Here is a 54,479-nt window from a genome sequence, read left to right as displayed (position 1 = left end):
CGGACCCGGTACGACGCGGGAGCTGACCGTTCGCGTGGGCAAGGGTGCGTACGCCTTCAAGTGCGTGCCGGACGACGCCGACGCGATCACCGGACCGACGGTGCGCATCGCCAAGGGCGGTCAGGCCGGCCCTGCGGTGGCCGCCGTGACAGAGCACGATCTGATCCCGCCCGCGCTGGCCTACCAGAAGTGGGTCGCCGGCGGCCTTGACGACGTCGTACGGCTGACCGGTCGGCTGCGGGACGCGATCGAACGCGGGGACCTGGCCGGGGCGCGTACGGCATGGCTGTCGGCGCACGTGGAGTACGAGCGGCTGGGCGCGGCGTACGACGCTTTCGGTGAGGCGGACGGGCAGATCAACGGCACGGACGCCGGGCTGCCCGGCGGGGTGCACAACAACAACTTCACCGGCTTCCACCGCATCGAGTACGGGCTGTGGCACGGCCAGTCCGCGTCCACACTCAGGCCACCCGCGGCCGCCCTCGTCAAGGCGGTCACCGCGCTGCGCGACGACTGGGCACAGACCCGGATGGACCCCGCCCAGCTGGGGCTCCGCGCCCAGGAGATCCTGGAGAACACCGTGCAGTTCGAGCTGACCGGCCGCACCGACTACGGCAGCGGCAGCAACCTCGCCACCGCCCGCGCCAACCTGGACGGCACCCGCGCGGTCCTGTCCCGGTTGCGGCCCCTGCTCGCCAGCCGTTACGCCGATCTGCCCGGCCTGGACCGGGAATTGGGCCAGGCGCAACGCACGCTCGACGGCTTCCGCCACGGCGACAAGTGGACTCCGCTGGACCGCCTGAGCCGCGGCGAGCGGGAGAAGACCGACGCGGTCCTCGACGACCTGGTGGAGCGACTGGCCTCGGTGGCCACCCTGTGCGACCCGCGGAGGACGGTGTGAGCTCGACCGAGCAGAGCGGCGGCGTGGCCCGACGGCGCTTTCTGCGGGGCGCGGCCCTCGCGGGTGCCGGACTCACCGCGGGCGGTGCGGCAGCCCCCGGCACGGCGACGACCTCCAGTACGGACACCTCCCCCGTCGCTCCTTTCCACGGCGCCCACCAGCACTCAGTCATCGCGGCCCCACGCCGGGCCACCGTGTTCACCGCCCTCGACGTCACCGCCGAGAACCGCGCCGAACTGGCCGATCTGCTGCGCACGCTCACCGACCGCGCCCGGTTCCTCACCTCGGGCGGCACCCCCTCCCCCGTCGGCATCACCGCCCCGCCCACCGACTCGGGCATCCTCGGCGACCGTCTGCCCTCCGGCGCGCTGGCCGTCACCGTCGGCGTCGGCGCCGCCCTCTTCGACGACCGCTTCGGCCTCGCCGTACACCGCCCGCGCCGCCTCACCACGATGCCGTCCTTCCCCGACGACGACCTCAAACCCGACTGGTGCCACGGCGACCTCAGCCTCCAGCTGCACGCCGACGACACCGACACGGTCCTGCACGCGCTGCGTGACATCGCCCGGCACACCCGCGGCGGCATGCAGGTTCGCTGGCGCCTGGACGGCTTCTCCAGCCCGCCCCGACCCTCCGGCACCCCCCGCAACCTGATGGGCTTCAAGGACGGCACCGCCAACCCGAACGCCACCAGCGCCCGCGCGATGGACCGCCTGGTGTGGGTGGGCCGGGGCCTGGGTGAGCCGGCCTGGGCCGTCGGCGGCAGCTACCAGGTCGTACGGCTGATCCGGATGCTGGTGGAGTTCTGGGACCGGGTCTCCCTGAACGAGCAGGAGCGCATGTTCGGCCGGTCGCGGCAGTCCGGGGCGCCGCTGGACGGCGACGCGGAGCACGACACGCCGAAGTACCCCGACGACCCCAAGGGCGACGTCATCCCGCTGGACTCGCACATCCGGCTCGCCAACCCCCGTACGACGGCCACCGCCGACCAGCGCCTCCTACGCCGCGCCTACAACTACGACCGGGGCATGGACGGCAACGGCAACCTCGACATGGGACTGCTGTTCTGCTGCTACCAGCAGGACCTGGCCCGTCAGTTCGAGACCGTGCAGCACCGGCTGGCCGGCGAGCCGCTGGTCGACTACATCAGCCCGTTCGGCGGCGGCTACTTCTTCGCCCTGCCCGGCGTACGCGACAGCACCGATTGGTACGGGCGCGCACTCCTCACGTGAACCTGTCTGGACAACCTGCTCGCCCATTCGGTCAAAACGCAGTCAAGGTTCGCCTGTCTTTCCCTGACCCCGTGTTCACCCCCACGCCATGATGGCTCCGCCGAACTGCCTCTCGCCCGGCGGAGCATCCCCACCTGTATGACGTAAATGACGTTCCTGTGCGGAAGGTGAACCAGCATGGCCAGCAGGGCAAGAAGAGCAACGATGCGGAGTCTGGGGGCGCTCGCGGGTGCCGCCGTGCTCACCGCCCTGGGAGGAGCGCCTACGTGGGCCGCCCCGTCCACGGGACACCACGGCCACTCCTCGACGGCCACGCCGATCAAGCACGTGGTCGTCCTCTTCCAGGAGAACGTCTCCTTCGACCACTACTTCGCCACGTACCCGAAGGCCGCCAACACCGACGGCACGAAGTTCACCGCGTCGAAGAAGACCCCGAAGAACATCGACACCCTCGCGCACGCCGGGCTGTTGACGAACAACCCCAATCAGTACGCGCCCAAGCGGCTCACCCCGGCGCAGGCCATGACCTGCGACCAGAACCACAACTACAGCGCCGAGCAGTACGCGGCGAACGGCGGCAAGGCCGACCAGTACGTGCAGAACACCGAGGTCGACAAGTGCAGCGGCGGCCTGTTCGGCGAGCCCGGCCTGGTGATGGACTACTACGACGGCAACACCGTCACCGGCCTGTGGAACTACGCCCAGCAGTACGCCATGAGCGACCGCTCCTACAGCTCCGACTACGGCCCCTCCACGCCCGGCGCCCTCAACCTGGTCTCCGGGCAGACGCACGGCGTGATCTCCGTCGACCCGGCCTCCGGCACCGAGAACCCCAGGCAGACCTCCACGCCGGACGCCTACACCGTCAAGTCGCCGGACGCCAAGGGCGTCGGCACGGTCATCAACGACCCCGACCCGGCCTACGACGACTGCGCCGGCAAGGACCACACCAGCACCAACGCGCTCGCGGCGATGCAGGGCGAGAACATCGGTGACGTCCTCAACTCCAAGAACGTCAGCTGGGGTTGGTTCCAGGGCGGCTTCCGGCCCTCCACCGCCTGGGACGGGAAGCAGGGCGACTACGCCAAGTGCGACACCACGCACTCCAACGTCGGCGGCGCCGCGGTGGTCGACTACAGCCCGCACCACTCCCCGTTCGAGTACTACAAGTCGACGTCCAACCCGCACCACCTGCCGCCCAAGAGCGTCGACGAGATCGGCCACAACGGCCGGGCCAACCACAACTACGACCTGACCGACTTCACCGCGGCCGTCAAGGCGGGCAAGCTGCCGGCCGTCAGCTTCGTCAAGGCCCCTGAGTACCAGGACGGCCACGCGGCCTACTCGGACCCGATCGACGAGCAGCACTTCCTGGTCGACCGGATCAACGCGATCCAGAGCTCGCCGCAGTGGAAGTCGACCGCGATCGTCATCGCGTACGACGACTCCGACGGCTGGTACGACCACGCCTTCGTCGCTCCGCGCAACGGCTCCACTGACACCACCCTCGGCTCCAACGGCAAGGCCACCGACAGCCCCGCCTGCCAGAAGGGCCCGAAGGCGTCCGGCGGCTACGCCGACCGCTGCGGCCCCGGCACCCGTCAGCCACTGCTGGTCGTCTCCCCGTACAGCAAGGTCAACAAGGTCGACCACACCCTGACCGACCAGGCGTCGATCACCCGGTTCATCGAGGACAACTGGCACACCGGCAGGATCGGCGATCACTCCTTCGACGCGACGGCCGGCTCGCTCAAGGGCATGTTCGACTTCCGGCATCCGAACAACAAGCAGGTGCTGCTGAACGCGGACGGCTCGGTGAAGTCCGTCGGCCCGATCAAGCACGTCGCCGCCGTGACCACCAGCATCACTCCCGGCCCGGCGATGCAGAACACCGCCGCCACCACCGACGCGTCCGGCTTCCCGACCCTTCCGGTGGGCCTCGGCGTGGGCGCCCTGCTGGCCGCGGGCACCACAGGCACGTACTTCACCTTGCGCCGCAGGCAGCGCACCACCGTCTGAGATCAGCGATTTGCTCGGCTCGGCGCGGTCGTCCCGGACCGCGCCGAGCCGAGGTGCGCTCAGCAGGGTGGCTGTACGGGCCAGCACCGCGCTGTGGGAGGCGTGTCATGGCATGTGAACCGGCCTTCTTCCGTGACCCGCTCGCCGACCGTCGTATGGGCCTGGCACCGTGTCGTACGGCCCCAGGCACGGGAACTCCGTCCGCCCAGGAGAAGCTGCGGTGTCGGTCGGTACGGCCCTTAGGAGCCCGCCCGGTCTGTACAGCCGTGACGATCACGTGCTGACGATGACCGCGCTCATTCAGGGTGATCTCGGCGGTCACCCGAGGGGGGAAGACAGCGAGCGCCAGACCCGCCACGACGACGCCGACGAACACCCGGCCCGCCCGGACGATCAGGAGATAGAGGGCAAGGGCGAGCGTGCAGACCACGCCCGCTGCGCCGGAGCGGAGCGCGGCGGGACCAGCGAGGGCGCCGGCGGCACTCGATCCCACGACGAGAAGCGTGCCGATCACGGCGACGACGGTGCCTTCGGCAACCGCTCCGATCGCCGACGGGCCGAGCCGTCCTACGAGAGTTCGCCAACCGGCCCGACCGCTCCGTCTCGGCGCTCGCCGCCCCCTCACCGCTGCGGTGCTCCTCGCCATGCCCATGCGCGCTGCTGAGTCGTACCGCGGGCGATGCAGACACACGCCCGGGCCGATCACTGCTTCATCGCGCCGTCGGCCGACTCACCGAGGTGTTCGGCGAGCTGGAAGAGGGCGGGCAGTGCGTTCGCGATGGCCGCTCAGGCGCCGTCATCGAGGCGCGAGGGCGGCGTCGATGCGGCGTTCGTCACCGATCGCCGGACCGGCGCGGCCTGGCGTCGGTGAGGAGAATCACGGTAGAGCCGACGCCCTGTGAGAACAGTGAGCGCGCTGGCGCGGGGCTGAGCCTGGCGGAGATCCGTTCGGTGCTCGCTCTGCGCGATGCCGGCGCCTCCCCGACCTGGAGGTCGATGGCCTGGAACCTGGAGCGGTGCACACGTACCTGGGCGTCGCGGATGAACGCCGGCCGCTGCACCGTCCGCTCCGGAAAGTCGCAATAGCCGCCCGCGGTACGCGGAGGGGCGGGCAGCAGCCCGGAATGCTCGTAGAAGCGGAGGGTTTTCGTCGTCACCCCGCCGGCGGCGGCGAGGTCACCGATGCGCATACGTCAAGCCCAGCCCTTGACCTTCCAGTGCGATGGAAGGCCTACCGTCCTGACACAGCACGGGAAACGCGGCGCGGAAAGGGGTCTGCCATGAAGCCGCCTGACACGACCCGTATCACGGTGCTCACGGTGCCGAACTGCCCGAACGCCCCGCTCATCCGCCGGCGGATCACCGAGGCCCTCCATGGCCGGGCCCTGCCGGTGGAGTGGGTTCCAGGTGCACGACGAGGACGAGGCCGCGCTCCACGGCATGACAGGCTCGCCCACTCTTCTGCTGGACGGCATCGACCCGTTCGCACCCGAGGGCGCGCAGCCGAGCCTGGCCTGCCGGCTCTACCGCCACACCGACCGCACCACCGAAGGCGCCCCAGCCCTCGCGGATCTACGCCCCGCCTTGAGCGCACAGCCCGCCTGAGACGGCGGGACAGGGCTGAGGACTGGTCCTGGAGCGGGTGAGTAGGACGGGGGCGAGGATGCGGCGGGTGGGGTTGGCGTATCCGACGTGTACTGGTCATCGCCGTGGACTCCGCCGCTGGCCGACCGCCAGGCGGGCACCCGGCGCGCCCGAAGGGCCCGGCCCCGGGGGGCGCCGAACAGCAGGACGGCGACGGCGGCGGCCGGCAGAAGCGCCTGGCTCGCCCTGGCCCGCGCCGACGATCTACGGGTGATCACCTCCGCGGCCACCCCGATGGACGTCGTCCATCCGCGGATCAACCGTCCCTCGCTGGAGTGGATCCTCTCCCGCCTCGTCGTCGCCGTATCCCTCAGCTCTGGGACGGGCTGACTGGGAACAGGCACCCAGCCAGGCCGCGTGGGCGTACGGCGAGGTTTTCGGCGATGGCGCGCAGGGTCATCGCCGCTGGGGCCTCCGGGTTCCTCAGCACCAGCGGGGTGCCGGCGTCGCCCGCTTCGCGCAGGCGGGGGTCGAGAGGTACCTGGCCGAGGAGGGTGACGGGGGTGCCGACCTTGCGGGAGAGGGATTCGGCGACCGCCCGGCCGCCGCCGGAGCCGAAGAGTTCGGTGCGTGACCCGTCCGGCATCAGGAGCCAGGACATGTTCTCCACCACGCCGGCCACTCGTTGGCCCGTCTGCAGGGCGATGGCGCCGGCTCGCTCGGCCACCTCGGCGGCGGCGGACTGCGGGGTGGTCACGACCAACAGCTCCGATCGCGGCAGCAGTTGGGCGACGGAGATCGCGATGTCACCGGTGCCCGGTGGCAGGTCGAGCAGGAGGACGTCCAGGTCGCCCCAGTAGACGTCGGCGAGGAACTGCCGCAGCGCCCGGTGCAGCATCGGACCGCGCCAGACCACGGGGGCGTTGCCCGGGGTGAACATGCCGATGGAGATCACCTTCACACCGTTGGCCCGTGGCGGCATGATCATCTTTTCGACCTGGGTGGGAGCGGTCCCGGCGCCCAGCATCCGTGGGACCGAATGACCGTAGATGTCGGCGTCCAACACGCCCACCGACAGGCCACGGTCGGCCATCGCCGCGGCCAGGTTCACCGTGACGCTGGATTTGCCGACCCCGCCCTTGCCGGAGGCGACGCAGTACACCCTGGTCAGTGAGCCGGGTTCGGCGAACGGGATGGCTGGTTCCGTCGCATCGCCCCGCAGGTTTCTGCGGAGTTCGGTGCGCTGCTCGTCGCTCATGACGTCCAGTTCGACGCGCACCGTGCGTACGCCGGGCAGCGCGGACACGGCCGCGGTGGTGTCCGCGGTGATGCGGTCCCTGAGCGGGCAGCCGGAGACCGTCAGACAGATGCCGACCGTGACGGTGCCGTCGGGGCCGACCGTGACGTCCTTGACCATCCCGAGATCGGTGATCGGCCGGTGGATCTCCGGATCGAGGACCGCGGACAGGGCCTGGTGGATGTCGGCGACGGCGAGCATGCGCGCCGGGGACGAGGTGGTGGTTGTCATGGGGACTCGCAATCCGTGGTGGTGCGCTGGAGAGGCGGCAGGTGCGGCAGGTCTCAGCCGGTGACCGTCCAGGTGTCCTTGCCGGTGAGGAGTGCCTGGAGGTCGGCCGGGGCGGCGGAGCGGGCCCGGTCGATCTGCGCGCGGACCTGGTCGTCGTAGACAGGGCGGCTGACGGAGCGGAAGACGCCGGTGACGCAGTGGGTGAGGTCCTGGGAGGACAACCGCGACAGGGCGAAGGCGGGGGTCGGGTCCTCGCACGTGGCGTCGTGCATCACCAGGGTCTCCTCGCCGACCTCGGCGAGCTCCGCGGTGGTGAGGGCGCCCGAGCCGGCACGGATGACGCCGTACTCGCCTTCGGTGCCGAAGCGGATCGGTTCGCCGTGGTGCAGGGGGATGATGCGCCGCTCCTTCTCCCCCGGTTGCCGGAGCACCTCGAAGGCCCCGTCGTTGAAGATCGGGCAGTTCTGGTAGATCTCCACGAGCGCGGTGCCCCTGTGCTCCGCGGCGGCCGTGAGCACCTCGGTGAGCCCCGCCCGGTCGGAGTCCAGGACGCGGGCCACGAAGGTGGCTTCGGCGCCCAGGGCGAGGGAGACGGGGTTGAAGGGGGCGTCGACCGAGCCGGCCGGAGTGGATTTCGTGACCTTGCCGGTCTCGGAGGTGGGGCTGTACTGGCCCTTGGTGAGACCGTAGATCCGGTTGTTGAACAGCAGGATCTTGAGGTTGACGTTGCGGCGCAGTGCGTGGATGAGGTGGTTGCCGCCGATGGACAGGGCGTCGCCGTCGCCGGTGACCACCCACACGGACAGGTCGGGGCGGGCGACGGCCAGGCCGGTGGCGATGACGGGGGCGCGGCCGTGGATGGAGTGCATGCCGTAGGTGTTCATGTAGTAGGGGAACCGGCTGGAGCAGCCGATGCCCGAGACGAAGACGATGTTCTCCCGGGCCAGGCCCAGCCGGGGCATGAAGCCCTGAACGGCGGCCAGGACCGCGTAGTCACCGCAGCCGGGGCACCAGCGCACCTCCTGGTCGGACTTGAAGTCCTTCGGCGAGAGCCTGACGTCGGCGGCCGGTACGAGGGCCTGGCCGCCGAGGCCGGTCGACAGGTCCGGGCCCGGCACATCGGGGCGGGGCAGGCCGAGGTCGGTGGTGGTCATGTCCGGACTCCTTCGATCACGTCGGTGAACACCCCTTGCAGTTCCTCCGCTCCGAACGGCAGACCCGCGACCTTGGTGTACGACACCACCTCGGTCAGGTAGCGCGCCCGCAGCAGCATCGCGAGCTGGCCGAGGTTCAGCTCGGGGACGACGACCCGCTCGTAGCGGGAGAGGACCCCGCCCAGGTTCGCCGGGAAGGGGTTGAGGTGACGCAGGTGCAGGTGGGCGACGGCACGGCCGGTCCTGCGGACGCGGCGTACCGCGGCGCCGATCGGCCCGTACGAGGAGCCCCAGCCCACCACGAGAACCTCGGCCCTCCCCGACGGGTCGTCAACCTGTGCGTCGGGCACGGCGATGCCGTCGACCTTGGCCTGGCGCAGCCGCACCATGCGGTCGTGGTTGTCCGGGGCGTAGGAGATGTCGCCGGTGCCGTCGGCCTTCTCCAGTCCGCCGATGCGGTGTTCGAGACCGGGGGTGCCGGGTATCGCCCAGGGCCGGGCGAGGGTCTCCGGGTCGCGCAGGTAGCCCCAGAAGCCGCCGGATCCGTCGGGTGCGTTCGGTTCGGTGGTGAACTCGACGCTGAGGTCGGGCAGGTGAGCGGCATCGGGCACCAGCCAGGGCTCCGATCCGTTGGCGATGTGTCCGTCGGACAGCAGCAGCACCGGGGTTCGGTAGGCCAGGGCGATCCGGGCCGAGTCGAGCACGGTGTCGAAGCAGTCCGCCGGCGTGGAGGGGGCGAGGACCGGCACCGGTGACTCGCCGTTGCGGCCGAACATGGCCTGGAGCAGGTCCGCCTGCTCGGTCTTGGTGGGCAGTCCGGTGGACGGTCCGCCGCGCTGTACGTCGATCACCAGCAGCGGCAGTTCCGTCATCACGGCCAGGCCGATGGTCTCGCTCTTGAGAGCGAGACCGGGGCCGGACGTGGTCGTGACGCCCAGTGCTCCGCCGAACGCGGCGCCGAGGGCGGCGCCGACGGCGGCGATCTCGTCCTCCGCCTGCAGGGTGGTCACGCCGAAGTTCTCGTGCCGCGACAGCTCGTGCAGGATGTCACTGGCCGGGGTGATGGGGTAGCTGCCCAGCACGACCGGCAGTCCGGACCTGACCCCGGCGGCGACGATGCCGTACGCCAGAGCGATGTTGCCGGTGATCTGCCGGTACTCGCCCTGCGGCAGGGTCGTCGCCGGCGCGACCTCGAACGTCACGGTGAACGACTCGGTGGTCTCGCCGTAGTTCCAGCCGGCCCGGAAGGCCAGGATGTTCGCCTCGGCGATGTCGGGTTTCCGCGCGAACTTCTTCCGCAGGAACCGCTCGGTTCCCTGGGTCGGCCGGTGGTACATCCAGGAGAGCAGGCCAAGGGCGAACATGTTCTTCGCCCGCTCCGCGTCCTTCTTGCCCAGGCCGGTGGCCGACAGGGCGCCGCGGGTCAGTGTCGCCATGGCCACCTGGTGGACGAGGTAGGAGGACATGGCGTCGTCCTCCAGGTCCTCCAGCGGGTTCGAGGTGTATCCGGCACGGGCCAGGTTCCGTGGCGTGAACTCGTCGGTGTTCACGATCAGCGTCCCGCCGGGCGGCAGGTCGGCGAGGTTGGCCTTCAGCGCGGCCGGGTTCATCGCCACCAGCACGTCCGGGCGGTCGCCTGCGGTGAGGATGTCGTAGTCGGCGAAGTGCACTTGGAGGGAGGAGACGCCGGGAATGGTGCCCTGCGGGGCGCGGATCTCGGCCGGAAAGTTCGGCAGCGTGGCCAGGTCGTTCCCGAAGGCCGCCGCCGCCGAGGTGAAACGGTCCCCGGCGAGTTGCATGCCGTCGCCGGAGTCGCCCGCGAACCGGATGACCACGCGGTCGAGCCGCTCGGTCCGGGTGGCAGGAGCGCTGCCGGGGGTGCGCGTGGCGTGGGTGTCGGTCATGGTGCTGCTTGCTCCTTCGCGTGGATGCCGCTGTCGCGGGGTGACCGGGTGACGTCTGCCGTCCGCGGCGGCAGGTAGCGGGTGGGTCGCGAACGTGGGACAGCGGGCAAGAGACGGCCGGGCACCGGCCCCGCGCGCTGCCGCACGAACTCAGGGCGCGGCGGTGGGGCCATGAAGGGCGGTACGGACCGCGAAACCAGGGCGGACCGGCCAGGCGGGTCTCAGGCCGGGCCCGGTGCGAGTACAAGGTGCTGCACCGCGCGCAGGTACAGCGCGAGGCGGAGCCGGGTCCGTTGCGCTTTGGCGGCGGCAGGTGACGACGCCGGCAGGCTCCGTGCCAGGCCATCCGCTCCGGCCAGCGCCCGGCGAAGGACCCCGGCGACGTGCCCGGGATCGTGGACGGCCACTCGGGCGGACTCCACCGCCGACTGGTCGGCCGCCGATGCCACCGAGCCGCCGGACGACGACACCGCCGCCCCAGCGGACGGCCTGGTCACCCGACCGCCGGCCGTCGACGGCGCTGCACCACCGAACGGCCGGGCCGTCGAGCCGACAGAGGCTGAGAGTGCCGCCCCTCCGGGCGGCGGGGCCGGGAGGGGCGGCAGCCCGACCCCCCGCAGTGCTGTGAAAACCGCCTCGGGTGAGCCGGTGCTGCCGGGGTCGTCGAAATCCTGGCGCAGGATCCAGTCGCCGTCCGGGCCGAGCAGGCCGAGGCCGTCGAGTGTCCGGGCCGACGCCTCGTCCCACGCGCCCAGTTCCCGGGCGACCGTCTCCACCGCCGTCTGGGGCAGCCACCGGAAGGGCAGTCGCCGGACTGCGGCGATCGCCTCTCGCGCTTGCGGGCTCTCCGTGGCCAGCAGCAGCACTTCGGCGCCGCCGGCCGACACGCGGGGGGCGAAGTGGCGGACCGTACTGGCCAGTCCGCAGGAGTAGGGCCAGTGGCCGCCACGGAGGGCGACCATGAGCACCGCCGCGTCCGGCGAGGTCCGCTCCGCCAGCACCATGGCGGCGGCGCGGACGGCGCCCGCGGCGGTCACCGGGCCGCTCATGGTGCGGTGTAGCTCTGGACGAAGGGAGTGTCGACGCCGATCGGGCCGAGCGCCTCCGCACCGCCGGGCGTGCCCAGCGGCTCGACCCGTCCGGGCAGCACCGAGGTGAAGAAGCGTGCGTTCTCCATGACGAACGCGGCCTGCTCCGGCGGGACTTCGTCCTCCATGGTGATCGCCTCGACCGGGCATACGGGTTCGCAGGCACTGCAGTCGATGCATTCCTCGGGGTTGATGTAGGCCATGCGCTCTCCGACGTAGATGCAGTCCGCCGGGCATTCGTCGACGCAGGCGCGGTCCATGACGTCGACACACGCGGCCCCGATGACGTAGGTCATGACGAGGTCACTCCTTTGCGGTGAGGTGGTTCGGTGAGCGGTCCGGGCGGGAGGTTCAGGCGCTGTCGATCGAGAGAGCAGCGGAGGGGGCCGGGGCCTCGCCCATCGAGGCGAGGATCTCGTAGCGGCGTCGGGTGAATTCGGGTTCGAACTGCGCGCCGGGCCGTCGCGGGTTGGGGATGTCGACGACCTTGCTGACTTTGGCGGGGCGTGGGGTGAGCAGCACGATCCGGTCGGCAAGCAGCAGCGCCTCGTCGACGTCGTGGGTGACGAACAGGATCGTGGTCTCGTACTGCTGCCAGACGGAGATCAGTAGTTGCTGCATCTCCGAGCGGGTCTGGGCGTCGAGGGCGCCGAACGGCTCGTCCATCAGCATCACTTGGGGGCGGGTGGCCAGCGTCCGGGCGAGTTGGACGCGTTGCCGCATGCCGCCCGACAGCTGGCCGGGCAGATGGTCGGTGAAACCCTCGAGTCCGACCTGGGCCAGCAGGTCCTCGGCCTGTCGGCGTCGCTCTCTGCGTGGTACGCCGCGCAGTTTCAGGGCGTACTCCACATTGCGTACGGCCGAGCGCCAGGGCAGCAGCGCGTCCTCCTGGAAGACCATCGCGCACGGCGCGTCCGTCCCGCCCACGGGCCTCCCGTCGACTTCGGCGCGTCCGGCGGCCGGCTGCAACAGCCCGGCCAGCGCACGGAGGATGGTCGACTTCCCGCAGCCGGACGGGCCGAGCAGGACGACGATCTCTCCGGGCTCCACGTCGAGGTCGACGTCGGCGGCCGGCATGTCGCCGAAGGCCAGCTTCAGCCCCTCCAGCCGGATCCTCGCTCCGGCGCTCACCGGGCGGCCCTCGGCAGCCAGCGGTTGATGCGGGATCCGAGCCGTTCCACGAGCCACGCGGTTCCCCAGCCCAGGATCCCGATGGACAGCATGCCGACGACGACGCCCGCGTAGTCGAGCAGTCCGTACGACTGCCAGGTGTAGTAGCCGATGCCGAACTGGCCGGAGATCATCTCGGCGCTGATCACGCAGATCCAGGCGACGCCCATAGAGACGGACAGCCCCGAGAAGATGCCGGGCATGGCGCCGGGAAGGATCACGTGCGCCAGTACGGACACCCGGCCGGCGCCCATGGTCCGGGCCGCCTCCTCCCATACCTTGGGCAGGGTCTTCATCGCGTGGATGGTGCTCACCACGACCGGGAAGAACGCCGCGAAGAAGGTGATGAAGACGATGCCTTGTTCCCCGGTGGGGAACATCAGGATCGCCAGGGGCACCAGCGCGATCGCGGGGATCGGGCGGGCGACCTCGATGAGCGGCCGCACCAGCGCCTGGACCAGACGGGAGCGGCCCACCGCGATGCCGATGGCCACACCGCTCACCGCGGCGAGCCCGAACCCGATCAGGATGCGTCGCAGGCTGGCCAGCAGGTCCTGGTAGTAGGTGCCGGAGGCGAGTTGGACCCGCAGGGTGTCGTACACCTCGACCGGTCCGGGGAGCTTGTCGAAGCGCAGCCACAGCACGACGTCGTTGGCGGTGAGCAGGTACCAGAGCAGTACGGCGGCGGCCAGCGGTAGCACGGCCAGGGCGACAGCTACCGGTCGGCGGTGCCATCCGCCGGCCGGTGTACGCGGGCGAAGAGCGGTACGCAGTCCGTTGCGGGGGCGGGACGGTACCGCAGGGGCATCGGTGTCGGTCAGAGGTTGGGCGGAGACGGGAGTGGTTGTCATGGGTCCTCTTCCTCCGATCTCTCACGCGGCGGCGAGTGCCGCGGCGTAGTCGAGTGCGCGGGCGCCCTTGTGGCCCGCCAGGTAGGTATCCGCGTCAGCCGTCACCGCGAACGGCAGCAGCCGGGAGTTCGCGTTCTTCGCCGGGTCGAGCACCCAGGTCGCGGAGTCCGCGAAGATCCGGGTGCCGGTCTCGGTGTCCGGCACGTAGGCGGCTCGGACGCCACCGTGGTGGGCGGCGATCTGCTTCAGCAGGCAGCTCGGGGTGGCTGCGACATTGGTCGAGGCCGCTTTCTTGAACCAGACCTCGGAGGCGGTGCGCGGGTCGCTCACCGCGGTGTGGCAGACCGGGTCCTGGCCCCTGAGCCGGTCCGGGTCGGTCAGCTTCGCGGCGGCGGCGTCGTAGGAGGAGCCGTAGACCTGGCGCAGGTAGCCGTCGTTGACGAACTTCTTCAGGTCCAAGGACTTGACCGATCCGAGGTCCTTGAGGAACGGCACGTCGCCGGCGAGGGCGTCGACCAGCGGCTTCTTGATCGTCGGATCGAAGGAGACCAGGCCGTTCGGCCCGTTGTAGAGGTAGATGACCTCGGGTTCGACGCCGGTGATCTTGGAGACCCGCTCGGCGGCGGCGAGGGGGTGGCTGTTGAGGTAGTCGGTGGTGTCCCGCTGCGCCTCCAGGAAGGCCCGCATCACCTCGGGATGTGCCTTGGCGAAGGACGAGCGGGTGACGACGGCGTGCAGGGTGGCGACCCCGTTGCTCCCGCCGTCGTAGAGCAGTCGGCCCTGCTTGCGGAAGACCATCAGCTGCGGCCACGGCACGAACTGGGAGAGCGCGGCCACCTGTTTGCCCTCCAGGGCGGAGGCGCCGACCGACGGGTCCTGGTTGAGCAGTTTGACGTCGTCCGGGCTCATGCCGCTCTTGTCCAGCGCCTTGACGAGCATGCCGTGCCCGGCGGATCCGATGCTGGTTGAGATGACCTTGCCTCGCAGGTCGGCGAGGGTCTTGGCGGACGAACCGGTGGGTACGACGACCTGGTTGAGCGATCCGCGCAGGTTGTATCCGGTGACGGCGACCATCTCGGACGCGGCGTCGGCGTACGGGGCGCTCTTCGATCCGTTGACCAGGAGCGGGTAGTCGCCCATGGACCCGATGTCGACCTTGCCGCCGATCATCTGCGCGGTCAGCGGCGGGCCGGACGGGAAGTCTGTCCAGACCACCTTGTAGTGCACGCCCTTGGCCGCGCCGAGAGCGTTGAGCTTGGCTTCGAAGGTGCCGCGGTCGCGCAGGAGCGTGCCGGCCGTGACGGTGTTGATGGTCTTGGACTGATAGCCGATGGTGACGACGACGGTGGAGGAGCCCGAGCCGGTCTCGGTGCCGCAGGCGGCGGCGCCGAGAGCGAGGACGGTGAGGATCGCGACAGTGGCAGGAGTTCTCATGGTCTGCCCCTCAGCGCAGCAGGAAGGGAATGTCGACCGTCACCGCGTCGACCGGGCAGCGGGCCGCGCAGGGGCCGCAGTACCAGCACTCGTCGACGTGCATGTACGCCTTGCCGGTGTCGGGGTGGATGGCCAGGGAGTCGAGCGGGCACATGTCCACGCAGAGCGTGCATCCGTCGATGCACTTGGATTCGTCGATCGTGACCGGTACGTCCACCCGGTTCGCTGCTTGCGCCATCTGGGATCTCCTTCAACGGGTCGTTCTCAGGCGTGTGGTGGTCCGTGGGGTTCGTGGGTTTGTCGGTGCCCGGCGGCCGACGCCGCCGGGATCACTCGGCGTCGGAAGCGGCCAGTCCCATGCGGGCGAAGGCACGCACGTCCGCGTCGACGTCGTCCAGGGCGGCCTCCAGGGCCGTCCAAACCTCCGGGCGGCCGGGCAGCCGAGAGCCCAAAGCCCGGACCGCGGCCTTGCGGACGTCGAGGTTGGTGTCGCGGGTGGCGGCGATCAGCGGGGCGACCGCCTCCTGCGGGTCCGTCACGGACAGCGCGGCGGCCGCTCCCTGACGAACCTGCCAAGCGGGGTCGGCCAGCGCGGCGGCGGCCACGGCCGCGGCCTGTTCGGCGCAGCCTGTGTGGGCCATGGCCGACAGGGCCGCGGCCCGGACCAGGACATCGGCGTCCTCGGCCAGCACGGTCAGGGTGGTGGCCCCGCGGGGGTCACCGACCGATCCCAGGCCCCGGGCGACGGCCAGCCGCACCGCCGGCGCCGGGTCGGCGGCGGCCTCGCCCAACGCGTCCAGCGCGTCCAGCGAGACGAGCCCGAGCACCACCTCGCAGCGGACGCTCTTCGCGGAGTCGGGCAGCAGCGCCGCCAACTCCTCGGTGGTGCACAGCCGGTGACGCCACAGGGCGCCCACGGCGGCGACTCGGACATCGGCGTCCTCGGACCTGCTCGCCTCGCGCAGGGCCCGGGTGAACCGCTCGCCGGTCACCAGCACCTCGCGCAGTTCGCCGAGCAGCTCGACGGCGGTACGGCGGACCGCCGCGTCCGGGTCCAGCAGGGCCGCCGCGAACACCGCCGAGGGCTCGTCCCACTCCTCGGCCGCCTCGCTGAGCACGGTCAGCGCCGTGCGCCGCACGCCGGCGTCGGGATCGTTCAGGAATTCGGCCAGTTCGTCGGTCGTCGGGGACTCCTCGGCGAGTTCCAGGAGCGCGAGGATCCGCCGGGGGCCCTGCGTACCCGCCCGATGGCCTTGCGTAGGTGTTGTCATCCCCACACCGCCGCGAGGTCGGCACCGGCCGGTGCGGGCACGTCGGGCACCCCGTCGGGGCGGACGAAACCGGGGACCGGGACGATGTACGGCGCCACGGGACGGGTGAGCGTCTCCATCTCCCCGTCGGCGCTCTTGCGCAGGTTGAGGTGGCAAAACCAGGTGGCGTCGTCCTGCTCGGGCCGGTCGGCGCGCTGGTGGTACAGCCCCCACCGGCTCTCGGTGCGGGCCAGCGAGGCCCGGGCGGCCATCTCGGCGCAGTCCCGGATGAAGGTGACTTCGGCGCAGCGCATGAGCTCGTGCGGGGTGTGGGCACCCATGCCGGCGATCTCCCGGCGCGTCCGGTCGAATGCTTCGAGACCGAGCGTCAGATAGCGCTCCGTCTTGGGCGGTTGGAGATAGTCGTTGACGAAACGGCGGAGCTTGTACTCCACCTGCGGCTGAGGGGGACCGTCCGGGTGGGACAACGGACGGTAGACCAACTCGTGGGCCGCGGCGATCTGGTCCTCGGGCAGTGCGGGACGGCCGGCCGAGGCGGCGAAGGCGGCGGCGTGCTCGCCCGCGATGTCGCCGTAGACGAAGGCGCCGATCATGTAGTTGTGGGGCACGCAGGCCATGTCTCCGGCCGCGTACAGCCCGGGAACCGTAGTCGCCGCGTGTTCGTCGACCCACACCCCCGAGGCCGAGTGCCCGCTGCACAGTCCGATCTCGGAGATGTGCATCTCGACGTCGCGGGTGCGGTAGTCGTGCCCGCGTCCGGCGTGGAACGTGCCGCGGGTGGGGCGTTCGGTGGTGTGCAGGATGCCCTCGATCTGGCTGATCGTGGCATCGGGCAGGTGGCTCAGCTTCAGGTAGACGGGGCCTCGTGCGCTGTCCAGCTCCCGCTTGACCTCCGCCATCATCTGGCCCGACCAGTAGTCGCAGTCCACGAAGCGGTTGCCGTCGGCGTTGACCTGGTAGCCGCCGAAGGGGTTGGCGACGTAGGCGCAGGCCGGGCCGTTGTAGTCCTTGATGAGCGGGTTGATCTGGAAGCACTCGATGCCGGACAGTTCCGCGCCGGCGTGATAGGCCATCGCGTAGCCGTCGCCGGCGTTGGTCGGGTTCTCGTAGGTGCCGTACAGATAGCCGCTGGCGGGCAGGCCCAGGCGTCCGCAGGCCCCGGCGGCCAGGATCACCGCGCCGGCGGAGATGGTGACGAACTCCCCGCTGCGGGTGTCGAAGCCGACGGCTCCGATGGCGCGGCCGTCCTCGGTGAGCACTCGTACGGGCATGATCCGGTTCTCGATGGTGACCCGGGAGCGTACGTGGCGGGCCCGCAGGGTGCGGTACAGGACCTTCTTGACGTCCCGTCCCTCGGGCATCGGGAGGACATAGCTTCCCGAACGGTGCACCTTGCGCACGGCGTATTCGCCGTGCTCGTCCTTCTCGAACTTGACGCCGTAGCCCTCCAGGCGCTGCACCATGCCGAAGCCACGGGTCGCGGTCTCGTAGATGGTGCGCTGGTTGACGATGCCGTCATTGGCGAGCGTGATGTCTGCGACGTAATCCTCCGGGGTCGCCTTGCCCGGGACGACGGCGTTGTTCACGCCGTCCATGCCCATGGCCAGCGCGCCGGAGTGACGTACATGGGCCTTCTCCAGCAGCAGGACATCGGCGCCGCTCGCGGCCGCGGTCAGCGCCGCCATCGTGCCGGCGGTGCCTCCGCCGACGATGAGGACGTCACAGGCGAGTTCGCGCCGCTCGGACAGAGGTGGGATCTGCACGGAAGTCAGCCCCTTTCGGGAGACGGATGGTGGTTCAGCAGCGGGTGCGTCGGGTCGGGGGTGCGGTGGAGCCAGCCGGCCAGCGACGTCCGGTCACCGCGGAAGCGGACGAACTCCAGGTCGATGGGCCGGCCCTCGTCGGTGTACGTCAGCCGTTCGAGGAACAGCAGGGGAAAGCCGTCGGGCACGTGCAGGAGGTCGGCGACCGTCCGGTCGGCGGCGACCGCCTCGATGGACAGCGCCGCGGCGCCCAGCGGCAGGCCGAGTTCGCCTTCGAGCAGTCCGAACACGTCGTGCCGCGCCAGATCCATCTCCAGCAGGGGCCGCCCGACGTCCGCCGGCAGGTAGCTGGCGTCCAGGGACAGCGGCTGCCCGTCCAGGAGCCGCACCCGTTCCAGGGCGATCACTTCGGTGCCCGGATCGAGCGACAGCCGCTCGGCCACCGTGGGGGTGGCGGGCACGGTGTCCGCCAGCAGGACCTGGTTGACCACCCGGTCGCAGCCGGTGTCGAAGCTCTCCGCCAGCCCGCGCAGGCGATCCAGCCCTTGCACGGCCTTGCCGGAAACCACCAGCGTCCCGACTCCGGGGATACGGTCGACCAGACCCTCCTTGCGCAACAGCGCGAGGACGTCCCTCACGATGTTGCGACTGGCACCGAACTCCGCGGCCAGCTCGGTCTCGGAGGGCAGCGGCCGGGTTCCGTATACGCCCGCCAGAATGCGGGTGCGCAGCACGTCCCGGATACGCCGTACTGGTGCGGCACGGCGTCCTGTCACCCGGCCACCAGCGATGATCCCTGTCATGGCGGGAATGCTCTGGAGGGCTTGTTACGCGTACCGGTGGCTGGAATTGCGCGCTTGTTACGCCAGTCTCGCCGTGTGGCGGCGTGGCGTTGACCTGGGGTGACGGGTTGCTGCCGGGCCGTATCGCCACGTTGTCCGGGGCGCGACGCGCTCGCGGACACCGGGCAGGACGCTCGTGAACCACCGGTGAGACGGGGCCTGGGTTCGGTGGCCCGCGGGTGGGTGCTCCGGTGAGTGGAGACGCTCCGGTGCCCGGCCGGGGGTTCGGGTTCCATCGGCTGCCGGCCGGGATCTTCCGGGCGGCAGGGGCCGCCGAGGTGCCGCGGTGACCGCCGCGCCATCGGCGTGTGGCCGAAGAACCGCACCGACCGCGGGCACATTCCTCTGCCCGGGTGGAGGCCGCGACCAGGAGCGACTACGCGTACGCGGGCCGAGGCACCGCACCGACGGCAGGCACTACCCGCGGGTGGCAAGGGCCAGCAGGGTCGCTGCCGGGCCGGCCGGAGGCGTCTCCTGGAGCCAGACGGCACGGAATTTCCGGCGTAGCGAGCGGGGCCCTTCCAGCGGCACTCTGATCAGCTGCCGGTCGTGGAGTTCGGCGGACACCGCGAGACGGCTCAGCACGGCGGGCGCGTCGTCAGCCGGACGCGCCCAGGTCAGTCATCCTCGCGACACGTCCTGCGCCGGTCGGCACATGGGGCTTCGGACCGTGATCAGAAGGGCCCACGACGGTCTCCTCGAACCAGTGTCAGTGGGCGCCGCTACCGTGGACCGCCACATCTGAAGCTGGAGGATGAAGTGGTCAGACGCATGGCGGACGACGCGTTCCGTGACGAGCAGGAGAGCGGCCGGTACGCGCCGCATGTCCGTGCCATCAACGAAATGGTCGATGAGCTGCGCGACCAGGACGGCCGCGGCTGGATGCCATACGTGGCTCCCTGGCACGGGGGCGTCGACGCACGCGTGTTGTCGATTCTGCGCGATCCCGGCCCCAAAACCCAGGACGGCAGCGGTTCTGGTTTCCTGTGCGTGGAAAACGACGACGCCACGGCCGAACGCCAGTGCACCGGCTTTGCCGAAGCCGGCATAGACGCCCGCGACACCACCCCCTGGAATGCCTACCCCTGGTACATCAACCGCGCTCCCAACGCCGAGGAACGCAGGGCCGGCGTCACGGTCCTGGCGCGCCTCCTCGGCCTGCTTCCCCGCCTCAAAGTCGTCCTTCTGCAAGGCGTCGACGCGCAGGACAGCTGGCGTCGCCTGGAAAAGACCCATCCCCAGCTCGTGCGAGAGGCACCGTACGAGGTGGTCAGCACGTATCACCCCGGTCGACAGGCGCTGTGGTCGCCGGACCCTGCCATCCGGGCGGCCCGGGAACAACAGCGCCTCGACTCTTACCAGCAGGTAGCGCAAGCGCTCCAGCGGTAACAGGCGCAGCGGCAACCCGACGGTGGCGACGCCTCACCGTTGTCAACCACCCGGATGGGGATCACCGCTCACGTCGGCGGGCGGGCGGCGTGGGGTACGTGTTCTGCGTGCCGGCCCACGTCACCCGCGAGCGGGCCTTGTTCGTCTCCTGCGAAGAGGACGGCCTGCGGAGTGGCACTGGCACTGCGTGCCCCGGGGGTTGGACGTTGCTTCCCGTGCTCAGCGGCCGACGCGGATCGCCCACCCGTGCTGGCTGTTGGGCTACCAGCTGGGGTGGACCCGTGACCCGTGAGACTCCCGCGCCGCACCGCGGCCAACCGGCCCACCCACTCGACTGCCCGGCGGGCTCGGCCCGTTGGGGCGACGGCTCTTCGCCGCGTTCACCGTGGTCGCACTGGCGTCCGTGGCCCTGCTGACGGCGGCGGCGCTCGTCGGTGCCGACCGCGGGATCAGCAGCGCCCACCAGGCCGACCGTCAACGCACCGCCTCCCGGGTGGCCGCAGCCGCAGCCGACGCCTACCGGGCCGCGGGCGGCTGGTCGGCAGCGGACCCGTCGACCGCGCGCTCCATCGCGGTCGGCGCCGGGGCGGTGCTCACGGTGCGGAACGCGGACGACGAGGTGATGTCCGGTGGCTCCGGCTCGGGGGCGGAAGACGACCACGGCAAGTCCGGCTCGGGCCGCGGGCATCACGGGCAGGGCGCCGGCTCGGGCCCCGGTGCGAGCGCGCCCATGGTGGTGGTCGGCAGCACCGTCGGCTCCGTGCGCCTGCTCTTCTCGGCAGGCTCCGGGTCGGCGGGGCTGTCCGTCGCCTGGGGCTGGGTGGCCGCGGCCGCCGTCGGCGCCGTCGCCCTGGCACTGGCCGTGAGCTGGTCGTCACCCGGCGCCTGACCGCTCCCGTGGTCCGGGTCGCGGCCACCGCCCGCGCGCCGGCCACCGGAGACCGCACCGCACGGACCCACATCGATGCACCCGGCGAACTCGGCGACCTCGCCCGTGCCTTCGACGCCATGGCCGACGACGTCAGCCACGCCGAGCAGGCCCGCCACCGGCTCGCCTCGGACGTCGCCCACGAACTGCGCACGCCGCTGGCCTCGTTGCAGGCGGGGCTTGAGGAACTGCGCGACGGCTACGCCGACCCGTCTGCTCGGCGCCTGGCCTCCCTGCACGACCAGACCCTGCGGCTGGGCCGCATCATCGGCGACCTCGGGGAACTGGCGGAGGCCGAGTCGGCCCGGCTGTCCCTGCACCTGGCCGAGGTGGATCCGACGGCCATGGTCCGCGCCGCCGTGGCCGACCGCGAGGCCGAACTGCGCACCGCCGGACTGACCGTGCGCACCGGCACGGAATCCGTTCCCCTGCTGGTCCGCGCGGACGCGGACCGGCTGCACCTGACCCTCGGCAATCTGCTGAGCAACGCGGCCCGCCATTGCCGTCCCGGCGACACCGTCACCGTCACTACGTCCGCCACATCCGCCGAAGCGCTGGTCGAGGTGGCCGACACCGGTCCGGGCATCCCCGCCGCCGGGCTGCCGCACGTCTTCGAGCGTCTGTGGCGTGGGGCCCTCGCTCGAGCCGGAGGCGGCAGCGGCAGCGGCAGCGGCAGCGGCCTCGCCGTCGTCAAAGAGCTGATCACCGCACACGGCGAAACGGTTTCCGCCGACTCCGGACCGGGCGGCGGGACGCGGATGACCCTCCGGCTGCCTCGGGCCGAGTCACGGGGATCACGGCTCATTCCTGACCCTGGTGCCGAGCCGCGAGTTGCCTGACGGGCAAATACCCCTAGGGGTATTTGACGGGCCACTCCCAGCCGTCGTACTCTCGCCAGAGTGATACCCCGGGGGGTAATTGAGGAGACAACGAAGTGGCTCGCGAGACAACACAGGAGGCGTTCGTGGCGGCCTGGGCCAGCGGCGGGCTCGTCATCGACGTGCGGGAGGCCGTCGAGTATGCGGCCGGGCATGTACCGGGCGCGCGGCTGATGCCGCTGCGTTCCGTCCCCGCCCGGTGCGATGAGCTGCCCGCCGACCGGCCGGTGTACGTGATCTGCGCCAGCGGCAACCGCAGCAGGACCGCCGCCGACTGGATGAACTCCCGCGGCATCAATGCCCGTTCCGTGGCCGGCGGCACCGGCGCCTGGCTCCGCAACGGACGTCCTGTCGCGGCCGGTTCGCACGAGCACGCCGCCTGACCCCGTCCGAGACCCGCACACCGGCCGGCTGGAAAGGAGCCCTGCTTTGGCCGCCACCCCCTCCCCCACCGACACACCGATCTCCGGCCGCCACCGCGTCGCCGTCATCGGCGGCGGCAGCGCCGGCATCAGCGTCGCCGCCCGCCTGCGCCGCGCCGGCGTCAGCGACATCACCCTGATCGAACCGTCCGACACCCACTGGTACCAGCCGCTGTGGACCCTGGTCGGCGGCGGCCAGGCACCTTTGCACACGACCCGCCGCCCCGAAGGCTCCGTCATTCCCGACGGAGTGCGCTGGATCCGCCGGCGCGCCCTGGCCGTCGCCCCCGACGCCCGCACGATAACCCTGTCCGGCGGCGCCGAACTCACCTACGAGAACCTGGTCATGGCCCCCGGTCTCCAACTCGACCGGGACGGCGTGCCCGGCCTCGCCGAGGCGATCGGCCACGACCGGGTGAGCAGCAACTACGCCCCCGAGTACGCCCCGCGCACCGACATCGACACCGTCGTCGCCGCGCTGCGGGGCACCTCATGATCGCCGTCATCATCGCCGCGTCGCTGCTCATCGGGGTCAGCCTCGGCGTCCTGGGCGGCGGCGGGTCCATCCTGACCGTGCCCATCCTGGTCTACCTGGCCGGCATGGAGACCAAGCAGGCCATCGCCACCTCGCTGTTCGTCGTCGGCGTCACCAGCGCCGCCGGGGTCGTCTCGCACGCCCGTGCCGGACGCGTCCGCTGGCGCACCGGGCTGCTGTTCGGTCTGGCCGGCATGACCGGCGCCTACGCGGGCGGGCGGCTGGCCGAGTTCATCCCCGGCAGCGTCCTGCTGCTCGCGTTCGCCCTCATGATGATCGCCACCGCGGTCGCCATGATCCGGGGACGCAAGCAGCAGCCGAAGAAGGTCCACCACGAACTCCCGGTGTTCCACGTCCTGTCGGAGGGCATCGTGGTGGGCCTGGTCACCGGACTGGTAGGCGCGGGCGGAGGCTTCCTGGTCGTGCCCGCCCTGGCCCTGCTGGGCGGACTGCCGATGACCGTGGCCGTCGGCACCTCACTGCTGGTCATCTCCATGAAGTCCTTCGCGGGCCTGGCCGGTTACCTCGCCAGCGTGCACATCGACTGGGGGTTCGCCGCCCTCGTCACGGCGACCGCCGTCGTCGGCAGCCTGCTCGGCGGCCTCCTCGCCGGACGCATCCCGCAGGACGCACTGCGCAAGTCCTTCGGCTGGTTCGTAGCCGTCATGGGCGTCTTCGTCCTCGGCCAGCAGATCAGCTCCGATCTGCGTCACACCCTGCTGACCAACCCTTGGACGTGGGCCTCCGTGGCCGTGACGGCGGGCGTCGTGTTCAGCTGGTACATGCTGCGCAACGCCGAGCGGACACGGAGCCTGACGAACGACGCATCGGCCCCGCCCCTCGAGGAAGACGCACGGCCGGTTGCCTACCCCACAGAAGAGGACACCGTCCGCAGCGGCGGCACCGCGCCGTCGCCGCACGACGCGTAGCGGCGCCTGCCGAACCTCTGGCGAACCCGGCCCCAGGAGGTGCCCGGTGATGGACGAGACAGAAGTCGTGAACCTCGTGAAGGAGGAAGCGGACTCGTGGGCCGAAGTGCACCACCGGCTGCGGCGGGCCCAGGGACAACTGACCGCGGTCATCGCCATGATCGACGCGGGGCGCGACCGCAAGGACGTCGTCACCCAGCTGGCCGCGGTCTCCCACGCACTGGACCGGGCCGGCTTCAAGATAGTGGCGGGCGGCATTCGCCAGTGCCTCGCCGAACGACAGCGAGGACACACCCCTCCACTGAGCGAGGCCGAACTGGAGAAACTGTTCCTGACCCTCGCCTGACCCCGGACCCCATGCCTCAGGAGGTATGAAGATGACCGCCCTCCCCGTCATCACCGGCCGGTCCGTCCAGCCGGGCAGCCACTGCCCCGACACCCGACCGGCCGGCCCACCGACACCGGCGGCTGAGCAGCGCGCCCGCCGGGACGTCCAGGCGCGGCTCACGCGCCGATTCCCGGACGTCCCGTCGGAGGCGCTGGCGGGCGCGGCGGCAGAGGCGTTCGCGTTCTTCGCCGACGCGCGCCTGCGCCACTACGTTCCCGTTCTGGCCTTCAAACGCGCCTCGCGGCAGCTGTCCGGCCGCTTCGACACCCGGGACGAGGGAGGTGTCAAGACATGAGACCAACCCCGAAGTGCGTTCTCGACCGATCCCGACCCTGCAACGCCTGCATCGCCCCGGACCCCAGCAGCTGCCCCTACCCGTATCTGCTCGCCGGGGACGATACGGAAGAGCCGGACGACGACAACAGTACGGCCGAGGTTTCCACTCACTCGGAGGGATGAGGTGCACACGATGGACTCAGCGGGCTGGGACGAGCGGTACCGGGGCAGCGAACTGGTGTGGAAGGCAGAGCCCAACCGGTTCGTCGAACAGGAGTTGGCCGGTCTGAAGCCGACCGGCCGGGCGGTGGACCTCGCCGCCGGAGAGGGACGCAACGCGGTCTGGCTCGCGGAAAGGGGCTGGGAGGTGGACGCCGTGGACTTCTCCGCCGTAGCGCTGGAAAAAGCCGAGCGGCTGGCCGCCGACCGGGGCGTGCGGCTGCACACCGTCCGCGCCGACCTCACCCTCTGGGCGCCCCCGGAGGCAACGTACGACCTGGTACTGATCGCATATCTGCACCTGCCGTGGCCGCAGATGGCCCAGGTGCTGACCCGAGCCGCCACCGCCGTGCACCGAGGCGGAACCCTGCTGCTCGTCGGCCACGACGCGGCCAATCCGGAGCACGGTCACGGCGGCCCGCAGGATCCGCGCGTGCTCTACAACGCCGGGCAGATCGCCGACCTGTGGCGGCCGTACGCCGACATCCTGCGATCCGAGACGGTCACCCGGGTGGTGACCGATGGCGACGGCGTCAGCCGCACGGCCCTCGACGCGCTCGTCCACGCCGTACGGAGATGACACCGTCCCGGAAGGGCATGCGCGGGTCAGGCCGGTGTGCCGGGCTTCGTCGCCAGGTACCAGTCGGTGAGCTTGACGCTGTGGTCGGCCAGCCGGGCCTCCAGTTCGGCCTGGGTGCGCGGGGCGCCGAGGACGACGTCCTCGCCGGGATGCCAGTTGGCGGGGCAGGAGACGTCGTCACGGTCGGAGGTCTGCAGGGCGTCGAGGAGCCGCAGGATCTCGGGGATCATGCGCCCGGCGTTCATCGGGTAGTACAGCACCGCCCGGACGGTCTGCTCCGGGTCGATGACGAAGACGGCGCGTACGGCGGCGGTGCCCGAGGTGTTCGGGTGGAGCATGCCGTAGGCGTGCGAGACGCGCATGTCCAGGTCGGCGATGATCGGGAACGGGATGCGCACGCCGAGCTTCTCCTCGATCGCGCGGGTCCAGGCGAGGTGGCTGTGGACGGAGTCCACGGAGTTGCCGAGCAGGGCGGTGTTGCGGGCGGCGAACTCGTCGGCGAGTTCGGTGAAGGCGACGAACTCGGTGGTGCACACCGGCGTGAAGTCCGCCGGGTGGCTGAAGAGCACCAGCCACCGGCCGGCGTAGTCGGCCGGCCGGACGGGCCCATGGGTGGATTCGGCCTCGAAGTCCGGTGCCCTGTCGCCGATGAGCGGCAAACGGGTGTCATTGGCGGGCTGAGGCGACTGGTCGGAGACGGTCATCGGAGGATCTCTCCCGAACGATCACGGATTCGGATACCCCACACGGTATTTTCACAACCCGAGGCCCATGGAGAGCCGAACGGCCCTACTGACTCCCCCTTCGCCCCTTGCACCAGCCGTCCGACCGAGGCACCCGCATCGGCCGGGAGCGGCCGCGCGCGTGCGAGTGGGGAACAATGCGGCCTTACGCAGCGCTGCCCCTTATACCCCGCCGGGTATACGCATCTCAGAAGACGCCCGCCGGGGACCGGCACCGACCCGGCGGAGGAGCGTGAGAACGATGGCAACCTCAGGACCCGATCGGCCCCTTGGGAGCAAGGACGGCTCTATCGTGACCAACTGCGGGCGCAGGATCGCCGTGCGATGCCTGTGGCTAGCGCCCGCGGACCGGCCCATCAGCCGGGTCACCCTGGACGTGGGCCGGGACCAAGGCGGCGAGCCGGGAGTGTGGGCGGCCCTCACCGCCGACGAGGCACGCGACCTGGCCCGCCTGCTCCTCCTGCAGGCCGGCCTGACCGAGCGCGGCAACGACCCCGTCGGGCCGTCGCGGAACAACTCCCGTTCGTCCTGACGTCGGCGTGGGTCCGGGTCACTCCAGGATCCGCAGGTACTCCCGGTCGCCCAGGAGTTCCAGACGGCGCCAGAGCACCGGATTGTCGGACGACTGACTGGCATGACAGGCGATGGCACGGCGTTGCCGCTCCCGCGGCACCGGCTCGACGACACGGCACTCGGCCGGCTCCCGCCCGGTGAAAGACGTGCCGAACTCGGCGTTCAACCGGTCCGCCACGTCCCGCGGCAGGGTCCAGCTCAGGACCGCGACACCGGCCCGGCGGGCGGCGAGCAGCGCGGCCTCGGTGGCTCGTTGGTGGTCCCGGTGCCCGGTGACGCCTCCCGTGTCGAACACGAGCAGGTGACTGGGGCGCTCCTCACCGATCAGGCGAGCCACCTCCGCGGCGAGCCTGGGCAACGGGATGTCGACGAGAGCGCCGTCCGGGTATCCGGCCAGTTCCACACGCTCGACGCCCAGCTCCCTTGCAGCGCAGGCGAGTTCGTCCGCGCGGACGGTGTGCAGGTCTCCGGGCCTGCCATGCAGGGCGGACGCCTCGCCATGGGTGAAGCAGAGCACCACCGCGGGCCCGCCGCCGCCAGCCAGCAGAGCCAACAGGCCGCCCAGCCCGAACGACTCGTCGTCGGGATGGGCGACCACGGCCAGCACCCGCCGCACCCCGTCCGGCAGGCCGGGTACAGTGCCGGCCATTTCAGGTGTAGATGATCTGGCCGCCGGCCGCGTGTTCGTAGAACTCGCCGACCGTGATGATGTCCTGGACCTGGTCGACCAGGTCGTCCTTGTCGAGTTCGAAGAGGTCGACGGACGCCTTGCAGGCGTAGATGCCCGCGCCGGTGTCGGCGATCATCTCGATGAACTCGGGGATCGGCGGGATGTCGAGCTTGTCCATCTTGCGTTCCATGTACCGGGTGACCAGGTCCGGCACGCCCGGCATGCCACCCAGCAGGGTCGGCAGGTGCAGGCCCGGATTGCCCACGGTGGCCAGCTTGATGTGCTCCCAGCGCTTCTTCGTGATCGCGTCCAGGCCGAAGAAGGTGAAGAACAGGTCGGCCTCGATGCCCTCGGCGCGGGCGCCGTTGGCCATGATCAGGGCCGGGTAGATCCCTTCCAGGGATCCCTTGGAGATGATGATCGAGATCTTCTCGATCGTGGCGGTGTCGGCCATGACGGCACGCTCCTCGATGGCAGAGACGATGGCGGAGATGTCAGATGCAGCCGCGGGGCTTGGGGATGCCGGCGATCTTCGCGGCGGTCTTCGCCGGTCCCTTGGGGAAGAGCTGGTAGAGCTCCTTGACGCTCACGCCGGACGTCTTGCCAAGGACACGCACGGTCGGACCGGTGCCCTTCTCCGCGTACTGGGCGCGCATGAAACGGATCACCGTCCAGTGCCGGTCGGTCAGCGTCTCGATACCGGCCTCGCGGGCGATCTGGTCGGCCATCGGCTCGGTCCACTGCGCGGGGTCGGTGAAGAAGCCTTCGTCGTCGACGGGGACGGCGGTGTCGGCGTAGGTGGCGGTGGGCATGGCGGTTCTCCTCAGCTCAGACGTGGACGTGGTTCTTGCCGTGCTCGGGCATCGCCGAGCCGATGCCGGGCATGTCCCGGCCGGGCAGCAGGCTGTGCCAGTACAGCCACTCGAAGGCGAGCTTGCCGAGGTGGTTGGCGTGCGACTCCTTCAGCAGGGGCAGGCCGACCGAGGCGGGGAAGTGGCCGGGCAGCGGCTCGGTCTCGTAGTTGAAGTCGATGAGCAGGGCCTTGTGGAATCCGGTCTCCACGAAGCAGTTGGCGTGCCCGTCGAAGGAGGCGTCCAGTGCCTCTCCGGCCAGGAAGCGGCCGATGTTGCGCACCAGCACCTCGCCCTCGAAGTGCGCCACCGACCCTGCCTTGGAGGCGGGCAGACCGGCCGCGTCACCGATCGCGAACACCTCCGGGCGGCCGGGGAGTTGCAGGGTGTGCGCATCCACGGGTACGAAGCCGAGTTCGTCACCCAGACCCTCGGAGCGCTCCACGTACTCGACGCCACCGTGCAGCGGGACGACGGCCGCCAGGTCGAAGGGCACTTCGCGTTCGTCGTACGACACCAGCCGGCCGCCGGCGCTGTCGACCTCGCCGAGCGTGAACTCGGTGACCAACTCGACCCCCTTCTCCTTGAGCAGCCCGCCCAGCGTCTTCGCCGCGACCGGCTTGGTGAACGCGCCGTCCAACGGGGTCACGTATGTCAGCTCGACCCGGTCCCGGATCCCGCGCCGCTGGAAGTACCAGTCGGCCAGGAAGGCGAACTCCAGGGGTGCCACGGGGCACTTGACCGGCAGATCGGCGACGTCGATGACGACCCGGCCGCCGTCGAAGCGCTCCAGCGCGTCGTGCAGACCCACGGCGCCGGGCAGGTCGTAGAAGGTGAAGACCTTCTCGCCCCAGCCGGGACCGGTCAGCCCCTCGGTCTCCTCCGGCAGCAGCCGGGCGCCGGTGGCGACGACAAGGACGTCGTAGCCCAGCCGGATACCGCCGCCCAGGTGCACCGTCCGCGCGTCCAGGTTGACCCGCTCGATCCGCGAGTGCTTGTAGTCGATGCCGGCGTGCAGCTGTCGCGGACGGGACCGGACCAGGTGGTGCGGCTGGGCCAGCCCGAAGGGGACGAACAGCAGTCCGGGCTGGTAGACGTGGTCGTCGTCCTGGTCGACGACCGTGATGCGGTACTCGCTCTCGTCGTATGTGCGGCGCAGGCGGTTGGCCGTCATGGTGCCGGCGGTTCCGCCGCCGAGAATCACGATGTGTGTGCCCATGGCCCCACTGTCGTGCGGGAGATGAGAGCGAGGCATGGGCCACAGGTCCCCATCCGAGTACCCACCCGGGTATGTCTTCTTCCCGCTCCACCGACCCCATGGCTCGCTCACCCGCCGCGAATGCCCTGGAAAAATACCCGGCACGGTATATCGTCACGCTGGCTCGCACGAGGGCCGAACGGCTCCCGGAGCACCCCTTCGGCCTCTCGATCCGCCGTGCCGTGCGCGGTCGACTGGGATCCGTCAGCAATCGACACCGGCGAGAAGGGCCCGGCCATGACCGGCAGCACATCGCAGACTCTCAGCACGAACCAGCCGCAGAACGCGGACGTACACGGTTTCGAGGTCACCCACGTCGAGGGGGACGCCTACGCCGTCGACGTCCGGGGCCATCAGCTCCTGGTCGACCAGCCCGCGGACGCGGGCGGCACGGATACCGCGCCCACTCCCACCGAGCTGTTCGCCGCCTCCCTGGCCACCTGCGTCGCCTTCTACGCGGGCCGTTTCCTGCACCGCCACGGCCTGCCCCGCACCGGCCTGCGGGTCCGCACGGAGTTCACGATGGCCACCGACCGCCCGGCCCGTGTCGCCTCCCTGCGCGTCGTGGTCGTGCCGCCGCCGGAGCTCCCCGCGCAGCGCAGGGCAGCTCTGCTGGCCGTGGCCTCGCACTGCACGGTGCACAACACCCTCCAGCAGCCGCCCGAGATCGAGATCGAGCTGGAGCCATGAGCACATCCTTGGCGCCGGCCGCGTCGGCGTTGCTGGAGCGCATCCGGGGCGGGCTCATCGGGGACGACGAGGTGCTGGACGGCCCGTACGGCCCGAAGCGGCTCGTCTACTCCGACTACACCGCCTCCGGCCGCTCACTGGACTTCGTCGAGGACTTCGTCCGCGCGCAGGTGCTGCCGCGCTACGGCAACACCCACACGGAGAGCTCCAGCACCGGTCTGCAGACGACCCGCCTGCGCGAGGACGCCCGCCGGATCATCCGCGACGCGGTGGGAGGCACCGAGGACGACCTCGTGATCTTCTGCGGTTCGGGCGCCACCGCGGCGGTGAACAAACTGGTCGGCGTCCTGGAGCTGCGCCGTCCGGAGAAGCCGCCGGAGGCCGAGCGCCCGGTGGTGTTCGTCGGGCCGTACGAGCATCACTCCAACGAGTTGCCCTGGCGTGAGTCGATCGCCGACGTCGTGGTCATCGACGAGGACCCGGACGGCCACATCGACCTCGCCCGGCTCGAAGCGGAACTGCGGCAGTACGCCGGCCGCCCGCTGCGCATCGGCAGCTTCTCCGCCGCGTCCAACGTCACCGGCATCCTCACCGACGCCGACCGCATCGCCCGGCTGCTGCACGCGCACGGCGCCCTCTCCTTCTGGGACTATGCGGCCGCCGCCCCGTACGTTCCGATCCGGGTCACGGAGAGCGCGCCCGGCGCGGGCGATCACAAGGACGCCCTCTTCCTCTCACCGCACAAGTTCGTCGGCGGTCCGCAGACCCCGGGTGTCCTCGTCGTACGCCGTGAACTGGTCCGCAACCAGGTGCCCACCGCGCCCGGCGGCGGCACCGTCGCCTTCGTCGACCCGCTCGGGCACCGCTACCTGGACGACCCGGTCGCCCGCGAGGAGGGCGGCACCCCGGCCATCGTCGAGTCCATCCGCGCCGGGCTGGTCTTCGCCCTCAAACAGGCCATCGGCACCGACACGATCCAGGCCGCCGAGGAGCGCCACTGGCGGCAGGCGCTGGCCCGCTGGGACACCAACCCGCGCATCGAGATCCTCGGCAACCACCGCGCCCGGCGGCTGTCCATCATCTCCTTCCGCATCCGTCACGGCGGCCATTCCTACCTGCACCACAACTACGTCGTCGCCCTGCTCAACGACCTGTTCGGCATCCAGGCCCGCGGCGGCTGTTCGTGCGCCGGACCGTACGGCCACCGCCTGCTCGCCATCGACGCGGCCACCTCCCATGCCCTGCTCGACGAGGTCGTCCACGGCTGCGACGGCATCAAACCCGGCTGGACCCGCGTCAACTTCAACTACTTCATCAGCGACGTCGTCCGCGACTACCTCATCGAAGCCGTCGGCCTGATCGCCACGCACGGCCACCGGCTCCTGCCCGACTACCGCTTCGACCCGCACACCGGGCAGTGGCGCCACCACGCCGGTGCCGCCGATCCCCCGCTGCGGCTGACCGACGTGCACTTCACCGCCGACGGAGGCATCAGCACCCAGGCCGTCCGCCACCACCGGCTGGGAGAGGAGGCACTGTCCGCTCAACTCGGCCGCGCCCGCGAGGTGCTCGCCTCTCGTTCCGACCGCCTGGACGGCGGCCCCACCGGGCTGCCGGCCGACTTCGAGCGCATGCGATGGTTCCCCCTGCCGCCCGTCTGCCTGGAACAAACCCGGACCGGCACCGGTTGAACCAGATACCCCACCGGGTATTTGAGAGGAGACCGGAAGCCATGTCGACCGTTGAACTGACCAAGGACAACTTCGAGGAGACCGTCACCGGTTCGCAGATCGTGCTGATCGATTTCTGGGCGGCCTGGTGCGGACCCTGCCGGATGTTCGGCCCCATCTACGAGAAGGCGGCCCGGCGTCACCCGGACATCGTCTTCGGCAAGGTCGACGCCGACGCACAGCCCGAACTGGCAACGGCCTTCCAGATTTCTTCCATCCCCACTCTGATGGCCGTCCGCGACCGGGCCGTGCTGTACGCCCAGCCGGGCGCGCTGCCGCCGCAGGCGCTGGAGGAGCTCATCGGCAAGATCCGGGCCGTCGACGTGGAGGACGTACGGCGACAGGCCGCGGGCTCGGCGGGAGCGAAGTGACGCTCGGAGCACCCACGGAGTCTGCGGGTGCCCTCGAACGTACCGCTCAGCGGCTGCGCAGAGCGGTGAGCGCGGCGTCGAGATCGGCCGGGCGGGGGCGGTTGCGGGGCAGCTTGCCGAGGACGACCGCCATGGCGCAGGTGTTGGTGAGCGCGGAGAAGACCAGGCCGCCCGCGATGCCCGCCGACAGGAACTGGAAAGCAGGGTGCACGAGCAGACCGAGCACGAGACCGGGGAGCACCACGGCGCCGGCCGTGAAGCGGACCTGGCGTTCCATGCTCCACCCGGAACGGGTGTCGCAGGCCGCGGGGCGGTGCAGATCGTTCCCGTCCGTCCAGGCGCCGATTCCGCCGGAGAGCGTGGCTGTAGCGATGCCGTGCTCGGCCAGCAGCTTGCAGGCGTTCTCCGAGCGGGCACCTGAGGCGCACACGACGAACGTCCCCGCGGTCGGCGGCGTGCCGTATCTCCGACAGGGCCCGCCGGACGTGGTCCAGGGGGATGTTCAGGGCGCCGGGCAGATGGCCGGTTGCGTGCGCACGTCGATGACGGTGAGCCCGTGGAGCCGGGTGCGGGCCTGGTCCGTGCCGAGTGTGACGGGAGCGGGGGAGTTGGTCATGGCAGCTGTGATCCTTAATGGTCGACGACGTCCCGAACCGGGACGTACAGTACCCCTAGGGGTATCTTTCGAGGAGTGATCGTGGAACTGGAGCTTGAGAGTGCGGGCCTGAAGGCCGTGCTGAACCGGCTGCGCCGGGCGCAGGGGCAGATCTCCGGTGTGATCCGGATGATCGAGGAGGGGCGCGACTGCGAGGACGTCGTCACGCAGCTCGCCGCCGCCTCGCGCGCGCTGGACCGCGCCGGTTTCGCGATCATCGCGACGGGCCTGCAGCAGTGCGTGACCGACATGGAATCCGGCCGCAAGAACGGCGAGGACCCCGAGGCGATGCGCGCCCGTCTGGAGAAGCTGTTCCTGTCCCTGGCCTGATCATGTGCCGCGGCCTGCCTCACGCCACCGCGTCGATCAGCATGAAGGCCGCGACCGCAAGCAGCACCAGGGCGAAGATCCGCTGAAGCGTGGGCCCGGAGACCTTCGCCGACAGCCGCTTGCCGTCCCATGCGAGGATCGCGGCCCCGATGAACGGTCCGACCACCGCCCAGTCCAGCCCCTCGACCGTGCCGGCGCGAGTAGCCGGCGCGGCCAGCGAGTTGACGGTGATGACCAGCAGACTGGTGGCCACAGCGTTCCGCATCCGCATGCCCAGCACGCCCACCAGCGCCGGTACGGCGAGGAAGCCACCGCCGACACCGAGGATGCCGGTGACCGCGCCCAGCCCGGCACCGGCCACCGCGGCCCGCCCCGGCCGCACCGTCACGGCGCCCTCCGCGGCCGGCCGGGAGCGCAGCATGCGCAGGGCGGCCGCTCCCGCGACCACGGCGAACGCCGCCGGCGGCGAGCTGGTCGGCGGGCTCGGTGCGGTCGTGGACGGCCAGCGCCTCGGCCACGTAGGTGACGGCCTCTGTGGGGGTGAACAGGCCGACCTCGACCAGGCGGCGTCCGGTGCCAGCCAGGGCGGCGTCGCGGCTGCGGGTGGTGACCAGGGTCCGGCCCGCGGGGCTGGCGAGTGCCACGCTGTTGGCCTGGAGCATCGCCGCACCGACCGCCTGCACCACCCGGAAGGCGATCAGGGCGCCCAGCGACGGGGCCAGTCCGCAGGCCGCCGAAGCAGCCGTGAAGGCCACGAACCCGTAGAGGTAGAAAAGCTTGCTGCCGCGAGCGTCGGCCAGCCGCCCGACCGGCACCAGCAGCGCCACCAGCGTGAGCAGGTACGCCAGCGAAACCCACTCCACACCTGCCGGCGGAGCGTCGAACTGCGCGCGCAGGCTGTGGTAGGTGAGCGTGACGATACTGGTGTCGAGTTGCCCCATGAACGCGCCGAAGCACACCGTGGCGACCGCGAACCACCAGGCGTTGGAGCGGTTGCGGATGACCTCTGGCCGGGGACGCTCCCGCACCAGCACCGCCGACCACCCGGCCTTCTCCGTCTTCGTCCGCGTGGGGTGCCCGCTCACAGCTCCCCCTCGGCGTCGCGACCGCGGCGGGCAGGTGGTGCGCCGCTCCGACCCTTCAGAGATTACATCGGCAACAGAAATATTCTGTTGCCGGAGGGAAAAGACTGGACGCACCGGTAGGAAGCACGACGCGCCGTGACCGAAGCCGACGACACGGGTCACAGAAGCCCCGCCGAGGGGAACCCCGCAGGAGAATCAGAGAGTTGCGCTTCAGGGCACAACCGACACATCCGCGCCATCGCCGACAACGGCCCGCGCGGGCGCCCCCGTTCAGCCGGTCATCCTGTCCGGCGTCGCCGAAAGCCGACACCGCCGAAGAGGCCGCCGCCGGCGCAGGTGATCGGCTCACCGACCACCACGACGACCTCGCCGTCGCCACGCTCGTCAAAGACACGTTCGCGGGCGTCGAATCCGCCGGGCACGTCGCACAGACGACGTACTCACCCATCCGACAAGTGCGGCCACCCGGTGGGGCCGCACCGGTCGGCGGTGCTCCTCGGAGCCAGGCGTCGCAAGGCGCACGCACCAAGCCTCCTGCCGGACCGTGGCAGGGTCACTCCAGTTCCATGTCGTCGGTCGGCTCACCGAGGTGTTCGGCAAGCTGGAAGAGGGCGGGCAGGGCATTCGCGATGGCCTCGCGCTCGCTGTCCCGAAGGGCGGCGAGGGCGGCATCCATGCGGTGTTCGTGGGCGGTCGTCCATGCGTCGAGCTTCTGGCGGCCGGCGTCGGTGAGGGTGACGACGGAGGCCCGGCGGTCGGCAGGATCGACGTCGCGGGCGACCAGTCCAGCCGTGATCATCTGGCCGATAAGTCCGCTGACCGTGCTCGGCGCCAGGCGCCGGCGGGTGGCAAGGTCACTGACCCGGGCCGGAGAGTGCTCGCCGAGCACCTGCAGCAGCTCGACCTGCGCCATCGGCAGGGTCTCCCACGGGTAGTCGGTGCGGATCGAGGAGCGCAGCGCGCGGCGCAGCCGGGTGACGGCCTCGGTGAGCAGGCGGGCGTCCATCGCCTCCCCAGCAGGGCGGGGCGGAGTGACCTCGGAGCTGGGCTGCGCAGACATGGGGCAAGGGTATCCGGACCAAACACAGGTGCGGCCCTGCCGTCCGCACCTCGGACGCGGCATCCGCGCGGTTCCATCCCCGTTCGGAGAACTTCGGAAAGCTTCGGTGTCCGATGTATTGTCGGCTCGGTCGTCTGCCGGCCCACGTGCCGGATCCCGTGTGTACGAGAACGGTCGAGCCCATGAATCTGGCGTACCTGCCCAGCCCTTCCCAGGGCGTCTGGCATCTCGGGCCGATCCCGATCCGCGCGTACGCGCTGTGCATCCTGGCCGGCATCTTCACGGCCGTGTGGCTCACCGGACGGCGGTGGGAGGCGCGGGGCGGGCGGCGCGAGGACATCGCCGACATCGCGATCTGGGCGGTGCCGTTCGGCATCCTCGGCGGTCGGCTCTACCACGTGATCACCGACCCGGAACTCTATTTCGCCGCCGGCCGGCAGCCCCTGCACGCCCTGTTCATCTGGGACGGCGGCCTGGGCATCCCCGGCGCGGTGGCGCTCGGCGCGGTCGGCGCCTGGCTGGGCTGCCGCCGCCGCGGCATCAAACTGTCCGACTTCGCCGACGCCGCTGCGCCCGGGCTGGTGCTGGCCCAGGCGATCGGCCGTTGGGGCAACTACTTCAACCAGGAGCTGTACGGCCGCCCCACCCAGCTGCCGTGGGCGCTGTACATCGACCCGGCACACCGGCCCGCCGACAGCCCCTCCGTCGCCCTCTACCATCCGACGTTCCTCTACGAGTCCGTCTGGGACCTCGGTGTCGTGGCGCTCCTGCTCTGGCTGGATGCCCACCACCACCAACGCCTGCGCCGCGGGCGCCTGTTCGCCTGCTATGTCCTCGCCTACACCACCGGCCGGGCCTGGATCGAGGCCCTGCGCATCGACCACGCCAACCACTTCCTGGGCCTGCGCCTGAACGACTACGTCTCCCTCGTCCTGTTCTCGGGTGCCCTGGTCTACCTGATCGCCACCCGCCGGTCCCGCCCGGACGACGACGCGTCCTACCCCCGCGCGGACGGCGGCGGAACAACGCCCGTACCAGCGCAGACGTCCGGCCGGGAGCGGCCGTGACGGCAGCTCCGGGCACCGAGGCTTCACAGGCCCTGTCCGAGCGGCCCCCTCTGGTCCGGCGCATCGGTCCGCTGCTGCCCGCCCGGCTGCGCCCGCCGGACCGCCCCCGGCTGTGGCTGGAGCTGATCTGCACAGCGCTGCTCTATTGGGCCTACACCCTCACCCGCAACGCCGTGCCCGCCCACCGCGCGGCCGCCCTGCACCGCGCACATGACATCCTGGACACGGAACGGGCGCTTCACCTGAACATCGAACTCACGGTCAACCACGCGGCGGACAGAGTCGGCTGGCTGATCGTGGGGATGAACTACTACTACGCCACGCTGCACTTCATCGTGACCGTCGGCGTCCTGGTGTGGCTGTACTTCCGCCACCCCGCTCACTACCGCGCGGTGCGCACCGCGCTGTACACGGCCACCCTGCTGGCTCTGGCCGGCTTCGCCTTCTGTGCGACGGCCCCGCCCCGCTTCCTGGCCGGACAAGGGTTCATCGACACCGTGGTCGCGCACCACACCTGGGGCTCCTGGGCCTCCGGCGACGTGGCATCGTTGTCCAACCAGTACGCCGCCATGCCCTCGGTGCACATCATCTGGTCCGCCTGGTCCGGCCTGACCCTGGCCTGCCTTGCCCGCCGCACCTGGGTGCGGGTCCTGGGCGCCTGCTACCCCCTGGCCACCTTCACCGTCATCCTGGCCACCGCCAACCATTTCGTCGCGGACGCGGCCGCCGGGGCCGCCACCCTCGCCACGGGCTTCCTGCTCCAGCAGCTGCTCACCGGGCGCCCCGCCTATCCTCCCCCGCGCGTCCGGCCCAGAAGCCTGCCGTGAACGACCCGCCCGGCGTGGGAAGAAAGACAGACATGAAGATGAGGCAGCCGCGGCCGGCCTGGCTGGCCGAATGCGCGAAGGTGGTGCTCGGCGGTGTCGTCGCGACTGCCCTGATCGTCGGTCTCGGCTGGGGCCGCCACGGCGGTTGGCGCCTGATTGGCTCGGCGGCCGCGGGACTGGGGGTGGCGACGGTGATGTGCGAGCTGCCGGCCCCACGGAGCCACCAGGCAGCCGACCAAGGCGGATCAGGCTCCGCCGACTCCGGATGACACCACCTGCGAGCCGTCGCATCTGGCGACGCCGCCCTGGTAGATGGTCGGCTTTCAGCGCGCGGAGACGCCGCCGCTGCCGACGCCTTCCGATTCCACGCCGCCTGGGTCGCGGAGCTGGATGCCGTGGCGGGCTCCGTGAGTGAACGCCTTGCGGATGCACTGGTGATGGGCGCCGACCGTATTCTCCACAGCCTCGGCAAGGTTGCGCAGCAGGTGCCAGGTGTCTGCCACTTGCTGGGCCGGCGGAGCCCCGCTGCGGGCGCCTTCGGCGTAGGCGCCGGCTCGGTCACGGCAGATCACCTCGATCTCCGGATGGCCGCGCAGCCAGGCGGCCAGCGGCTCGGCGTCCCGGCCCGACAGCACATCGACCGGACGCCGGTCTTCCAGGTCCACCAGGATCGTGGCGTACGAGTCACCCTTGCGCAGCGCGAAGTCGTCGACTCCCAGGACGCGCACGTTGGCCTGCGGTAACTCCGGTGACGCGCGGAGGAGTTCAAGGAGCTTGTCCTTGGCGACACGGATGCTCAGCGCGGCCGCGAGCCGTGCACCCGGCCGGCCCGCCAGGCACGCGGCGATCGAGGCGAGCAGCGTGCGCAGCGGCGCGCACCGGGCATGCGGGCTGGTCGGCCCTTCAATCTGCGCGGCGAACGTCACCGCCGAACACTGCGGACTGAGGCACTTGAACCAGCACACCACGAGTTCGACCACCGCGGGGGCTCCGCCGATGGGCGCATCAGCGAGCCGGCGCGCATACCGGCCGTGCACACGCCACGACACCACCCCGCATCGTGGGCTCCTCGCCGTCGGCACTGCGGAGTGAGCGCAGAACGTGACCGTTCCGGCCGCACGTTCGATCGATTCGACCACCACACCGGCTGAATCCGGCAGCAACCGCCCCCACCCGACTGGCCGCTCCGGGAGGAACGTCGAGAATCTGGTCCCAGAGTGGTTCGGTCAGCCATGGTGGCAGCGCAGGCACAGGTCTCCCCGATGATCATTGCAGTGTCGCAACTCAACGATCACGAGGCACTGTTCCTGTCCTGCTATCGGTATGTCCTACGCCGCTTGCCTGCGCAACGGCCTCAGGTCGCGGCCTGGAACAACCCGGTCTAGCCTGTCAGGGAGGCTTTCGTGCGCCGTAACAGTACTGTCGGCTGCGGCAGATACGTCAAAAGCGGGCAAAACCCGTGCCTCCGGCGCATGGGTCCAGTCAAGCAATGCGAACAGGGTCACTCGGCTGAGTCGGTGACGGCATGTGGCTGACGACCCGTTTTCAGGCCAAGGAAGAAGCCATGCATGCGAAGCGACTGAGTGTCCTCATCGCAACCCCGGTGGCTGCCACCGCACTCCTGCTCCCGCTCTCCGCGAACGCGCAGGCATTCGCGGCACCGTCTGCTCCGGCTGCGGTTGCGCAGCCCGGCTCCCTTAGGATCACCCCCTACGACCAGGGCTACAAGGACGGATACCGGGACGGCCTGGTATACGCCCGCGACTGCGTCCGCGGCGATCCCCGTGGACGGAGCGGTAAGCCCGGGGCGTCCGCCGAGTACAACCGCGGCTATGTCGCCGGCATTGTCGCGGCCTACCACTACGTCCACCGGACCTACTGCGGATTCGGACCCGGCTGACCGGCACGCGCCCCTGCTGCCGGGCCTCCAGTGGCCCGGCGGCGTGACGTGATCGCAGACACGGCTGCCGCCTCCGTTCGCACGCCTTGGATGTCGCGCAGGTGGGCCGCGTAGAGCATCCCAGTAGCAGGACAGGCACAGTGCTTCGTGATCATTGGGTTGCGACACTGCCGGCGCCGCAGCGGGAGGCTGGGATCGTCCACCTCGTCGCGTCACTCCGGCCCAGCGCGGAAAGCCTTGGCTGCGCCTTGCCCCGGACCACGGCGACGGAGCTGTGCGCGTGATGCAGCAGTGCCTGGCTGACCGGGCCGAGCGGCAGGCCGGTGAAGCCACCGCGTCCGCGCGCCGGCCACGACCAACTGCGCGTCGTGGCTTGCGTCGATCAGGGCCGTGCGGATCCGAGAGCGCACCAGGCGCCGCTCCACAGCGACCTGGGGATAGCGGCTCTGCCACGGGACAGGGTCTCGTCCAGCAGTTGCTGCTCCTCCGTACGCAGCCGCTCGATGTCGAGCACCATGTTCGACGGGTCGCCGGGTCCTTCATAGGCCCGTTCGCTCCAGATGTTCCACACCTGCAGGGCCAGCAGGCCCGCATCCGCACAGCTGCCTCGGCGAAGGCGAAACCGACGGCTTTCTCGCCCGCCGGCGAGCCGTCCACCGCCAGCAGCACAGGACCTCGGGTTCGGCCCGCCCCGTACCACGAGCACGGGACAGCGGCCATGAGCGGCCAGCACGGCGGTGGAGCCGAGCAGCAGGCTGCCGAATGCGCCCAGGCCGCGGCTGCCCACCACGACGAGAGAAGCGGTACGCGACTCGATCTCCAGCACCATCAGCGGCTCGCCGACGGTGTCCTCGCGGGTGATGTCCAGGTGCGATGTTGATCACCGCTGGGACCACGGTGTCGGCTACCTGCTCGGGCGGGGCTACTCCTGCGACGAAATCCGCGGCTGGCACCAGGACCACCACCACACCGACTCCCCCCGGCACGACTGCGACGGTCTCGCCTACCGCGATGGTCACTTCTACCGCTGCGACGGCGAGGGACAGGGCTGGCAGTCGGACAGGTCGTACGAGCACGAGGGGAACCGCTCTGAGTACGACGGGCGGGGCAGGGACCACCACGACCTGAGCCGCGACGACCGGTGAGACGGGTACCGGTCGAGGCCGAGTGAGTGAGTGCCGCGTCACTCATCGTGTGCTGCCGGACCGTCCGGCGCCCACGGCCTGCTGTACCGCCTCCGCCCCGCTGTCTCTTTGCCACCGGCCGGATGTGAGGCGCCGCCGAGCCGCCCCCAGGAGCGGAAGGCGATGAAGAAGTCCTTGAAAACCGTAGAGCGGCGGGTGGCCGTGCAGCTCGTCATCTCACACGCCTACTCGTTGCCCCTATGCGTACGTCTGCGGTACGAGCCCACTGATCCCTACGTCGTCCGTGCCGTCTTCTTCGTCGACTGTGACTCGCCGGTCGAATGGGTTCTCGAGCGAAATCTCCTGGCTGATGGCCTGAAGGGTTCCGCGGGCTGCGCGGACGTCCGGATCTGGTCGGCCGCGGGACGGGGGGACCAGTGGATGTACATCGCCCTCGGGTCCCCCGCCGGCACCGCCTTGCTCGAGGTTCCCGTGCGGGACCTCACGTCCTTCCTTGAGAACACCGAGGCCCTGGTGCCACGAGGTACCGAGTCCGGACACATCGACTGGGACGTCGAACTGGCGCACCTCCTCTCGCAAGGCTGACCGCCGACCATCCAAGCTCGCAAGGAAAGGAACCTGTCATGCCCCAGTACCAGCTTCGCGTCTACACCCTGCGCAGCCTCGGCGCGCTCTCCGCCTACGAGAAGATCTGGGCCAACCACATTCCCGGCATGGCCAAGCACCGGATCACCACACACGGCGTCTGGACGGCGCCCACGGCCCCCGGAACCGAAGCCCCCAAGCTGTATGCCCTCGTGTCCTACAAGGACGCGGACACCGTTCAGGAGCGGCTGAAGGCGTACCTCTCGAGTCCGGAATTCCGCGCCGACATGGAGGGCTTCGACATCAGCCAGATCATCGGCCTCGACGAGTCCATGCTGACGCCGACCGCCGACTCGCCTTTGCGCTGACCGTCGATCTGCGACTGGCGACGCAGCCGGAAGGGCCAGCACCCGGCCGCGGCTCTCGTGCCCGGCGACGGAGCTGTGCGCCTCGGTCAGGGTGCACAGCCTCCAACGCCGGAGCCCACCTCGGCGGCTTGGCGCAACTCGGCCAAGCCGCTCGCCGGACGGCAACGGGTGCGAGCCGGATAGGCGCGTCCGGGGCGGGGCGTCGGGTCCGTCAACCTGCTCGAACCGAGAGGCCCACGAAGAACAGGGGCGTTGTTGCCGGCCAGGCATCCTCAGGGCTCGGCTGCTGCAGTCGGCAACGAGACGCACCCAGCGGAGCTTCAGAACGGAGCGCCTGAAGTCTTCGAATGGAGACTCGGGCCTGTCCCTGCTCCTCTGAGCCGATCTAGTAGGGCACTGTGTCGCACCAGGTCTCCGCCCAGGCGGAGGCGCCGTACTTGTTGGCCGCGCGCACGGTGATGCAGATCTTGTCGCCCGAGTACGGGCCGTTGATCGTGTAGCTGGTGTCGCTGGTGGAGTAGACGGTGTCGACGTTCTTCGCCGTGAAGTTGCTGCCCTTGTTGGTGTAGTGGATGTCGTAGCGGGTCGCCCGGGAGACCGCCGTCCAGCTCGCCTTGATCGGCATGTCGCACGCTCCGACGCAGGAGTTCGTGTACTCGAGTTTGTAGCTCTTCAGGTCGGCCGGCGGGGAGCCGGCGGACGAACCCGAGGACGAGTCGCCGGAGCCGGACGAGCTTCCTGCGGTCGTGTCCGAGGAGTCGCCGGCCGAGCCGCTGCCGGAGGTGTCCCCTCCGGCCGCCCTGCCTCCCTCCGCCTTGTCGCCGTTCGTGGCGTCCTGGCCGCCGGCGGAACCCGTTTCCTTCTTGTTCTTCCCGTTCTTCCCACCGGACGTCTTGGACGGTGAACCGCTGGGCGTCACAGGCGAGTTACTGCCGTCCGGCGCGGGACTCACGCTGCTGCCCGGCGACTGGGCGTGGGCGCCGCCCCGATCGCTGCTCCAAGGCTGGAGCACGACCATCGTGGTCCCACCGACGGTGAGGACGACGACCACGGGCAGGGCGATGAAGGTGCGGCGGCGGCGCGGGCGACGTTCACGCTCTTTCGGCTCGGCGCCGCCGCCCGGCGCGACGACCACGGGCGGCTCGGACCGCGGGCGCAGGTCCACGGTCGCCCGGTCGACGGACGCCTCGCGCAGCGGCCGCACCTCGGCGTCGAGCAGCTCGGCGGCCTGCTGCGCGATGCGCGCGAGGACGTCGACGGGCAGCCACGCCTTACCGACGGCTGACGGCCGAGCCCGCTCCGGGTCGGCCAACAGCTCGTCCACGTCGGGCCGTTGCCCGGGGTCCTTGGTCAGACACCGCGTGATGAGCGCCCGCAGAGCGGGGTCCTTCACACCGTCCAGATCGGGCTCGTCCTGCACGATCTGGTACATGACCGCGTGCTGGTTGCTGGCCCCGTGCCCGAAGGGCAGCCGCCCCGTCGCCGCGTACGTGAGCACACACCCGAGGGTGAACACATCGCTCTTGGGCTCGGCGCTCTGCCCCCGGACCTGCTCCGGCGACATGAAGCCGGGCGAGCCGATGACCATCCCCGTACTGGTCAGAAGCGACTCGACGGAGGTCTCCAGGGCCCGCGCGATCCCGAAGTCGATGACCTTGACCCCGTCCACGGTCAGCATGACGTTCGACGGCTTCAGGTCGCGGTGCACGATCCCCGCGTCATGGATGTCCTTCAGGGCGCGCAGCAACCCGTCGGCGAGGGTGTGCAGGGACTCGGCGGGCATCGGGCCGTACCCCCGCACGACCTGCTCCAGCGAGAGACCCGGCACATACCCGGTGGCGACCCACGGCGGCTCCTCGTCGGGCCCGGCATCGAGCACGGGTGCCGTGTACCGCTCGGCGACCCGGCTCGCGGCCTCGATCTCCCGCCGGAACCGCGCCCGGAACCGCGCGTCCGACACATGCTCCTCGTGCACCACCTTCACTGCGACGGTGCGCCCGCCGTCGGACCGTGCGAGGAAGACCCTCCCCATGCCACCGGCGCCGAGCCGCCCGAGCAGCAGGTACGGCCCGATCCGCGCCGGGTCCAAGGCGGTGAGCGGTTCGATGGCCCCGCCTGAGCGGTCATCCCGCCGGGTCTCCCGCTCGCCGCGCCCGTCCCCGTTCGTACCGCTCATGCTGGTATGACTCCCCCACCTCTTGCCACCCGGTCGATCGGCATAACGTCGTTGACAATAGAGGTAGTTGATAACCCCGGTGAAGGCGAGGACGCGCGGCCGGCGGCGACGGTTCTGCTCACGGAAGCTGCAGCAGATGGTGCGCCGGGGCAGCACCAGTTCGGTGCGCTACCGGCGCGCGACCGTCGCGCCGGGCGGCGGCGCGCTTTCAGCGACCCGTGCGTCAGGAGTGGCACGGGGGATTGCTGAAGGTTTCCAGGTCAACACCGGTGTGATGGCACGCACTTGCCGCCGTCACGAATCGGCCACGATGCATGCACGTACCCTCGCCGTCCTGCCGGGGAGCGGACCACACTGACGGGCCAAGGGGAACCGCCCTTGGGGGACGTCATGCACGCCAGAGCCGCACTCGTGACCACCGCACTGCTCGCCGCCGCGCTCGCCGGCTGCTCCGACAACAGCCAGGGGCACGCCGAACGTGCCACCTCCACGGCCGGCACCCCTGCGAGCGAGAAGCAGAAGACGCCCGACTGCGGGCCCGAATCCACGCTGTCGCAGTCCGACTGGACCGACCAGTGCGCCGGCAACGCCACTGGCGGCAAACAGGTGGACACCGAACTCGCGGTCGGTGACACGTTCGCCTACAACGACGGCGTCAAGGTCACCGTGGTCAGCATCCGCAAGCTCACCCACTTCGGCGAGTTCGACGATCGGCCAGACACCGACCAGACCGCCTACCGCGTCACCTGGACCGTACAGAATGGCACCGGTCAGCCGGTCAGCCTCGATGAGTGGTACATGAGTGAACAGGGCGCCACCACAGGCGGAGAGGTCGAATCACTCTCCGTGGAAAGCGGATCGCGCCCCATGAGCGGCCGCATCGCTCCCGGTAGGACTGGCACGTTCACCAGCGAAGGCGCCCTCGACAAGTCGTACGGCACCCGGCTCGTCATCACTGTCACACGCGGCGACATCGGAGAAGACATCCTTGCAGAGGACCCGCACTGGACCGGCACGATCAGGTAGTGCTCCGCCGGATCTCGAATTCTCCTCTGGGCTTACGTGTTCACTGCCTGGGCTGAGGCGGCAAGAGCCATGCTCTCGGCATGGAGACGAAACGGATCCTGGTCACCGCGGGCCTGGCGATCGTGGTGTGAACACCACAGTGCAGGGCGGCACCGCGAACTGGGTCGGGGCCCTGAACTGGCCGGGCGCCTGCTGTGGGGGCTGCTGCCCGGCGCCAACGCGGTCTCGTTCAAGCCTGTCCGGCTCCGCCACCGGTTCGGCCGTGGACGGCGCTTCAGCCCCCTTTGCGAGACGGCCTGATACCGCCTCGGCTCGCGATTGGCCGATTCACTCGGGAGCAGCTCGGCCATACGCCGTCATGGCGGCTGTTCGCCTCGCGAAGAGGGCCTCCAGTCTCTCCTGAACGCCTACGAGCTCCAGGTGTGGCTCTTGTGCAAGGAGCAGTCGGGCCTGGGCCTCAACCTCTGCCCATGCCCGTCGGCTTCGACTGTTCGCAGTGCGCCGCACATCGCTGCGCAGGAAACCGGCCCCTGCCGAGAGCCCCGCGGCAGCCAAGGCAAGCAAGGCCGCTGGAACACGCGCGTCCGCTGATGCCAGGCCCGCAGCTCCTGAGACTCCCGCGAGCACCGCAGCTGGGAACCCGAGCGCAACGTCGAGGACGCTCCAAAAGCGGACGCGCCGATCGGCACCCTGCATGCGCCGTTCTGCCTCGCTCAGCAGTCGTTCAGTCTCTGCGCGCAGACGGGACCTCTGTTCGTTCGTACTGCTGATCGGAGGGGTTCCACCGCCTTGAGTCACGGCTTGAGTCTCTCAGTCGGCGCGCCCCGGCGCATCAGGTGATCCCGTAAGTACCCATCGCTGGAGGGACATTGGCCATCCAGCTGCCGGTCACCAACCGGAACCTCCAGATCCAGGGCGACCCCATCGACGGCTGGACCAGTCGCGACTGCACGAAGCGGTTCCACGAGCCCGCGTCCGGCAGCGTCGAACTCCCCAGCGCATCCTCACCGTCATACGCCGGCGCATCGTGGACCAGGGGAGGCGCCGAGCGTGGCGGAGATAGCCCGGGAGGTGGGGATGCGCAGCCGCGCGTCCGTGCATGACCAGTTGGGGCAGATCGAGGAGAAAGTCGCCATCGTCCGCGAGCCCGGGCAGGCGCGCGGCATCCGGCTCGCGTGGTGAGCCTCCGGTAGCGACGGCCCCCACCGAGAGTGGCCACGATTGCTGGTTCAGGAAGGCACTCACATGAAGCAATCCATGATCCGTATGTCGGGTGGTGGCGGCGACGGCGGTGACAAGCTGCCGGGCGAGCCGTGGCCGGGCCCGGAGGAGCCCCCGTCCCCCGACGACGGCCCGAGACTCGTCGGCTGGGCGTTCTGGCCGCCTGGAGCCAGTGATTTGCCTGGATGGCCGGTGCACGCTCTCACATCTCACGATCTCTCACCTGCCGGGGTCCGAATGCGTGCAAGCCGTCCCATGTCGTGGCGGCCGCGCGAAGATTCTCCACGTCCGCTTCACGGAGCGTTTCTCATCGGGTGCGGCGACGTGCCGCGCGCCTCAGACGTCGCCCGGTGTCCCCAGCCCGGTCAGCGCGCCCACCGGGTCCAGGTCCGGGGTGCCCCGGGGCCACCAGTCGTCCCGGCCCGGTTCCGACTCGTACGCGTACCACAAGCCGTCGCGGCCCAGGCGGAGTTGGACATGGCCCTGGGGATGGGTGAGGTGGTTGCGCCAGGGGCGGAACGCCGGGAGGTCGGCGGCCAGGAGCAGGGGCCGGGCGCGGTCGAAGCGGCCCGCCGGGGGGTCCCAGGGCTCCTCCAGGACGGCGAGCCCGTCGAGGCCACCCTGCCGCCAGGCGGCGACCGCGCGCGCCAGCTCGGACGGGGTGCGGCCGGCGGCGGAGGCGAGTGAGGAGTAGAGGGCGCGGGTGCCCGCGCTCAGACCGGAACCGGGGCGGGCCGCCGCGAGACGCACCGCGTCCTGCCACAGCGTCAGCTCGCCGACCGGGTCACGTCCGGTGCCGAGCAGCGCGTGCGCGCGGGCGGCAGCGTCCGTCGCCAGCTGGTCCAGGGCGAAGGGATCGGGGCCGCCCGGGGACGCCGGATACACCGGGGGCTGCTCCGGGTGCGGTGGCACCGGCAACGGGGGTGGGAGGGGCGGGAGTTCGCGCGGGGCCAGGGCATCGGCCGCGCGTACGCCGGGCAGGGGCGCGGGTCCCTTTTCCTGCGCGGCGCGGGCCGCCCGGGCGGCGTTGCGGCGGGACAGCGCGTCCAGGAGCTCTCGCTCGCCGCGGCCGCGCAGCAGAAGCAGCACAAAGGGGTCGGCGTCCAGCAGGCGTGCCGTCTGGTAGCAGAGCGCGGCGGCGTGCTTACAGGGGTGGCCCGAGTCGGGGCAGCTGCAGTGCGGTTCGAGATCGCCGGGGCCGGGCAGGAGCGGGACTCCGCAGTCGGCGAGGGACTGCGGCAGCTCCTTGTCGAGGAGGGCGGCGATATGGCCGGGCCGGTCGGCGGCCGCGTCCAGGAACCGCTCCCAGTCGGCCTCGGCGAGCGTACGCAGCCGCACCTGCACGCGGTACGGCCGCGGGCGGCTGCCCTGCACATAGGCGAGGAGGAGGCCGGGCGTCACGGTGATGGCGTCCACGTGTCCCTGCGCCGCGTACCCGCGTCCGCGCGCCAGCCGCTTCACATCGAGCGCGCCCCGCTCCAGCGCGTCCACCCAGGCGTTGCCCCACCAGGTCTCGGCGAACCCGGCGCCTTCCGGCGACGTGCGGGGAGGGAAGGCGGGGAAGGTCCGGCGGAGTTCGCCGTCGCGGTGGGGGGTGGCCATCGTCCGGGGGACGGGCGGGGGCGTGGGGGTGGTGGCGGGGGGCGGGGACGGTTTGTCGGGGAGCGAGTCGTCGTCGGCGGTCGGCCGGGAGGCTCCGGTGGAGGGCTCCGGGTCGGCCGCCGCCGACGGCATCCGGAACCCGTTCGCGAGCAACTGCCGTACGTCACGAGCCACCCGCGCACGGTCGACGTGGCCGGTCCCACCGCTTCGGGGCGGAGAGGGCGCTCGGCGTGGCGCATCGGTTGCCGGTGCCTCGGCCTGCGCCGCGGTCTGTGCCGCCTCCTTGCGGGCTGCGCGCAGCGCCTCCCGGGCGACGTCGCCGGGACGCCCGGGGTGAGCAGTGTGCCGGTCGCCGCCGGCTTCTTCCGCGGTGGCGTACGCATTGCCGTCGCCGTCATCGGCGTCCGCCCCCGAGCCATGCCGGGCGGAGATCGCCTGCCGAAGCGCCGACCGCGCGACGTCACCGGGCCGCGTCTCGTCGGCGACGGCAGGCGCTTGCTGCGTACCGGCCGGGCCGTCGGTCTCGGCTCCCGTCGGCTGCGCCCCGCTCGCGGTCGCGGTGGCGTTCTCGGGTGTCTCTGCCGTATCCGCGGCGGTGCCCTCCCGGAGCGCGCTCGCCCGGTCCCGGGCCTCTCGCAGTGCCCGGCGTGCCACGTCACCGGGACGCGGCTGCCCGCTCGCCGACGTCACGACGACCTCCGCAGCGACACCAGGTCGGTCAGCTCCCGGTCCGTCAGTTCCGTGAGGGCGGACTCGCCGGAGCCGAGGATCGCGTCGGCCAGGGCGCGCTTGGACTCCAGCATCTGGGCGATGCGGTCCTCGACGGTGCCCTCGGTGACGAGCCGGTGGACCTGGACCGGCTGGGTCTGGCCGATGCGGTAGGCGCGGTCGGTGGCCTGCTCCTCGACGGCCGGGTTCCACCAGCGGTCGAAGTGGATGACATGGCCCGCGCGGGTGAGGTTCAGTCCGGTGCCCGCGGCCTTCAGGGACAGGATGAGCACCGGGGTCCGCCCGCTCTGGAAGCGGTCCACCATGTGCTCGCGCTCCGGGACCGGCGTGCCGCCGTGCAGGAGGTCGACGGGGACGGCGCGGGCGGAGAGATGGGAGGCGATGAGGCGGGCCATCCCGACGTACTGGGTGAACACGAGCGCCGAGCCGTCCTCGGCAAGCAGGGTGTCCAACAGCTCGTCGAGCAGGGCGAGTTTGCCCGAGCGGGCGGACAGGCCGTCGCCGCGCGCCTCCTCCTTCAGATACAGCGCGGGGTGGTCGCAGATCTGCTTGAGCGCCCCGAGCAGCTTCAGCACCAGGCCCCTGCGGGCCATGCCCTCCGCGGTCTCGATGGCCAGCAGCGACTCGCGCACCACCGCCTCGTACAGCGCGGCCTGTTCGCGGGTGAGGGGGACCGGGTGGTCGGTCTCCGTCTTGGGCGGCAGCTCCGGGACGATGCCGGGGTCGGACTTCTTGCGGCGCAGCAGGAAGGGACGCACCAGGCGGGCGAGACGGGCGACGGCCTCCTCGTCCTCGCCGTTCTCCACAGCGCGCGCGTGCCGGGCGCGGAAGGACTTCAGGGGGCCGAGGAGTCCGGGGGTCGTCCAGTCGAGCAGGGCCCACAGTTCGGAGAGGTTGTTCTCCACCGGGGTGCCGGTGAGGGCCACCCGCGCGGGGGACGGGATCGTGCGCAGCGCCTTGGCCGTCGCCGAATACGGGTTCTTGACGTGCTGTGCCTCGTCCGCGACCACCATGCCCCAGGGCTGCCCGGCCAGTCGCGCGGCGGTCGACCGCATCGTCCCGTACGTCGTGAGGACGAAGCCGCCGTCCAGGCGGTCCAGGGTGCGGTCCGGGCCGTGGAAGCGGCGCACGGGGACGCCGGGGGCGAAGCGGGCGATCTCCCGCTGCCAGTTGCCGAGCAGGGACGCCGGGCAGACCACCAGCGTCGGCTCGGTGCGGGCCCGCTTCAGGTGCAGGGCGATGACCGTGATCGTCTTGCCGAGGCCCATGTCGTCGGCGAGGCAGCCGCCCAGGCCGAGGGAGGTCATGAGGTCGAGCCAGGCCAGGCCCCTGAGCTGGTAGTCGCGCAGGGTGGCATGCAGAGCGGTGGGCGGTTCGGCGGGCCGGAGTCCGGCCGTCAGGCGGTCGCGCAGGTCGGCCAGCGCACCGACCGGCACAGTCGGCACGGTCTCGCCGTCGACCTCCGCGCTGCCGGTGAGGGCGACGGAGAGCGCGTCGACCGGGTCGAGCAGGCCCAGTTCGCGTTTGCGGGCCTTGCGGACGAGGGCCGGGTCGACGAGCACCCAGCGGTCCCGGAGCCGGACGACCGGGCGGTGGGCCTCGGCGAGCTCGTCCATCTCGGCCTCGGTGAGCGGGTCGCCGCCGAGGGCCAGCTGCCAGCGGAACTGGAGCAGTTCCTCGCTCTCGAAGAAGCCGGTGCCGTCGGTCGCCGAGCCCGGTGCGGCCCGTACCACCGCGGCCGCGCTCAGGTCGTGTGCCAGGTCCCTGGGCCAGTGCACGGCGACCCCGGCCGCGGCGAGCCGGGTGGCCGCCGCGCCCAGCAGTTCGCCGAGCTCGTCCTCGGACAGGGCCAGCACGTCGGGCACGTCCTGCTCGGCGAGCCGGTCCAGCGGCGCCCACACGCGGGCGGCGCGGCGCACGGCCAGGGCCGCGTCCACGCGCGAGCGTGGCCCGAACGCCGCGTCGGCGTCCCCCGCCCACAAGGCCGCCGCGTCGGCCACCAGGGTCGGGTCGGCGAGGCTGTGCACCTGGACGATCGCCGCGCCCGCGCCACGCGCCCCGTTACCGCCGGCGGTGGTGTCGAACAGGTGGTACGCGGAGAGGTCCAGGCGGAGCGAGATCCGCACGCCCGCGTCCATGCCGGCGGCGACCTCCGCGGCCCACTCGTGGGCATGGGGCAGATGCTGGGGGTCGCGGGCGGCGAAGGGCTTGCCGGAGGTGTACGGCGCGGCCGGGGTGCGGGGCAGGGTGTCCGCGACCGCGTCCAGGAAGGAGCGCAGCAGCGCTTCCGGCTCGGGCAGCCGCAGCGGGCCGGGGCCGGGCAGGGGTACGGCGTGTCCCTCGGCGGGCAGGGCCGCCGCCACCGCGCGCAGATGGGCGATGTCGTCGGGCTCCAGGGGGCCGGCGCGCCAGGCGTCGTGCCCGGTCGGGGTCAGGCCGGGGAGCAGCCGGCCGCGGGCGGCGAGGCGCAGCGCGTGCAGGGCGGCCGCGCCCCAGCAGGCCGTGGCCGGGTGGGCGGCCGGGTCGCGGCGGGCCCGCACGAGCACCGGGAGGGCCTCGTCGAGCGGCAGGGACAGCGCGGGCACCTTTCTGCGGCGCACCCCGGCTCCATGGGGTCGTACGACGGTCAGTTCCTCGCCGTCGGCGGCGGGCACCTCCGCGTCGGCGGCCAGTGGTTCCCCGTCGGGGTCCCAGAAGGCGACGCGGCCCTCGCGGGGCAGGGGGGCGGGCAGATAGACGGCCGCGAGACGCACCGGGACCGGCTCCCGCGGTGTCCCGGTCCCCCGCGCGCTCCCTGCCACCGCGGCCGTGCCGCTCATACGTCCTGCCACCTCCTGCCCCTGTGTCGGATCAGACGTCTTCGACTGTACGGGCGGGGTCTGACAATCGGCTCCGGCGGCCGTCGGAGCCCACCCGTCAGGGCACCGTGCGCGAGACGACGTACACCATCGGGAAGTTCGGATCGGCCAGGTTCACGACCACGTCCTGGGTCGGCGCCGGGTTCTTCTGCTTGTGGGCCATGCCCCACCACGGGCCGGGGCCGGTGAAGTTCCAGCCGGTGATCTTCTGGTCGCGGGCGCCGATGGCGATGTCGTCCTTCTTCAGGTCGTTCCGGTCGACACGCATGCCCTGCAGGAAGCTGTCCAGTCCGGCGCTGTTGGTGCGGAACTGGACGTAGAGACGGCTGGTCTTCCAGTTGTTCGTCTCGTAATAGGCGATCTCGTCGGCCGGGTGCGGGACCGGCACCTGGTAGAGCCGGCGCTGCACCTTCGAGGGCCAGCCCGCGGTGAGGCCGGTCGCCGAGTACTTCTGTTCCTTGTCCTTGCCGCTGTTGCGGCTCTGGTTGGCGGAGATCACCAGGTAGCCCGCCGGGACCCCGATGAGCAGCACGATGATCAGCAGGGTGAGGGCCCGGCGGCGGGCCTTGTGGCGCGGGTCCTCGGGCGGGCGGTGCGGTTCGTCCGGCGGCGTGGCCTGGCGGGGCAGGGAGGCGGTCATGCGGTGTCCTGGGTACGGCGGGCCGCCGCGTACCGCTCGTAGCGTTCGTAGCGCTCCACCCTGCGCCGCTTGGCGCGCCGGAAGCGGCGGGCGACCAGGCGGGCGAGGTCGGCGGCGCCGACCATGCCCGCCTCGGGGCCGAGCTGGGCGCGGGTGATCCGCGCCTCGGGGCGGTAGCCGCGGCCGGTGAGGTGGCGCTTGAAGGCGTCCCGCGCGGGGCCGATCAGCAGGTCGTCGGCCGCGCTGACGCCGCCACCGATGACGAAGCAGGACGGGTCGAGGGCGGCCGCGAGGTTGGCGATGCCGACGCCGAGCCACTGGCCGATGTCCTGGAGCAGCTCGATGCACATGGCGTCGCCCTCGCGGGCCAGCTCGGTGATCATCGGGCCGGTGATGTCGGCGATGTTGCCCTTGACGTGCTCGATGATCCCGTAGGCCACCGGCGAGTCGGCGGCGGCCAGTTCCTTGGCCTCGCGGACCAGGGCGTTGCCGGAGCTGTACTGTTCCCAGCAGCCGCGGTTGCCGCACGGGCAGCGGTGGCCGCCGGGCACGACCTGCATATGGCCGAATTCACCCGCGACGCCGTACTTGCCGCGCTTGACCTGGCCGTCCTCCAGGATCGCGCCGCCGATGCCGGTGCCCAGCGTGATCATGACGAGGTGGTCCTCGCCGCGCCCCGCGCCGAACCGCCATTCCGCCCAGGCGGCCGTGTTGGCGTCGTTGTCCACGAGGACGGGCACCGACAGGCGCCCGGAGAGGCGGTCGCGCAGCGGTTCGTTGCGCCATGACAGGTGGGGCGCGAAGAGCACGCGGTTGCGGTCGGCGTCGACCCAGCCGGCCGCGCCGATGCCGACGGCGTGCACGTCGTGCCGGTCGGAGAGGTCCAGGACCAGTTCGACGATGGTGTCCTCGACGACCCTGGGACTCTTCGACTTGTCCGGGGTCTCGGTGCGGACCTTCTCCAGGATGTTACCGTCGGCGTCCACTACGCCCGCCATGACCTTGGTGCCGCCGATGTCGATCCCCACGGTGGGGACCCGGGGCGCGGTCAGGTGAGAGCGGCGTTCCCGGGTGCCCACGGTGCGCAGCACCGGGGCCCGGCGGGAGCCGATGGGGGCGGTGAGGTCGCGGTAGGTGCTCATCGGGGCCGATTCTGCCTCACCGTCGCCCCGAGTGCCGTACGGGGGAGCGACGGCCCGCGAGGCCGTATGCGTCGCATTGTCCGGACATTGCGACGAATGCCGTCATCGGCCGGGCGGCCGTCAGGACCGTACGAGCAGCTGGAACTCGAAGGAGTAGCGCGAGGGGCGGTAGGTGTGGTCGCCGAACTCGACCGCGCGGCCGGTGTCGTCGAAGGTGGTGCGCTGCATGGTGAGCAACGGGGCGCCCTCCTCCTCGGCGAGCCGCTCGGCCTCGGGGGCGGTGGCGCCGCGGGCGCCGATGGACTGCCGGGCGCTGTGCAGGGTGATGCCGGCGGAGCGCATCAGCCGGTACAGGCCGGTGGCCTCCAGCTGCGCGGTGTCCAGGTCGAGCAGCCCGGGCGGCAGATGGTTGATCAGGTACGCCATCGGCTCCCCGTGCGCCAGCCGCAGCCGTTCGATGCGCTGCACGTCGCTGCCCTCGGCGACCCCGAGCGCGGCCGCGACCTCGGCGGAGGCGGGGACGACGGTGTTGACCAGGACCTTGGTCGCGGGGCGCTGACCGGCCGCCTCCAGGTCGTCGTAGAGGCTGCTGAGCTCCAGCGGTCGCTTGACCTGGCTGTGCACGACCTGCGTGCCGACGCCGCGACGGCGCACGAGGAGGCCCTTGTCGACGAGGGACTGGATGGCCTGGCGGACCGTGGGCCGGGACAGGCCGAGCCGTGCGGCGAGCTCGATCTCGTTGCCCAGGAGGCTGCCGGGAGTGAGGTCTCCGTGCTCGATCGCGGCCTCCAGCTGCTGGGACAGCTGGAAGTACAGGGGCACCGGCGAGCTCCGGTCCACGGTGAGGGCGAGCGACACGGTCGGGTCCACTTCTGGTTTCGGCACGGGCCGAGCGTAGCTCTGTGAATGGTTGACGGGAAGTTGTGTAGTTTGATTGTCCGGACATACGCATTGACAGCGTGCGGGGTCGCCCCTCACTTTGTTTCCATGCGCATCGGGGTCATCGGCACGGGCCGCATCGGAGCCATTCATGCGAACACGCTCAGCCGCCATCGCGATGTCGGATCGCTGATCCTCACGGACCGGGATCCGGCGCGGGCCCAGGCCCTGGCGCACCGTCTGGGAGAGACGGCCGCGCCGGGTGTGGACGAGATCTTCAAGTGGGGCGTGGACGCGGTGGTGATCACCACGGCGACCTCGGCGCACGCCGAACTGATCGGTCGGGCAGCACGTTCCGGTCTCCCGGTCTTCTGCGAGAAGCCCATCGCCCTCGACCTGCCGGGCACGCTGCAGGCGCTCGGCGAGGTCGACGCGGCCGGGACGGTTCTGCAGATGGGGTTCCAGCGGCGCTTCGACGCGGGCTACATGGGCGCGCGGGAGGCGGTGCGCGCGGGGCGGCTCGGGCGGCTGCACACGGTCCGGGCGATGACCTGCGACCAGTTCCCTCCCCCGGTCGAGTGGCTGCCGCTGTCCGGTGGGCTGTTCCGGGACACCCTGATCCATGACTTCGACGTGGTGCGCTGGGTGACGGGGCGCGAGATCGTCGACGTGTACGCGACCGGGTCGGACGCCGGGCCCGCGATGTTCCGCGAGGCGGGGGACGTCGACACGGGCGCGGCCGTCCTCACCCTGGACGACGGCACCCTGGCCACGGCGACGGCGACCCGGCTGAACGGGGCGGGCTACGACGTCCGGATGGAGCTCGCCGGCGAACGGGACACGGTCGTGGTGGGCCTGGACGACCGTACGCCGGTCGCCTCGACCGAGCCGACCGGGCCGCCCGCCGCGGACAAGCCGTGGACGGGGTTCCTGGAGCGCTTCGGCCCCGCGTACGAGGCCGAACTGTGCGCCTTCGTGGATGTGCTGCACGGCGCTCGGGCCAACCCCTGCGA

55 protein-coding genes and 7 pseudogenes (2 of these 62 only partly in view) are annotated in these 54,479 nt (G+C 71.1%); 31 read left to right on the top strand and 31 right to left on the bottom strand.

Annotated features, from left to right (window positions below; genetic code table 11):
- The 4 genes from ACZ4EG_RS06730 to ACZ4EG_RS06715 form a co-directional block, all read left to right on the top strand.
- Positions 1-901, top strand: the 3' portion of a protein-coding gene (locus ACZ4EG_RS06730) for an EfeM/EfeO family lipoprotein (RefSeq protein ID WP_467789810.1). Its footprint begins 299 nt before the window's first position; the window shows 901 of its 1,200 coding nt (coding positions 300-1,200); the start codon falls outside the window, past its left edge; it ends in the stop codon at positions 899-901.
- The gene (gene efeB, locus ACZ4EG_RS06725; protein WP_467789809.1) at positions 898-2,133 is read left to right on the top strand and encodes an iron uptake transporter deferrochelatase/peroxidase subunit; all 1,236 of its coding nucleotides are present in this window, start codon (positions 898-900) and stop codon (positions 2,131-2,133) included. Before ACZ4EG_RS06730 ends, efeB begins: the two co-directional genes overlap by 4 nt.
- A 204-nt stretch (positions 2,134-2,337) precedes the next feature.
- Positions 2,338-4,152: a phospholipase C gene (locus ACZ4EG_RS06720; protein ID WP_467789808.1), complete on the top strand. Its 1,815-nt coding sequence runs from the start codon at positions 2,338-2,340 to the stop codon at positions 4,150-4,152.
- Positions 4,153-4,372: 220 nt separating this feature from the next.
- Positions 4,373-4,816 (top strand): hypothetical protein, encoded by a 444-nt coding sequence (locus tag ACZ4EG_RS06715; protein ID WP_467789807.1) that lies wholly within the window; start codon positions 4,373-4,375, stop codon positions 4,814-4,816.
- A 169-nt stretch (positions 4,817-4,985) separates the two neighbouring features.
- Here the strand turns inward: ACZ4EG_RS06715 and ACZ4EG_RS06710 are convergent, their stop codons facing one another.
- Entirely contained in the window at positions 4,986-5,342 is a 357-nt protein-coding gene (locus tag ACZ4EG_RS06710) for a MerR family DNA-binding transcriptional regulator (RefSeq protein ID WP_467789806.1), read from the bottom strand.
- Between the two features lie 217 nt (positions 5,343-5,559).
- Between ACZ4EG_RS06710 and ACZ4EG_RS06705 the strand changes: the two genes are divergently transcribed.
- Complete coding sequence (locus ACZ4EG_RS06705) at positions 5,560-5,757, top strand: hypothetical protein (RefSeq protein WP_467789805.1); 198 nt, start codon at positions 5,560-5,562, stop codon at positions 5,755-5,757.
- A 104-nt stretch (positions 5,758-5,861) separates the two neighbouring features.
- Positions 5,862-6,096, top strand: a pseudogene (locus ACZ4EG_RS06700) (DNA-binding protein); the annotation flags it as partial.
- A gap of 10 nt (positions 6,097-6,106) precedes the next feature.
- On the opposite strand, the gene ACZ4EG_RS06695 reads toward ACZ4EG_RS06700, so the two are convergent.
- The 12 genes and pseudogenes from ACZ4EG_RS06695 to ACZ4EG_RS06640 all read right to left on the bottom strand — a co-directional run bounded on the left by ACZ4EG_RS06695 (position 6,107) and on the right by ACZ4EG_RS06640 (position 19,326).
- Positions 6,107-7,234 (bottom strand): Mrp/NBP35 family ATP-binding protein, encoded by a 1,128-nt coding sequence (locus tag ACZ4EG_RS06695; protein ID WP_467789982.1) that lies wholly within the window; start codon positions 7,232-7,234, stop codon positions 6,107-6,109.
- 83 nt (positions 7,235-7,317) lie between these two features.
- The gene (locus tag ACZ4EG_RS06690; protein ID WP_467789804.1) at positions 7,318-8,418 is read right to left on the bottom strand and encodes a 2-oxoacid:ferredoxin oxidoreductase subunit beta; all 1,101 of its coding nucleotides are present in this window, start codon (positions 8,416-8,418) and stop codon (positions 7,318-7,320) included.
- Positions 8,415-10,322, bottom strand: a complete 1,908-nt coding sequence (locus ACZ4EG_RS06685) for a 2-oxoacid:acceptor oxidoreductase subunit alpha (protein WP_467789803.1) — start codon at positions 10,320-10,322, stop codon at positions 8,415-8,417. The genes ACZ4EG_RS06690 and ACZ4EG_RS06685 overlap by 4 nt, the downstream gene beginning before the upstream one ends.
- A 221-nt stretch (positions 10,323-10,543) precedes the next feature.
- Positions 10,544-11,371: a hypothetical protein gene (locus ACZ4EG_RS06680; RefSeq protein WP_467789802.1), complete on the bottom strand. Its 828-nt coding sequence runs from the start codon at positions 11,369-11,371 to the stop codon at positions 10,544-10,546.
- Positions 11,368-11,706 (bottom strand): ferredoxin, encoded by a 339-nt coding sequence (gene fdxA, locus ACZ4EG_RS06675; protein WP_467789801.1) that lies wholly within the window; start codon positions 11,704-11,706, stop codon positions 11,368-11,370. The genes ACZ4EG_RS06680 and fdxA overlap by 4 nt, the downstream gene beginning before the upstream one ends.
- A 55-nt stretch (positions 11,707-11,761) precedes the next feature.
- The gene (locus ACZ4EG_RS06670) at positions 11,762-12,541 is read right to left on the bottom strand and encodes an ABC transporter ATP-binding protein (protein WP_467789800.1); all 780 of its coding nucleotides are present in this window, start codon (positions 12,539-12,541) and stop codon (positions 11,762-11,764) included.
- Positions 12,538-13,431 carry an ABC transporter permease gene (locus tag ACZ4EG_RS06665; protein WP_467789799.1) on the bottom strand — a complete coding sequence of 298 codons (894 nt, stop codon included), beginning with the start codon at positions 13,429-13,431 and terminating at the stop codon, positions 12,538-12,540. Before ACZ4EG_RS06665 ends, ACZ4EG_RS06670 begins: the two co-directional genes overlap by 4 nt.
- A 21-nt stretch (positions 13,432-13,452) precedes the next feature.
- Positions 13,453-14,865, bottom strand: coding sequence for an ABC transporter substrate-binding protein (locus ACZ4EG_RS06660; RefSeq protein ID WP_467789798.1), 1,413 nt, complete (start codon positions 14,863-14,865; stop codon positions 13,453-13,455).
- Positions 14,866-14,875: 10 nt separating this feature from the next.
- Positions 14,876-15,103, bottom strand: coding sequence for a 4Fe-4S dicluster domain-containing protein (locus tag ACZ4EG_RS06655; RefSeq protein WP_175436735.1), 228 nt, complete (start codon positions 15,101-15,103; stop codon positions 14,876-14,878).
- Between the two features lie 91 nt (positions 15,104-15,194).
- A pseudogene (locus tag ACZ4EG_RS06650) lies at positions 15,195-17,899 on the bottom strand (fumarate reductase/succinate dehydrogenase flavoprotein subunit).
- Positions 17,900-17,904: 5 nt separating this feature from the next.
- Positions 17,905-18,702, bottom strand: a complete 798-nt coding sequence (locus tag ACZ4EG_RS06645) for a GntR family transcriptional regulator (protein ID WP_467789797.1) — start codon at positions 18,700-18,702, stop codon at positions 17,905-17,907.
- Positions 18,703-19,158: 456 nt separating this feature from the next.
- Complete coding sequence (locus tag ACZ4EG_RS06640) at positions 19,159-19,326, bottom strand: hypothetical protein (protein ID WP_467789796.1); 168 nt, start codon at positions 19,324-19,326, stop codon at positions 19,159-19,161.
- A gap of 186 nt (positions 19,327-19,512) precedes the next feature.
- Between ACZ4EG_RS06640 and ACZ4EG_RS06635 the strand changes: the two genes are divergently transcribed.
- The 9 genes and pseudogenes from ACZ4EG_RS06635 (at position 19,513) to ACZ4EG_RS06595 (ending at position 25,285) form a co-directional block, all read left to right on the top strand.
- Positions 19,513-20,130, top strand: a complete 618-nt coding sequence (locus ACZ4EG_RS06635) for a uracil-DNA glycosylase (RefSeq protein WP_467789795.1) — start codon at positions 19,513-19,515, stop codon at positions 20,128-20,130.
- A gap of 355 nt (positions 20,131-20,485) precedes the next feature.
- Positions 20,486-21,019, top strand: coding sequence for a hypothetical protein (locus ACZ4EG_RS06630; RefSeq protein ID WP_467789794.1), 534 nt, complete (start codon positions 20,486-20,488; stop codon positions 21,017-21,019).
- Positions 21,020-21,027: 8 nt separating this feature from the next.
- A complete protein-coding gene (locus ACZ4EG_RS06625; RefSeq protein WP_467789793.1) occupies positions 21,028-21,897 on the top strand; it encodes a sensor histidine kinase in 870 nt (289 codons plus the stop codon).
- 95 nt (positions 21,898-21,992) lie between these two features.
- Positions 21,993-22,319 carry a rhodanese-like domain-containing protein gene (locus ACZ4EG_RS06620; RefSeq protein WP_467789792.1) on the top strand — a complete coding sequence of 109 codons (327 nt, stop codon included), beginning with the start codon at positions 21,993-21,995 and terminating at the stop codon, positions 22,317-22,319.
- Positions 22,320-22,365: 46 nt separating this feature from the next.
- Positions 22,366-22,812: pseudogene (locus ACZ4EG_RS06615) on the top strand (FAD-dependent oxidoreductase); the annotation flags it as partial.
- A gap of 38 nt (positions 22,813-22,850) precedes the next feature.
- Entirely contained in the window at positions 22,851-23,822 is a 972-nt protein-coding gene (locus tag ACZ4EG_RS06610; protein WP_467789791.1) for a sulfite exporter TauE/SafE family protein, read from the top strand.
- Positions 23,823-23,871: 49 nt separating this feature from the next.
- On the top strand, positions 23,872-24,168 hold the full coding sequence (locus ACZ4EG_RS06605) for a metal-sensitive transcriptional regulator (RefSeq protein ID WP_467789790.1): 297 nt from the start codon (positions 23,872-23,874) through the stop codon (positions 24,166-24,168).
- Positions 24,169-24,199: 31 nt separating this feature from the next.
- Entirely contained in the window at positions 24,200-24,505 is a 306-nt protein-coding gene (locus ACZ4EG_RS06600; protein ID WP_467789789.1) for a three-helix bundle dimerization domain-containing protein, read from the top strand.
- A 174-nt stretch (positions 24,506-24,679) separates the two neighbouring features.
- The gene (locus ACZ4EG_RS06595; RefSeq protein ID WP_467789788.1) at positions 24,680-25,285 is read left to right on the top strand and encodes a class I SAM-dependent methyltransferase; all 606 of its coding nucleotides are present in this window, start codon (positions 24,680-24,682) and stop codon (positions 25,283-25,285) included.
- Positions 25,286-25,311: 26 nt separating this feature from the next.
- On the opposite strand, the gene ACZ4EG_RS06590 is transcribed toward ACZ4EG_RS06595, so the two are convergent.
- Positions 25,312-25,989, bottom strand: coding sequence for a peroxiredoxin (locus tag ACZ4EG_RS06590; RefSeq protein ID WP_467789787.1), 678 nt, complete (start codon positions 25,987-25,989; stop codon positions 25,312-25,314).
- 331 nt (positions 25,990-26,320) lie between these two features.
- On the opposite strand from ACZ4EG_RS06590, the gene ACZ4EG_RS06585 reads away from it, so the two are divergent.
- Positions 26,321-26,560 carry a hypothetical protein gene (locus ACZ4EG_RS06585; RefSeq protein WP_467789786.1) on the top strand — a complete coding sequence of 80 codons (240 nt, stop codon included), beginning with the start codon at positions 26,321-26,323 and terminating at the stop codon, positions 26,558-26,560.
- Positions 26,561-26,578: 18 nt separating this feature from the next.
- Here the strand turns inward: ACZ4EG_RS06585 and ACZ4EG_RS06580 are convergent, their stop codons facing one another.
- The 4 genes from ACZ4EG_RS06580 to sqr are packed head-to-tail and all read right to left on the bottom strand — an operon-like array spanning position 26,579 to position 29,341.
- Positions 26,579-27,250 (bottom strand): PIG-L family deacetylase, encoded by a 672-nt coding sequence (locus tag ACZ4EG_RS06580; protein WP_467789785.1) that lies wholly within the window; start codon positions 27,248-27,250, stop codon positions 26,579-26,581.
- A gap of 1 nt (position 27,251) precedes the next feature.
- Positions 27,252-27,725 carry a DsrE/DsrF/DrsH-like family protein gene (locus ACZ4EG_RS06575; protein WP_467789784.1) on the bottom strand — a complete coding sequence of 158 codons (474 nt, stop codon included), beginning with the start codon at positions 27,723-27,725 and terminating at the stop codon, positions 27,252-27,254.
- A 40-nt stretch (positions 27,726-27,765) separates the two neighbouring features.
- Complete coding sequence (locus tag ACZ4EG_RS06570; RefSeq protein WP_467789783.1) at positions 27,766-28,083, bottom strand: TusE/DsrC/DsvC family sulfur relay protein; 318 nt, start codon at positions 28,081-28,083, stop codon at positions 27,766-27,768.
- A 16-nt stretch (positions 28,084-28,099) separates the two neighbouring features.
- Positions 28,100-29,341: a type III sulfide quinone reductase, selenoprotein subtype gene (gene sqr, locus ACZ4EG_RS06565; RefSeq protein WP_467789782.1), complete on the bottom strand. Its 1,242-nt coding sequence runs from the start codon at positions 29,339-29,341 to the stop codon at positions 28,100-28,102.
- Between the two features lie 276 nt (positions 29,342-29,617).
- On the opposite strand from sqr, the gene ACZ4EG_RS06560 reads away from it, so the two are divergent.
- Genes ACZ4EG_RS06560 through trxA form a run of 3 tightly spaced genes read left to right on the top strand, consistent with a single transcriptional unit; the run spans position 29,618 to position 32,171 of the window.
- Complete coding sequence (locus ACZ4EG_RS06560; RefSeq protein ID WP_467789781.1) at positions 29,618-30,070, top strand: OsmC family protein; 453 nt, start codon at positions 29,618-29,620, stop codon at positions 30,068-30,070.
- On the top strand, positions 30,067-31,761 hold the full coding sequence (locus ACZ4EG_RS06555; protein ID WP_467789780.1) for an aminotransferase class V-fold PLP-dependent enzyme: 1,695 nt from the start codon (positions 30,067-30,069) through the stop codon (positions 31,759-31,761). The genes ACZ4EG_RS06560 and ACZ4EG_RS06555 overlap by 4 nt, the downstream gene beginning before the upstream one ends.
- Before the next feature lie 41 nt (positions 31,762-31,802).
- Complete coding sequence (gene trxA / locus ACZ4EG_RS06550; protein WP_467789779.1) at positions 31,803-32,171, top strand: thioredoxin; 369 nt, start codon at positions 31,803-31,805, stop codon at positions 32,169-32,171.
- 46 nt (positions 32,172-32,217) lie between these two features.
- On the opposite strand, the pseudogene ACZ4EG_RS06545 reads toward trxA, so the two are convergent.
- Positions 32,218-32,787, bottom strand: a pseudogene (locus ACZ4EG_RS06545) (rhodanese-like domain-containing protein).
- Positions 32,788-32,868: 81 nt separating this feature from the next.
- Between ACZ4EG_RS06545 and ACZ4EG_RS06540 the strand changes: the two are divergent.
- On the top strand, positions 32,869-33,156 hold the full coding sequence (locus ACZ4EG_RS06540; RefSeq protein ID WP_467789778.1) for a metal-sensitive transcriptional regulator: 288 nt from the start codon (positions 32,869-32,871) through the stop codon (positions 33,154-33,156).
- A gap of 19 nt (positions 33,157-33,175) precedes the next feature.
- Here the strand turns inward: ACZ4EG_RS06540 and ACZ4EG_RS06535 are convergent.
- Positions 33,176-33,616 (bottom strand): annotated as a pseudogene (locus tag ACZ4EG_RS06535) (sulfite exporter TauE/SafE family protein); the annotation flags it as partial.
- Positions 33,617-33,729: 113 nt separating this feature from the next.
- On the opposite strand from ACZ4EG_RS06535, the gene ACZ4EG_RS06530 reads away from it, so the two are divergent.
- Positions 33,730-33,921: a hypothetical protein gene (locus ACZ4EG_RS06530; RefSeq protein ID WP_467789992.1), complete on the top strand. Its 192-nt coding sequence runs from the start codon at positions 33,730-33,732 to the stop codon at positions 33,919-33,921.
- Here the strand turns inward: ACZ4EG_RS06530 and ACZ4EG_RS06525 are convergent.
- From ACZ4EG_RS06525 to ACZ4EG_RS06515, 3 genes and pseudogenes are all read right to left on the bottom strand, one after another.
- Positions 33,846-34,097: pseudogene (locus ACZ4EG_RS06525) on the bottom strand (MFS transporter); the annotation flags it as partial. The gene ACZ4EG_RS06530 and the pseudogene ACZ4EG_RS06525 overlap by 76 nt on opposite strands.
- A 422-nt stretch (positions 34,098-34,519) precedes the next feature.
- The gene (locus ACZ4EG_RS06520; protein ID WP_467789777.1) at positions 34,520-34,663 is read right to left on the bottom strand and encodes a hypothetical protein; all 144 of its coding nucleotides are present in this window, start codon (positions 34,661-34,663) and stop codon (positions 34,520-34,522) included.
- 131 nt (positions 34,664-34,794) lie between these two features.
- Complete coding sequence (locus ACZ4EG_RS06515) at positions 34,795-35,301, bottom strand: MarR family winged helix-turn-helix transcriptional regulator (RefSeq protein WP_467789776.1); 507 nt, start codon at positions 35,299-35,301, stop codon at positions 34,795-34,797.
- A 182-nt stretch (positions 35,302-35,483) separates the two neighbouring features.
- Between ACZ4EG_RS06515 and lgt the strand changes: the two genes are divergently transcribed.
- The 3 genes from lgt to ACZ4EG_RS06500 are packed head-to-tail and all read left to right on the top strand — an operon-like array spanning position 35,484 to position 37,464.
- Entirely contained in the window at positions 35,484-36,368 is an 885-nt protein-coding gene (gene lgt, locus ACZ4EG_RS06510) for a prolipoprotein diacylglyceryl transferase (protein ID WP_467789775.1), read from the top strand.
- Positions 36,365-37,195: a phosphatase PAP2 family protein gene (locus tag ACZ4EG_RS06505; protein WP_467789774.1), complete on the top strand. Its 831-nt coding sequence runs from the start codon at positions 36,365-36,367 to the stop codon at positions 37,193-37,195. The genes lgt and ACZ4EG_RS06505 overlap by 4 nt, the downstream gene beginning before the upstream one ends.
- A gap of 32 nt (positions 37,196-37,227) precedes the next feature.
- Positions 37,228-37,464 carry a hypothetical protein gene (locus ACZ4EG_RS06500; protein ID WP_467789773.1) on the top strand — a complete coding sequence of 79 codons (237 nt, stop codon included), beginning with the start codon at positions 37,228-37,230 and terminating at the stop codon, positions 37,462-37,464.
- Positions 37,465-37,518: 54 nt separating this feature from the next.
- Here ACZ4EG_RS06500 and ACZ4EG_RS06495 read toward each other — a convergent pair whose 3' ends face one another.
- Complete coding sequence (locus tag ACZ4EG_RS06495) at positions 37,519-38,277, bottom strand: ISL3 family transposase (protein ID WP_467789981.1); 759 nt, start codon at positions 38,275-38,277, stop codon at positions 37,519-37,521.
- Between the two features lie 482 nt (positions 38,278-38,759).
- Between ACZ4EG_RS06495 and ACZ4EG_RS06490 the strand changes: the two genes are divergently transcribed.
- Positions 38,760-39,095 (top strand): hypothetical protein, encoded by a 336-nt coding sequence (locus ACZ4EG_RS06490; protein WP_467789772.1) that lies wholly within the window; start codon positions 38,760-38,762, stop codon positions 39,093-39,095.
- A gap of 247 nt (positions 39,096-39,342) precedes the next feature.
- Here ACZ4EG_RS06490 and ACZ4EG_RS06485 read toward each other — a convergent pair.
- Positions 39,343-39,957: pseudogene (locus ACZ4EG_RS06485) on the bottom strand (universal stress protein); the annotation flags it as partial.
- Between ACZ4EG_RS06485 and ACZ4EG_RS06480 the strand changes: the two are divergent.
- The 3 genes from ACZ4EG_RS06480 (at position 39,956) to ACZ4EG_RS06470 (ending at position 41,193) form a co-directional block, all read left to right on the top strand.
- Positions 39,956-40,240: a hypothetical protein gene (locus tag ACZ4EG_RS06480; RefSeq protein WP_467789771.1), complete on the top strand. Its 285-nt coding sequence runs from the start codon at positions 39,956-39,958 to the stop codon at positions 40,238-40,240. The pseudogene ACZ4EG_RS06485 and the gene ACZ4EG_RS06480 overlap by 2 nt on opposite strands.
- A gap of 162 nt (positions 40,241-40,402) precedes the next feature.
- Entirely contained in the window at positions 40,403-40,825 is a 423-nt protein-coding gene (locus ACZ4EG_RS06475) for an SsgA family sporulation/cell division regulator (protein ID WP_467789770.1), read from the top strand.
- Positions 40,826-40,863: 38 nt separating this feature from the next.
- Positions 40,864-41,193 (top strand): NIPSNAP family protein, encoded by a 330-nt coding sequence (locus ACZ4EG_RS06470; protein WP_467789769.1) that lies wholly within the window; start codon positions 40,864-40,866, stop codon positions 41,191-41,193.
- A gap of 385 nt (positions 41,194-41,578) precedes the next feature.
- Here ACZ4EG_RS06470 and ACZ4EG_RS06465 read toward each other — a convergent pair whose 3' ends face one another.
- On the bottom strand, positions 41,579-43,369 hold the full coding sequence (locus ACZ4EG_RS06465) for a serine/threonine-protein kinase (RefSeq protein WP_467789768.1): 1,791 nt from the start codon (positions 43,367-43,369) through the stop codon (positions 41,579-41,581).
- A gap of 411 nt (positions 43,370-43,780) precedes the next feature.
- Here ACZ4EG_RS06465 and ACZ4EG_RS06460 point away from each other — a divergent pair, with 411 nt between their 5' ends.
- Positions 43,781-44,395, top strand: a complete 615-nt coding sequence (locus ACZ4EG_RS06460) for a hypothetical protein (protein ID WP_467789767.1) — start codon at positions 43,781-43,783, stop codon at positions 44,393-44,395.
- Between the two features lie 858 nt (positions 44,396-45,253).
- Positions 45,254-45,577: a LexA family protein gene (locus tag ACZ4EG_RS06455; RefSeq protein ID WP_467789980.1), complete on the top strand. Its 324-nt coding sequence runs from the start codon at positions 45,254-45,256 to the stop codon at positions 45,575-45,577.
- Positions 45,578-45,952: 375 nt separating this feature from the next.
- Here ACZ4EG_RS06455 and ACZ4EG_RS06450 read toward each other — a convergent pair whose 3' ends face one another.
- From ACZ4EG_RS06450 to ACZ4EG_RS06430, 5 genes are all read right to left on the bottom strand, one after another.
- A complete protein-coding gene (locus ACZ4EG_RS06450) occupies positions 45,953-47,908 on the bottom strand; it encodes an SWIM zinc finger family protein (RefSeq protein WP_467789766.1) in 1,956 nt (651 codons plus the stop codon).
- Complete coding sequence (locus tag ACZ4EG_RS06445; RefSeq protein WP_467789765.1) at positions 47,905-50,766, bottom strand: DEAD/DEAH box helicase; 2,862 nt, start codon at positions 50,764-50,766, stop codon at positions 47,905-47,907. Before ACZ4EG_RS06445 ends, ACZ4EG_RS06450 begins: the two co-directional genes overlap by 4 nt.
- A 97-nt stretch (positions 50,767-50,863) precedes the next feature.
- Positions 50,864-51,445 (bottom strand): sugar kinase, encoded by a 582-nt coding sequence (locus ACZ4EG_RS06440; RefSeq protein ID WP_453557482.1) that lies wholly within the window; start codon positions 51,443-51,445, stop codon positions 50,864-50,866.
- Positions 51,442-52,587, bottom strand: coding sequence for an ROK family glucokinase (locus ACZ4EG_RS06435; RefSeq protein ID WP_453557484.1), 1,146 nt, complete (start codon positions 52,585-52,587; stop codon positions 51,442-51,444). Before ACZ4EG_RS06435 ends, ACZ4EG_RS06440 begins: the two co-directional genes overlap by 4 nt.
- 120 nt (positions 52,588-52,707) lie before the next feature.
- A complete protein-coding gene (locus ACZ4EG_RS06430; protein WP_453557640.1) occupies positions 52,708-53,445 on the bottom strand; it encodes a GntR family transcriptional regulator in 738 nt (245 codons plus the stop codon).
- Between the two features lie 129 nt (positions 53,446-53,574).
- Between ACZ4EG_RS06430 and ACZ4EG_RS06425 the strand changes: the two genes are divergently transcribed.
- Positions 53,575-54,479, top strand: the 5' portion of a protein-coding gene (locus ACZ4EG_RS06425; RefSeq protein WP_453557486.1) for a Gfo/Idh/MocA family protein. It continues 118 nt past the right edge of the window; 905 of the gene's 1,023 nt are visible here — the first part of the coding sequence; it begins with the start codon at positions 53,575-53,577; the stop codon falls past the right edge of the window.

This window comes from Streptomyces sp. NPDC025638, assembly GCF_055558775.1.
Note: the sequence above shows the minus strand (reverse complement) of the source record. Positions and strands in the feature narration are given on the sequence as shown.

What these genes read in the sequence shown, in the direction of transcription:
- trxA (WP_467789779.1), top strand. Translation starts at nt 31,803, where the DNA reads ATGTCGACCGTTGAACTGACCAAGGACAACTTCGAGGAGACCGTCACC.
- ACZ4EG_RS06490 (WP_467789772.1), top strand. Translation starts at nt 38,760, where the DNA reads ATGCATGCGAAGCGACTGAGTGTCCTCATCGCAACCCCGGTGGCTGCC.
- ACZ4EG_RS06695 (WP_467789982.1), bottom strand. Translation starts at nt 7,234, where the DNA reads ATGCTCGCCGTCGCCGACATCCACCAGGCCCTGTCCGCGGTCCTCGAT.
- ACZ4EG_RS06655 (WP_175436735.1), bottom strand. Translation starts at nt 15,103, where the DNA reads ATGGCGCAAGCAGCGAACCGGGTGGACGTACCGGTCACGATCGACGAA.
- ACZ4EG_RS06680 (WP_467789802.1), bottom strand. Translation starts at nt 11,371, where the DNA reads ATGAGCGGCCCGGTGACCGCCGCGGGCGCCGTCCGCGCCGCCGCCATG.
- ACZ4EG_RS06595 (WP_467789788.1), top strand. Translation starts at nt 24,680, where the DNA reads ATGGACTCAGCGGGCTGGGACGAGCGGTACCGGGGCAGCGAACTGGTG.
- ACZ4EG_RS06475 (WP_467789770.1), top strand. Translation starts at nt 40,403, where the DNA reads ATGAAGAAGTCCTTGAAAACCGTAGAGCGGCGGGTGGCCGTGCAGCTC.
- ACZ4EG_RS06635 (WP_467789795.1), top strand. Translation starts at nt 19,513, where the DNA reads ATGGCGGACGACGCGTTCCGTGACGAGCAGGAGAGCGGCCGGTACGCG.
- ACZ4EG_RS06470 (WP_467789769.1), top strand. Translation starts at nt 40,864, where the DNA reads ATGCCCCAGTACCAGCTTCGCGTCTACACCCTGCGCAGCCTCGGCGCG.
- ACZ4EG_RS06610 (WP_467789791.1), top strand. Translation starts at nt 22,851, where the DNA reads ATGATCGCCGTCATCATCGCCGCGTCGCTGCTCATCGGGGTCAGCCTC.
- ACZ4EG_RS06500 (WP_467789773.1), top strand. Translation starts at nt 37,228, where the DNA reads ATGAAGATGAGGCAGCCGCGGCCGGCCTGGCTGGCCGAATGCGCGAAG.
- ACZ4EG_RS06645 (WP_467789797.1), bottom strand. Translation starts at nt 18,702, where the DNA reads ATGACAGGGATCATCGCTGGTGGCCGGGTGACAGGACGCCGTGCCGCA.
- ACZ4EG_RS06600 (WP_467789789.1), top strand. Translation starts at nt 24,200, where the DNA reads ATGACCGCCCTCCCCGTCATCACCGGCCGGTCCGTCCAGCCGGGCAGC.
- lgt (WP_467789775.1), top strand. Translation starts at nt 35,484, where the DNA reads ATGAATCTGGCGTACCTGCCCAGCCCTTCCCAGGGCGTCTGGCATCTC.
- ACZ4EG_RS06710 (WP_467789806.1), bottom strand. Translation starts at nt 5,342, where the DNA reads ATGCGCATCGGTGACCTCGCCGCCGCCGGCGGGGTGACGACGAAAACC.
- ACZ4EG_RS06605 (WP_467789790.1), top strand. Translation starts at nt 23,872, where the DNA reads ATGGACGAGACAGAAGTCGTGAACCTCGTGAAGGAGGAAGCGGACTCG.
- ACZ4EG_RS06720 (WP_467789808.1), top strand. Translation starts at nt 2,338, where the DNA reads ATGCGGAGTCTGGGGGCGCTCGCGGGTGCCGCCGTGCTCACCGCCCTG.
- ACZ4EG_RS06515 (WP_467789776.1), bottom strand. Translation starts at nt 35,301, where the DNA reads ATGTCTGCGCAGCCCAGCTCCGAGGTCACTCCGCCCCGCCCTGCTGGG.
- ACZ4EG_RS06665 (WP_467789799.1), bottom strand. Translation starts at nt 13,431, where the DNA reads ATGACAACCACTCCCGTCTCCGCCCAACCTCTGACCGACACCGATGCC.
- ACZ4EG_RS06440 (WP_453557482.1), bottom strand. Translation starts at nt 51,445, where the DNA reads ATGACCGCCTCCCTGCCCCGCCAGGCCACGCCGCCGGACGAACCGCAC.
- ACZ4EG_RS06560 (WP_467789781.1), top strand. Translation starts at nt 29,618, where the DNA reads ATGACCGGCAGCACATCGCAGACTCTCAGCACGAACCAGCCGCAGAAC.
- ACZ4EG_RS06660 (WP_467789798.1), bottom strand. Translation starts at nt 14,865, where the DNA reads ATGAGAACTCCTGCCACTGTCGCGATCCTCACCGTCCTCGCTCTCGGC.
- ACZ4EG_RS06555 (WP_467789780.1), top strand. Translation starts at nt 30,067, where the DNA reads ATGAGCACATCCTTGGCGCCGGCCGCGTCGGCGTTGCTGGAGCGCATC.
- ACZ4EG_RS06580 (WP_467789785.1), bottom strand. Translation starts at nt 27,250, where the DNA reads ATGGCCGGCACTGTACCCGGCCTGCCGGACGGGGTGCGGCGGGTGCTG.
- sqr (WP_467789782.1), bottom strand. Translation starts at nt 29,341, where the DNA reads ATGGGCACACACATCGTGATTCTCGGCGGCGGAACCGCCGGCACCATG.
- ACZ4EG_RS06480 (WP_467789771.1), top strand. Translation starts at nt 39,956, where the DNA reads ATGTCCAGGTGCGATGTTGATCACCGCTGGGACCACGGTGTCGGCTAC.
- ACZ4EG_RS06465 (WP_467789768.1), bottom strand. Translation starts at nt 43,369, where the DNA reads ATGAGCGGTACGAACGGGGACGGGCGCGGCGAGCGGGAGACCCGGCGG.
- ACZ4EG_RS06685 (WP_467789803.1), bottom strand. Translation starts at nt 10,322, where the DNA reads ATGACCGACACCCACGCCACGCGCACCCCCGGCAGCGCTCCTGCCACC.
- ACZ4EG_RS06590 (WP_467789787.1), bottom strand. Translation starts at nt 25,989, where the DNA reads ATGACCGTCTCCGACCAGTCGCCTCAGCCCGCCAATGACACCCGTTTG.
- ACZ4EG_RS06570 (WP_467789783.1), bottom strand. Translation starts at nt 28,083, where the DNA reads ATGCCCACCGCCACCTACGCCGACACCGCCGTCCCCGTCGACGACGAA.
- ACZ4EG_RS06435 (WP_453557484.1), bottom strand. Translation starts at nt 52,587, where the DNA reads ATGAGCACCTACCGCGACCTCACCGCCCCCATCGGCTCCCGCCGGGCC.
- ACZ4EG_RS06690 (WP_467789804.1), bottom strand. Translation starts at nt 8,418, where the DNA reads ATGACCACCACCGACCTCGGCCTGCCCCGCCCCGATGTGCCGGGCCCG.
- fdxA (WP_467789801.1), bottom strand. Translation starts at nt 11,706, where the DNA reads ATGACCTACGTCATCGGGGCCGCGTGTGTCGACGTCATGGACCGCGCC.
- ACZ4EG_RS06575 (WP_467789784.1), bottom strand. Translation starts at nt 27,725, where the DNA reads ATGGCCGACACCGCCACGATCGAGAAGATCTCGATCATCATCTCCAAG.
- ACZ4EG_RS06445 (WP_467789765.1), bottom strand. Translation starts at nt 50,766, where the DNA reads ATGAGCGGCACGGCCGCGGTGGCAGGGAGCGCGCGGGGGACCGGGACA.